The following is a 55,392-nucleotide window of genomic DNA, read 5'->3' as shown; positions in this document are numbered from 1 at the left end:
CCAAGGGCGGGCGCAACATCCCCATGAGTGCGGCGCTGGACTGCGTTTACGGCTACGCCCTGGGCCTGGACATGACGCGGCGCGACCTGCAGCGCGGCATGGGTGACCAGAAAAAGCCCTGGGAGATCGGCAAGAGTTTTGACCGCTCGGCGCCCATCGGCCCGATCCACAAGGTGGCGCAGACCGGCCACTACACCAAGGGTGCGATCTGGCTCAAAGTCAACGGGCAGACCAAGCAGCAGGCCACGCTCAACCACATGATCTGGTCGGTCGCCGAGCAGATCTCCAGGCTCTCCGAGGCCTTCGAGCTGTTTCCCGGCGACATCATTTATTCCGGTACACCGGAAAACGTCGGCCCGGTGGTCAAGGGCGACGTGATCGAATGCCACATCGACGGTTTGCCCGGACTCAGCGTCAAGATTGTGTGAGCCCGATTGGAGGCGAGGGCAGGGGGGGCCGAGACGCGGTGGGCGGCAGGAAATACCTCGTGGTATTTCCTCGCACCAGCAGGAATTTATGCGACCGCATAGACTCAACGCGTTTTGTTCACGCCCCTTCAACCCAGACATTGAGAAAACCGCCATGCTCAACAGCGACCAGAAATCCGAGTTTGATTCCCTGCTCCCCGGCCAAAGCAACGAGAACGGAGCGACCCGCCGCACGGCGCTCAAGGCAGCACTCGGCGTCGGTTATGCCGCCACGGCCCTGCCCATCATGGCGCAGACCGCGATCAAGACGTCCGCCGAGGGCCTGAAGGCTGGCGAAACCTCGTTTGAAGTCAATGGTTTCAAGGTGCCGGCGTATTACGCCGCGCCCGCCGGCAAAACCGGCCTGCCCGTGATCCTGGTGATCCAGGAAATTTTTGGCGTGCATGAATACATTGCCGACACCGTCCGCCGTTTGGCCAAGGCCGGTTACCTGGCCATTGCGCCCGAGCTGTATGCCCGCCAGGGTGATCCGGCAGAGTTCGGCGAACTGGCCAAGCTGATGGCCGAGGTTGTCTCCAAGGTGCCTGACGCCCAGGTCATGGCCGACCTGGACGGCGCCGTGAAGTGGGCGGGCGCCAACGGCGGCGACACCGCCAAGGTGGGCATCACCGGTTTTTGCTGGGGTGGCCGCGTCACCTGGCTGTACAGCGCACACAACCCCGGCGTCAAGGCGGGTGTGGCCTGGTACGGCCGCCTGGTCGGTGCCAGCACGCCGCTCACGCCCAAACACCCGATCGACATCACCCCCATCCTGAACGGCCCGGTGCTCGGCCTGTATGGCGGGCAGGACAGCGGCATCCCCCTTGACACGGTTGATAAGATGAAAGCGGCCCTTGCCGGCGGCAGTGCCGCGGCGAAGGCCTCGCGGTTTGTGGTGTACCCTGATGCCCCGCACGCTTTCCACGCCGACTACCGGCCGAGCTTCCGCAAGGAGCCGGCAGAAGACGGCTGGAAACGCGCTCTGGCGTGGTTCAAGGCCAACGGCGTCGCTTAACTCAAGCCCGCCCGGCACGGAGCCGCCCCACAGCAATGTGCGGCGGCTTTTTTGCGTTTTGGGCGAGTTTTTAAAACCTTTTCGGGCTTCAGCCCATATAGATCGGGCGTGAGCAGCTATGACATTGATAGCAATTTTGACCGGCACCCTGGCCGCCGGCATCGGCAGCGTGTGGCTGGCGGCGCTGCTCAGCTTTGGCGTGCTGGCCCGCTACACCAACCACATGCTCAGCCTGGCCGCTGGCGCGCTGCTGGCGACCGCCTTCATGCACCTGCTGCCCGAAGCTTTCGAGAGCCAGGCCGGCGCGCAGGAGCTGTTTGCCACCTTGCTGGTCGGGCTGGTGTTTTTCTTTCTGCTCGACAAGGCCGAGCTGTACCACCACGGCCATGAGCACCATGACCCCAAGAGCCCGCAGCAGGTGGACTATCTGATCGCGCCGCTGCGATCGGGCAACTCCGGGCGCGCCGAACACGTGGACACCGCGCCCGCTTCCTTGCAGCCCGGCGAACAGCATCTTCACCGTCACCACCACCACGGCCAGCCCGCCAGAGCAGGCAGCTGGGCCGTGCTGACCGGCGACAGCGTGCATGCCTTCGGTGACGGCATCCTGATTGCCTCGGCCTTCGTTGCCGACATGCGCCTGGGTGTGATCACCGCGCTGGCCGTGCTGGCGCATGAAGTGCCGCACCACATGGGTGACCTGGTGGTGCTGCGCCATACCTCCGGCAACCGCAGCATGGCCCTGATCAAGGTGTCGCTGGCCGGTGCCGTGACCGCCCTGGGCGGCCTGGTCGGTTACGCGCTGGTGGACATGCTGCACGACTGGCTGCCCTTTTTCCTGGTGGTGGCCTCCAGCAGCTTTGTCTATGTGGCACTGGCCGACCTGATTCCGCAGCTGCAAAAACGGTTGACGGCCCGCGAAACACTCGCGCAGATTGCCTGGCTGGGCGTGGGGATTGCGCTGGTCACGCTGGTCAGCGGGCTGGCGCATTCGTCGCATTGAACGGCTGGCGGCCTTTGCCGGCCGACGGGTCAGCCCTGTCAGCCCTGTCAGCCCTGTCAGCCGGACACTGACAGGCGGAAGGCATCGCAGCCTATAGGCGCGGCGCCCGGGTGCGGCCATCATGGAGGCATTCTTCCAGGATGCCGCCATGAAACTGCAAACGCCCACACCTTTCAAACCCCGCCGGACCCGCCGCATCGCCGCGGCCTACATCGCCTACCTCACCTCCGTCTGCGCCAGCATGGCGGCGGCAGCGGCCGTGGTGACCGAGACCGTGCCGCTGACGCTGGGAGGGTTCTGAAATGCATACCGAACCGAACGCCCTTCCCGAGGAGGAAGAACCGGCGGTGACGCCAGGCGACGACAGCAACGACGACCCCACGCCGCCACTGCCGGTGGACCCGAGCGGCACACCGCAGCGCAATCCGGCGGTGGACCAGGCGGCCAATGACACGGAACTTGCGCTGCCAACGGAAGAGCCCGAGATCGGCAACGAGCGCGACATTCCGTCCGACGGCCGCGACCTGGAAGGCGAGGGCATGATTCGTGATCTCGACAAACCGGTGGAGCCATCCCCCGCCGTTAAACCGGAAAGGGAGTAGCCGTGGCGACCGACCCCAACGTGCCACCGCCCGAGCCGGTGCAACCCATCGCCAGCCCGCCCAACCCCGGCCAGGTGCAGCCCACGCCACAGCCGATGTAACTCGGGTTGCAAGGGGCGGGCGTCCCGGTATCCGCCTATTTTCTGACGTGTCAGTGCAGGGGAGGCGGGATGGGCGATGCATGCGGCCTGCAGCTGCTGGTCCTGGCTGAGGACAAGCCGGGCTGAATCACTCCTGTTTCGATAGCTGCCTGCGACCGCAGCACAAGGGCTGGCGGCTGATTTTGCTATGAGGCTAAGCGGCTAAGCGGCTATGAGGCGATCCGGCTAGGAAGTTGTGGTGTCGAACACCGCCGCAGGGCGTTCGCCGGCCAGGGCCTGCAGCAAGCTGGTGGTGGCCAGCTCGGCCATCGCGTGCCGGGTCTCGAAAGTTGCCGAACCGATGTGCGGCAGGGCCGTGACTTTGGGATGGCGGCGCAGGGGCGAGTCTATCGGCAGCGGTTCGGTGGCAAAAACATCCAGCCCGGCGGCGCGCAGTGTGCCGTGGTCCAGCGCCTGCAGCAAGGCGTCCTCCTGCACGGTGGCGCCGCGCCCGCCGTTGACAAAAATAGCGCCGGCTTTCATCAGGGCGAACTCCCGTGCACCCATCAGGCCGCGTGTTTCGCCGGACAAGGGCAGCATCGCCACCACGATGTCGGCGCGCGCCAGCAACTCGTCCAGCGGCATGTGTTGGGCACGGCCGCGCAGCTCGGGCGCCTGCACCGCCAGGTCGACAGGCCGGCGCGCATGGTAGAGCACCGGCATGCCGAAACCCAGCGCCGCCCGGCGCGCAATCGCCTGCCCGATGCGGCCGAAGCCGAGCAGGCCCAGTGTCTTGCCATGCACATCAAAACCGAACAGGTCTTCGCCGATGTTTTGTGTCCAGCGGCCGTCGCGGACCAGGTTCGCCAGTTCGACGATACGCCGGTTGGTCGCCATCAGCAGGGCGAACACGGTGTCGGCCACCGTCTCGTCGAGCACGCCCGGCGTGTGGCACAGCAGGATGCCGCGTGCCGCCAGGGCGGGCAGCGCGTAGTTGTCCACGCCGACGGAGACACTGGAGATGACCCGGAGCCGCGGCGCGGCGGCGAGCAGGGCGTCGTCCACCGGGTAACTCGCGCCGATCAGGCCTTCGGCCGTGGCCAGGGCGGCGCGAAACGCCGGCAGCTGCGCGGGGAGGCGCGGATCGGCCACGGTCACCTCGTGCAGCGCCTGCAGGCGCGCCAGCTGGTCAGGGGGCAGTTCGCGAAAGACCAGGATGTGTTTGCGCATGGGGAGAACCTTGTTCAGAGTTGGGCGGCGTTGAGTTCGGCGCGGGTCGGCAGGCCTTCGCTGTCGCCCAGCACCTGCACGGCGCGTGCGCCTATCCAGGCGCCGCGTCGGACCGCCTGCGGCACGCCCAAGCCGTCGAGCAGGCCGCTGATCACACCGACGGCAAAACCGTCGCCGGCGCCCACGGTGTCGACCACCTCGGCGACCGGAAAGCCGGGCACGTGGCCGCAACCGCTGTCGCCGTCGAAATACGCGCCCTCGCTGCCGAGCTTGACGACCACGAGTTGTGCGCCGCGCTGGCGGTAAAAGCGGGCAATGCCTTCGGCGCTGGTTTCGCCGGTCAGAAAGCGGCCCTCCTCGAGGCCGGGCAGCACCCAGTGGGCGCGCGCCGCCAGGTCGTTGATGGCGTCTCGCATCACCCCGGGGCTGGCCCAGAGCGTGGGACGCAGGTTGGGATCGAAGGACACGCTGCGGCCGGCGGCGCGCATCAGGTCCAGGGTCCGGCGGGCGGCGGGCAGGGTACTGGCCGACACCGCGGCAAACACGCCGGTCGCGTGCAGGTGCCGGGCCGACAGCAGCCAGTCCTCGTCGATGTCCTGCACCCCCATGTGGCTGGCGGCCGAGCCCTGGCGGTGGTATTCCACCGGCGGGTCGCTGCCGTCGAGCACGCGGCCCTTGAACTGGAAACCGGTTTTCTGCGTGGGGTCACAGATCACGTGCGAGCAGTCGATGCCTTCGCCCGCCATCGCCTTGATCAGGTAGCGGCCCATCATGTCGGTGCCCAGGCGGCTGGCCCAGCCGACCTTCAGGCCCAGGCGCGCCAGGCCGATCGCCACATTGGTTTCGGCGCCGGCCGTGCGTTTGTGGAAGGCCCCGGCGTCCTCGAGCGGGCCGGGCCGGTCGGCGACCAGCAGCAGCATGGCTTCGCCGAAGGTGACAACGTCCAGCGCGCTGTCCCTTGCGCCGGCGCCTTCAGTGCGCATGCTGGTGCGAACTCAGGATCTGGCCGAGGAAGTTGCGGGTGGTCTCGTGCTGCGGGTTGCTGAAGAACTGCTGCGGCGGCGCCTGCTCGATGATCTTGCCGTCGGCCATGAAGATCACGCGGTCGGCCACGCTGCGGGCAAACCCCATCTCGTGCGTGACACACAACATGGTCATGCCTTCATCGGCCAGGCTGATCATGGTGTCCAGCACCTCCTTGACCATTTCCGGGTCCAGCGCCGAGGTCGGCTCGTCAAACAGCATGATCTTGGGTGTCATGCACAGCGCACGCGCGATGGCCACGCGCTGTTGCTGGCCGCCCGAGAGCTGGCTCGGGTATTTCTGCGCCTGCTCGGGAATGCGCACACGCGTGAGGTATTTCATCGCGATGGCTTCGGCTTCCTGCTTGCTCAGGCCGCGCGAGCGCATCGGCGCCAGCATGCAGTTCTGCAGAATCGTCAGGTGCGGAAACAGGTTGAACTGCTGGAACACCATGCCGACTTCCTGGCGCACCGAATCGACATTCCTGCCGCCGGCGGTGAGGTCGATGCCGTCCACCACGATGCGGCCTTTCTGCACGGTCTCCAACCGGTTGATGCAGCGGATCAGCGTGGACTTGCCCGAGCCGGACGGCCCGCAGACCACAATGCGTTCCCCGGCCGCCACGCTCAGGTTGATGTCGGTCAGTACCTGGAACTTGCCGAACCATTTGTCCACCGCTTCGATGCGGATGATGGGTTCGGCTCCCGCGACCGGGGTCCGGGAAGGCATTGTGTCTGTCATGAAAGCACCGTCCAGGGGTTTATTGCATTTTCGGCAGGTCGGTTTCCAGCCACTTGCGGTACAGCTTGTTGAGTTCGCCGTTGGCCGTGTTGCGGGCGACGAAGTCATCCACGGTTTTGAGCAGCTCGGCCTGGCCGGGACGCATGGCGACCGCCATCACCTGCTGACGCAGCAGGAACTTGTTTTCGTAGGTGTTGGCCGGCGCACGCTTGTCGATCTGCGCGGCGACCGTGGTCGAGCAGCCGATCGCATCGACCTGGCCGGACATCAGCGCCTGCATGGCCGAGGCGTCGTCGTCGAAGCGGCGGATTTCGGTGCCTTCAGGCGCGACGGCCGTCAGCGCCACGTCCTGGGTGCTGGCCCGGGCCACGCCGACGCGTTTGCCCTTGAGGTCGGCCGCGGTCTTGATGCCGGCCTTCTTGTCGCCGTAAACGACGATGCTGGCGGCGGCATAGGGCTTGGAGAACTGGACCTGCTTGGCGCGCTCCGGTGTGACCGCCAGTGAGGCGACCAGCAGGTCGACCTTGTTGGTCAGCAGGAAGGGAATGCGGTTGGGGCCGGTCACCGGCACCAGGTTGAGCTTGACGCCCAGGTCCTTGGCCATCAGGCGCGCCACATCAGCGTCGTAACCGTCGGGCTGGTTGGCGCTGTTGGTCGTGCCATAGGGCGGAAAGTCCACCAGCATGCCGACGGTGAGCTCGCCTTTTTTCTTGATGTCGGCCACGCTTTGCGCGCTGGCCGCGGGGGCCCAGGCCGACAGCGTGGCCGTCAGGGCGAGGGCGAGGGCGGTGCCGGTGAACACGCGGCGTTGCAGGGATTTGATCATGGGGAAGTCTCCGTTGATTGAGGGGAAGAAACGAAAGCTGCGAAGCGGCTGCCTTGCGGTCAGCGTGAGAGCGCTGCGGCGTGCCGGCGCTCCATCCGTGCGGCCAGCAGCGACAGTGGCCAGCACAGCACGAAATAAATGGCCGCGACCACGCTGAAGACGATGAGCGGCTGGAAGGTGGCGTTGTTGATGATCTGGCCGGCGCGGGTGATCTCGGCGAAGCCGATGATGGCGGCCAGCGAGGTGCCCTTGATGATCTGCACCATGTAGCCCACGGTGGGCGCCAGCGCTATCTTGAAGGCCTGCGGCAGGACCACGTCGCGCAGGCGCGCGCTGTAGGACAGGTTCAGTGCATGGGCTGCTTCGGTCTGTCCCGCCGGCACCGCCTGGATGCAGCCGCGCCAGATTTCACCGAGGAAGGCGCTGCTGTTGAGAACCAGTGCGACGCCGGCGGCGAGCCAGGGGTTGATGTCGAACCCGAGCACCGGCGCGCCGAAAAACACCAGGAACAGCTGCAGCAGCAGCGGGGTACCCTGGAAAATCTGGATGAAGCCGCCGGACAGCAGCTGCGCCGTGCGGTTGCCGGAGGTGCGCGCCAGCGCAATCACCAGCCCGCCGATGGCGCCACCGGCAAAGGCGATCAGCGACAGCGCAATCGTCCACTGCGCCGCCTGCAGGATGAACAGGAATTCGGGAAGGCCGAAGGTACGCATCAGCGGCGGTCCGGGTAGTTGAGGCTGGTCCTGTAGATCAGGCGGAACAGCGCGGAAAAGGCCAGCGCCAGCAGCAGGTAGATGCCGGCGACCACGATGTAGATCTCGAAGCTGCGAAATGTCTGCGACTGCAGGTTGGCGGCGACCGAGGTCAGGTCGTCGGCGGAAATCGCCGAGACCACCGCCGAACTGAGCATCAGCAGGATGAACTGGCTGGTCAGCGCCGGGTAGATCGCCTTGAGTGCCGGCTTGAGGATGACAAAACGGAAAATCTCGTGGCGCTTGAGGTTGAGCGCCAGCCCTGCTTCGATCTGGCCCTTGGGGATGGATTCGATGCCGGCGCGGATGATCTCCGTCGCATAGGCACCGAGGTTGATGACCATGGCCGTCAGCGCCGCGGTGTAGGCCGACCAGCGCAGGCCCAGCACCGGCAGCGCAAAAAAGAAGAAGAACAGCTGCACCAGGAAAGGCGTGTTGCGGATCAGCTCGATGTAGGCGTTGATCACAAAACGCAGGGGTCGGGGGCCGGCGGTTTTGCCCCAGGCGCAGGCGATGGCCAGGAGCAGCCCGAACAGCATCGCCAGCAGCGACAGCTCGATGGTGTTCCAGGTGCCCCTGAGCAACAGGGGCCAGGCTGCAAAGACATCACCGAATTGAAATGTGTAGTTCATGGACGGGCGGCGGCGCTGGGTGGCGCAAGCGCCGCAATCAGGGGGAACGCGAGAATTCCTGGAACAAGGGGCTGGACACGCAGCCGGAGGTGGCTTGCGAAGGTCTATGAAACCGGTTTCAGTGAATTATAAAAGAATCCTGGTGCCTGCCGTAAGCATGGATAACCCTAGGCGTGGCCGGACGGCGGGTCGCGCAGCGGCGAGGACGAACCTCGCACGATGAGCTGGCCGGGCAGCAGGATCTGCCGCGCCGGCAGCGCCACGCCGCGCAGGCGTTCGATCAGGCAGCCGGCGGCCATGCGGCCGATATCGTCGGTCGGCTGCGCGATGGTGGTCAGGCCGGGGCCGACGTAAGGCGACCATTCGGTTTCATCAAAACCGACCAGCCCGACCTGTTCGCCGAAACGCCAGCCGAGTCTGGCCATGGCCGCGACCACCCGCAGGGTGACCACCGCGTTGCTCGACACGATGCCCGGCAGGTGCTGGCCGGCCCGCTGGCGCAGCGCCCGCAAGGCCTGGTCCAGCGCGTCGGCATTGTCGGCGCTGCTCTCGAAGGTACGGCCCGTCACCGCCGGTTTGTCTGTGCCCTCGGCGAGGAAGGCAAGAAAGGCGGCTTCGCGTTCCACGCGTGAACTGACGTCGCGGACCGGTTCCGACACGAACAGCAGCTCGCGGTAGCCGCGCTCGACCAGGTGGCCGGCCGCCAGACGCACCGAGCCGGCATTGTCCAGCGAGACAAAGTCGGCCTGCATGCCCTGGTGGCGACGGTCCACCAGCACCACCGGTTTGCCGTGGCGCGCCGCCGCGGCCGCCGCGCCGGCATCCCGGCCCAGGGTGTTGAGGATGAAACCATCGACCTGGTAAGCCGTCAGGGCTTCAATGGCTTCGCGTTCGCGCGTGCCGTTGTTGCCGAGATTGAACAGCATCAGCAGGTAGCCGGCCTCCTGGCAGGCTTTTTCGGCCCCGCGCAGCACGGCCACGGAAAACGGGTTGGTCACATCGGCCACGACCAGGCCGATCAGGCGCGAGCGGCCGCGCTTGAGGGCTTGCGCCATGGGGCTGGGCACGTAGGCCAGGGCAGCGACGGCGACCTCGACACGGCGTGCGATGTCCGGGCTGAGGAGCTTGTCGCGGTGGTTCAGAAAGCGCGACACGGTGGCTTTGGATACACCGGCGGCACGCGCCACATCGGCAATGGTGGCACGCGGCGTGGGTGGCGCGGGGGCGGCGGCAGTCAGGAGTGCAGGGGTGGGCATGGCAGGGCATGGGCCGGCGTGAAACCAGTTTCAGTAAATGGTAGCACCCTGTTCCAGGCGGCTGGCCCAGCCAGCCTTCAGGTCCAGGCGCGCCAGGCCGATGGCCACATTGGTTTCAGCGCCGGCCGTGTGGTTGTAAAAAGAGGTGGCGTTTTCGAGCGGGCCCGGCCGGTCGGCCAGCAGCAGCATGGCTTCGCCAAAAGTGACGACATCGAGCGCGCTTGTCATGGGTGTTCACGGGGAGAGTGCAGGGTGCGCGAATCGTAGCACCTCCTATTTGCTACTTTATTGATAGCTGCTTATGCTTATGGAAAAAGGGCTGGAGCCCGATTTTATGCAGAAAACCGCTGGCGAACAGCACGGGCCTCCGCGCGGCCAAGGCCGGCGTCGCCGCAGGGTGATCAGCGCCACCTTGCCGCGCAGCCTGTTTCACGGGGCCGCGGCCATGGCCGTCACGCGGCTGCGTGTCAACGCCTTCACAAGGGCATGTCACTTTCGTGCTGTCCTACAAACACATCAACGGTGTCTGACACAGGCGCATGGGAGCGCTGTCTAGAGTCGTTTTTGTGTCTGGCCGTCGGCCATGCATGCAGCACCGCCGGTGCTGTGAGTGACAAACCAACCATCACCAGGAAGCCCATCATGAGCAAAGCACCCCCGAAGATGAACGACGCCGTCGATCAGCTCGATGCCGACCACATTGCCGTCAAGAAGCTGTTCACCCAGTTCAAGAAACTCAGCGAAGCCAAGGCGCCCGCCGACGAGCGCAAGGCGCTGGCCGACAGGATCTGCAAGGAGCTGACCGTGCATGCCGACATCGAAGAACAGATTTTTTACCCGGCGGCACGCGAGGCCATCGGTGACGACGCGCTGCTCAACGAAGCCGAGGTCGAGCATGCCAGCGCCAAGGACCTGATCGCGCAGATTTCGGACATGGATGCGGACGAAGCACTGTTCGATGCCAAGGTGATTGTGCTCGGCGAATACGTCGACCACCACGTGGAAGAAGAGCGTGAAGAGATGTTTCCCAAAGCCCGCAAGAGCGACATGGACCTCAAGGCCATGGTTGCCGACCTGAAGGCGCTCAAGCAGGAACTGCTGGCCAAGGATGAGGTGCCCGCCTGAGGCGGCGCCACGGCGACCCCGCCCCGCGGGGTCTGCCCTGAAGGTTTGCCGCGGCGTTCAGGCCGTGGCGGCGCCGACGCGGGGATCGAAGGAAAAATAGAAACACGCGCCCGCCCCCTCGGACGATTCGCCGCGTATCAGGCCGCCGTGCCGCTCCAGAATGCGGTGCACGGTGGCCAGTCCGATGCCGCTGCCTTCGAATTCGGTGTCATGGTGCAGCCGGTGGAAGGGCTTGAACAGGCTGTCGGCATACTCCATGTTGAAGCCGGCGCCGTTGTCGCGCACGAACAGCATCTTGCGCCCGCCCTCGCGCGCCGGCAGCAGGCCGAACTCGATGGTCGCTTCGGACTGCTGGCGCGAGTATTTCCAGGCGTTGCCGATCAGGTTTTCCAGGATGATGCGTGCAAGTTTGCTGTCGCAGCGGCCGCGGATGCCGGGCTGGATCGTGACCTGCACCGGACGCTGCGGGTCGCGTTGCCTTTCCTGCACGACCACCTGCTGCGCCATGACGCTGAGGTCCACATCCTCCAGCACCAGCTTTCCCTTGCTGACGCGGGCCAGCGCCAGCAGGTCGCTGATCAGTTCGTGCATGCGTACCACGTTGACCCGGACACGGTCGAACAGGCGTTGCTCCTCGTCGCTGAGCCGGCCCTTGAGGCGGCGCGCCAGCAGCACGCTGAATCCCTCGATGCTGCGCAGCGGGGACTGCAGGTCGTGCGACACCGAGTAACCGAAAGACTCCAGCTCGGCATTGGTCGCCATGAGCTGCTCGGTGCGCTCGTTGACACGCTGCTCCAGTGTTTCGTTAAAGCGCGAAATTTCACGGTCGCGCCGCAGCCGCACCAGCTCGGCCGTGATACGGCTGGCAAAAATCTGCATCAACGCATCCCGATCGGCGGAGCGGGCTTGGGGCTTTCGCCACAAGGCATTGACGACGCCGATGGGGGTGCCATCGGCATCGCACAGTGCCGCGCCGATGTAGGCGTGGAAGTTGCCCTCCGTCAGGACCCGGTCGTGCGGAAAAAGCTCTTGCACGCCCTCGTTGTAGACACACAGGTCGGACTGGCTGAGGACCTTGTCGCAGGGGGTGCCGGCCAGCGCATACCGGATGTCGGGCTGCAGCTTGCCGTCCTGAACCATGGACAGGGAGGCGACAGTCTGGTCCGCCATGGTTTCGCCCACGATCACCAGATCCGCGCCGATGGCCATGGCCAGATGCTGGACCACGGAACGGAAGAAGGCTTCGCCGGTGCCGCTCGACAGGGCTTTGGCGACATCGATCAGCTGGGCTTCCCGGCGCTTTTGCTCGCTGATGTTGATGGTCGAGTTGAGCATGCAGGGCTCGCCGGCGATGTCGATGATCGCCGACCAGACCCGGCAGTCGACCATGCTGCCGTTTTTGTGGCGCATCTGCATTTCGCGGCTCAGCACCCGCCCACCGGCCTGCAGGTCCTGGACAAACTGCCTGCGTTCTGCTTCGCTGGGCCAGACCCCGATCTCGACCGATGTGCGCCCCACCAGGTCTTCCGGCTCAAAGCCGTGGATACGGTCTTCCGCAGCGTTGGCGGCCAGGAAGGTGCCGTCGGACACCCGCGTGATGGTCATGTTGATGGGGCTGAAATCAAAAGCCTTGGAGAACAGTTCGGCCGACTGGCGCGCTGCCAGCCTGGCCTGGGTTTCGGCGGTGGCGTCGGTGATGGTGGAGACCACGATGCGGCCCTGGCCGCGGCCTTCGATTTCGGTCGACAGCAGGGCGTTGATCAGGCGGCCGTCTTTTCTGCGGCCCTCCAGCGGCAGATTGATGGCACGGCCCGTGGCGGCCATCTGCCGCTGGAAGGCCTTGCGGGCCGCCAGGTCATTCCACAGATGGGCGTCGGTGCCGCCTATGGATTCTTCACGCGAGTAGCCCCACAGGCGCTCGAAGGCGGGGTTCACGTCGAGCACCGTCATCGCTTCGAGGTCCTGCACGATGATGGCCGCCGGGCTGTTGCGAAAAATCCGGCTGAAGCGGTCTTCGCTCAGGCGCAGTTCGTCTTCGGCCTTCTCGCGCCGGCGCAGTTCGGCATGTTGCTCGCGCAGCGCCCGGAGCACCACCCGGCGGCTGGTGTACACGCTGCCGGCAATGCCGGTGAGCAGCAGGACATTGACCAGCCAGAACCGCAGATCCACCGCGAAATCCGGTTTGACCAGCAGGCCGGCCTGTTCGGCCCAGCTCAGCAGGCCCAGGACAAGGGCACTGATGACCACCGCAGAGATCAGGGACTTCTTTCCCTGCATCATTCCCGCGGCGATCACGGCGCCGACAAAACCCAGCAGCAACGCACTGCGCGCCGAGCCGTAGGCCAGCATGCCGGCCGCCGACAGCCCAATCAGGGAATAGACCAGCAGGTAGCTGGTCCACTGGTAATGTCCCAGGTGCAGCAACCAGTAGCCGAGCGCGGTCAGCGCCAGCGCGACGGTGATCACGATGATTTGCAAGTGGCCGATTTCCTGGGCGAGCGACAGGCCCAGCACCATCGGCAGGCTGACCAGCAACATCAACAACAGCGACCGCAGCCCGTGCGAGTAGCGTTTTTCGATCAGCTCCGCAGCCAGCAGGCGGGTGGTTTCGGGATAGGAAGAGGTGTGGGGCATGACGGGGGCTGGTCTGACGAATACTAAAGCACTGCATCGCACGCGTGAAACTGCTTGCTCACGGTCTCAGCCCCCTTTGGCCACGGGGTGGCTGGGGTCGCTGCACCAGTCGCTCCAGCTGCCGGCATACAGGCCCGTGCGGCCCAAGCCGGCAATTTCCATGGCCAGGAGGTTGGGCACGGCACTGACGCCACTGCCGCAGTGGTGCACCACGCCAGCGGGGTCGCGGCCCGCCAGCAGTGCTTCAAACTCCGCCCGCAATTGCTCGGCGGGCTTGAACCTGCCGTCGGGACCGAGGTTGTCGCCAAAGGGCCGGTTCAGCGCACCGGGAATGTGGCCGGCCACCGGGTCCAGCGGCTCGACCTCGCCGCGAAAACGTGCCGGAGCGCGGGCATCCACCAGCGTCTGGCCGGGCTGGCCGAGGTGGTCGGCCACCGTTTTGCCGTCGACCAGCAGCGCCTTTTCCGGGCCGGGGAAAAAGATGGACTGGAAATGCGAGGGCTCTTCCCCGCGGTTGACCGCGCCGCCAGCGGCCTGCCAGGCCTGCAGCCCGCCGTCGAGCACGGCCACTGCTTCGTGGCCGGCCCACTTGAGCATCCACCACAGGCGGCCGCAGTAGTTGGCGCCATTGCGGTCATAAACCACCGCCTGCATGTCATTGCTGAAACCGACGCTGGACAGCCAGGTGGCAAATTTTTCGCGGTTCGGCAGCGGATGGCGCCCGCCGGAAGCGGGCTGGTCCGTGCCACTGTGCACGGTCAGCACGCCGTGGGCGCCGGGCACGCCGTGTTTGGCGCTCAGGTCGGTGTCCAGGTTCGCATAGACCGCGCCCGGTATGTGCGCCTGCAGGTACAGCTGTTTGCCAGCCTGTGGCTGCATCAGGTCGAAGCTGCAGTCAAAGATCCGGCAGGGCCGGTGGCTGGCCATCAGCGCCTGCAACTGTCCGGTTGAAATCAGGGTGGTGTACATGGCGGCTCCGGTTGAAAACAAGACCGTGAAATCGATTCAGTGTTCTTCGGCAGGCGCGCCCGGCGCGGCGCGGGCGCGCAGCACGGTGGCGGCGATGCCGCTGGCCACAATCAGCGCCATGCCAGCCCAGCCCAGCAGGGGAATCCGGTCGCCAAACAGCACCAGGCTGTAGATCGCGCCAAACACGATACCGGAGTATTGCAAATTTGCCACCACCAGCGTGGCGCTGCGGGTTTTCGCCATGCTGTAGGCTCGCGTCATGCACAGCTGGCCCAGCGAGGCCAGCACGCCCAGGGGAATCAGCCACAGCGCCGGCTTCCAGTGCCACTCGGAGATGCCGGCCACCAGCATGCCCAGGCCGCCGGCGACGGCCGAACCGACGGCGAAATAAAACACGGTGCGGGTTTCGGGTTCGCCGACCCGTGCCAGCGCCATCACCTGCATGTAGGCAAAGGCGGCCAGCAGGCCGGACATCAGGCCGATCAGGCCGGCGAAGGCCTGGTTTTGCTCTATCGTCGGGCGCAGCATCATCACCACGCCGATGAAGCCGGTGATGACGGTCAGCACCAGGGGACCTTGGGCCCCCACGCTCCCCACTGCGTGTGGTTCGCTGCCCCCCGTGGGGGCGCTGCGCCTGCGACCCGGCAAAGCCGGTTTCGCGGCCCCGGCTTGGGAAGAAGGGCCCATGCTTGTCGCGTTGTCGCCGCGCGCCGGCAGCAGCCCCATCAGCAGCGCGCCGCCGACCAGAAAGGTGGCGATCCAGACACTGCTCATGTAGTTCAGCGTCATGGCGGTGGCCAGGGGCAGCTGGGCGATGGCGTAAAACCAGGCGCCCAGCGAGATCACGCCGACCAGGCTGCGCCACATGTGCATGCCGGGATACCGGGTGGCCAGCGTCACGCCACGGGTGCGGGCCAGCGCCCACATGAAAAACATGCCCAGCAGTCCGCGGTAAAACACCAGCTCTGCGCTGTTGAAATACACCGAGGCGAACTTGACGCAGACTGCCATGGTGGCAAAGAAGAAGGCGGCGGCCAACATCCAGAGGGCTTGCATGGCGGAGCTCGTGGTTAGAAGTGAAAAGTGCTTGCAGCCCAGGCGATTCTTACGGTAACTGCTATCGAATAGATAGCGTTAACTGCGGGTCGAAATCGCGTCAAAGCATCTGCGTGGTCTTGCTGGCGCCCATCTCGCGGCGGTACCACTCGTGAAAGTGCTGCATGCCGTCTTCCATCGGGCTCTGGTAGGGGCCGAACTCGTTGTCGCCGCGCTGCATCAGGGCTTTGCGGCCGGCGTCCATGCTCAGGGCAATCTCGTCGTCTTCGACACAGGTCTCCATGTAGGCGGCCTGCTGTGCGTCCATGAACTCGCGCTCGAAGGCGCAGATTTCCTCGGGGTAGAAAAACTCCACCACGTTCAGCGTCTTGTCCGGCCCCTGCGGGTGCAGGGTGCTGACCACCAGGGCGTGCGGATACCACTCGACCATCACATTGGGGTAATAGGTCAGCCAGATCGCGCCGTACTTGGGCGGCACGCCCTTGCGGTACTGCAGCACCACGTCGTGCCATTTCTTGTAGACGTCGGTGCCCGGCTTGCCGAGCTTGTCGGACACACCGACGGTTTGCACCGAGTAGTGCGGCGTCAACTCCCAGCGCAGGTCGTCGGTGGTCACGAAGGCGCCCAGGCCGGGGTGGTAGGGGCCGACGTGGTAGTCCTCGAGATAGACCTCGATGAAGGTCTTCCAGTTGTAGTTGCACTCGTGCAGGGTGATCCGGTCGAGCTGGTAGCCCGAAAAATCGAGGTCGGGCATGGCGCCCAGCGGCGCCATCTCGGCGGCGATGTCGCGGCCGTTGTCCTCAAACACCAGGCCGTTCCAGCTGCTGGTCTGGTAGCGGCTCAGGTTCAGGCAGGGGTCGACCTCGAAATGCGGCGCGCCGATCAGCTCGCCGTTGGTGTTGTAGGTCCAGCGGTGCAGCGGGCAGACGATGTTGCTGCCGGTGTTGCCGCGGCCCTGCAGCATGGTGGATTGGCGGTGCCGGCAGACGTTGGAGATCAGCTCGACCCCGGTGGCATTGCGCACCAGGGCCCGGCCGCCGAGCTCTTGCGGCAGGGCGTAGTAGTCGCCCAGATTCGGCACGGAGAGCTCGTGCCCCACGTAACGCGGGCCGCGGGCAAACAGCTTTTGCTGCTCCCGCTGGTACAGGCCGGCGTCAAAGTAGCTGGAAACCGGGAGCTGGCTGGTGGCCTGCAGGAGACGGAGGCTTAGATCAGACATGCAATTTCCGAAACAGGCGGTTTCGGGGGTGGAGGAAGGGGCAGACAACCCTGTCAGGCAGGCGGGGCGTCAAGGCGTGAAGCCTGTCGATTGTACCGTGCAGGTCCCGCCTTGTGCCGCTGCGGACCTGCCGTGAAAGCCCCTCCACCCCATAAACAGGTGGCCGGGCACACGGACAATGCCGGCAGGGCGCACAACGGCCTAAAATCAGTCCTCCAACCAAATACCCATGGCCAAAACTTCCTCTTCCCCCGTCCCCGCCACACCCGCCAGTTACGAAGCTGCGCTGGAAGAACTCGAAACCCTGGTGGCCCGCCTCGAATCCGGCCAGTTGCCGCTGGACCAGTTGCTCACCGGCTACCAGCGCGGCGCCGAACTGCTCAAGTTCTGCCGCAGCAAGCTCGAGGCCGTGGAAAATCAGATCAAGGTGCTGGAAGGCAACGAGATCAAGCCCTGGAACCAAGAGTAAGCCCATTGACTGAACAAACCCATTTTGTGCTGGGCGCCTGGAGCACCCGCCAACTCGCCGCCGTTGAGCAGGCCCTGAGCCGCTGGGTGGCCCCTCCCGTACCCAGGCCCGCCCCGGCCGGACTCGGCGACGCCATGCGTTACGCGGTGCTCGATGGCGGCAAACGGCTGCGTCCCCTGCTGGTCATGGCGGCCTGCGAGGCAGTGGACGGCAGTCCCGCTGCGGCGCTGCGCGTGGCCTGTGCGGTGGAGTTGATTCACGCCTATTCGCTGGTGCACGACGACATGCCCTGCATGGACAACGACATCCTGCGGCGCGGCAAGCCGACGGTGCATGTGAAATTCGGCCAGGCGCAGGCCCTGCTGGCCGGCGATGCGCTGCAAGCGCTGGCCTTCGAGCTGCTGACGCCGGAAGACGGTTCCATCGAGCCCGCGACGCAGGCGACCCTGTGCCGCATGCTGGCCCAGGCTGCGGGCTACCAGGGCATGGCCGGTGGGCAGGCCATCGACCTGGCCAGTGTCGGCAAGGCGCTGAGCTCGGCTGAGCTGCATGACATGCACCGGCTCAAGACCGGCGCCCTGTTGCAGGCCAGCGTGCTGATGGGGGCCGCCTGCGGCGCCGCCCCGGCCCTGGCACAAAATGCGCTGTGCGACTACGGTGCCGCCGTGGGCCTGGCGTTCCAGGTGGTCGACGACATCCTGGACGTCACGGCCGATTCGGCCACGCTGGGCAAGACCGCGGGCAAGGATGCCGCCCAGGATAAACCCACCTTTGTGTCGCTGATGGGCCTGCCGGCTTCGCGCAATTACGCGCAGGAGCTGTTGTCCCAGGCGCATCACAGCCTGAAGGCCAGCGAACTCAGGCACACCGCCGCGCTCAGCGCGCTGGCCGACATGCTGGTCAACCGAACGACTTGAGCACAGACTCGAGTAAAGAAGCGACCGGCATCTCCAGGAAACAAGGCATCAGAAACAAGACACCACGATGTACCCACTGCTAGAAACCATCAACAGCCCCGCAGACCTGCGCCTGCTGCCGCGACCCCAGCTCCGGACCCTGGCCGACGAGTTGCGCGCCTATGTGCTGCACAGCGTGTCGCAGACCGGCGGACATCTGAGCTCCAACCTGGGCACGGTCGAACTCACGGTGGCGCTGCACTATGTGTTCAACACGCCCGAGGACCGGCTGGTCTGGGACGTGGGCCACCAGACCTACCCGCACAAGATCCTGACCGGCCGGCGCGACCGCATGGCCAGCCTGCGCCAGTTCGGCGGCCTGAGCGGCTTTCCGCGCCGTGATGAAAGCGAATACGACACGTTTGGCACCGCGCATTCATCGACCTCGATTTCTGCCGCCCTGGGCATGGCGATGGCGGCCAAGCAAAAGGGTGAAGACCGCCATGCGGTGGCCATCATCGGTGACGGCGCCATGAGCGCAGGCATGGCCTTCGAGGCGCTCAACAATGCCGGTGTCTGCGACTGCAAGCTGCTGGTGATCCTCAACGACAACGACATGAGCATCAGCCCGCCGGTTGGCGCCCTCAACCGCTACCTGGCGCAGCTCATGAGCGGGCAGTTTTATGCCTCGGCCAAAAGTGTCGGCAAGCAGGTGCTCAGGGTCGCACCGCCGCTGTTCGAGCTGGCCAAGCGGCTGGAGACCCATGCCAAGGGCATGGTGGTGCCGGCCACGCTGTTCGAGAATTTCGGTTTCAACTACATCGGCCCCATTGACGGCCACGACCTCGACTCGCTGATCCCGACGCTGGAAAACATCAGGCATCTGCAGGGCCCGCAGTTCCTGCATGTGGTGACCAAAAAAGGCCAGGGCTACAAGCTGGCCGAGGCCGACCCGGTGGCTTACCACGGCCCGGGCAAGTTCGATCCGGCCATGGGGCTGCAGAAGTCCGCGGCACCGGCAAAACAGACTTTCACCCAGGTGTTCGGCCACTGGCTGTGCGACATGGCGGAAAAGGACAGCCGGCTGGTCGGCATCACGCCGGCGATGCGCGAGGGCTCTGGCATGGTCGAGTTCCACCAGCGTTTTCCCGACCGTTATTACGACGTCGGCATCGCCGAGCAGCACGCGGTCACGTTTGCCGCGGGCATGGCCTGTGAAGGCCTCAAGCCGGTGGTGGCGATTTATTCGACCTTTTTGCAGCGCGGTTATGACCAGTTGATCCACGATGTGGCGCTGCAGAACCTGCCGGTGGTGTTTGCGCTCGACCGCGCCGGGCTGGTGGGGGCCGACGGCGCCACCCATGCGGGCGCCTACGACATCGCCTACCTGCGCTGCATCCCCAACATGAGTGTGGCCTGCCCGGCCGACGAAAACGAGTGCCGCATGCTGCTGAGCAGCGCGTACGAACAGAACCATCCGGTGGCCGTGCGTTACCCGCGCGGCGCCGGTGCCGGTGTGGCGACGCAGGCCCATCTCGATGCCTTGCCCTTTGGTAAGGGTGAGCTGCGCCGCCAGGGCGCGGGCGTGGCGATTCTGGCCTTTGGCACCTTGCTGCATCCGGCCCTCGAAGCGGCCGAAAAACTCGGCGCCACGGTGGTCAACATGCGCTGGGCCAAACCACTCGACACCGAATTGCTGCTGCAGGTGGCGGCCAGCCACGAGGCCCTGGTCACAGTGGAAGAGGGTTCGATCATGGGCGGTGCCGGCAGTGCCGTGGCGGAGGCGCTGGCCGCAGCGGGCGTCGTCAAGCCCTTGCTGCACCTGGGCCTGCGCGACGAGTTCACCGAGCATGGCGACCCGGCCAGGCTGCTGGCCCTGCAGGGGCTGGACGCGGCCGGCATCGGGCAAGCCATCGTCGCGCGTTTTGGCGTCTTGCCCGCGCCGGCCCAGCCGGCCAAGCGCTCGCTCAAATCCGTCGCATGACAGCGTCCCTGAAAAGCGGGGCCGAGCCATCGGCCATGCCCGATGTGCAGGGCCGGGCCGACTTGCGCCGCCTGCCCATCCAGCGCGTCGGCATCACCTCGCTGCGTTACCCGCTGAATGTGGTGGTGGCGGGCAAGGTACAGCCAACGGTGGGCACCTGGACACTCGATGTGGGCCTGCGCGCCGACCAGAAAGGTGCCCACATGTCGCGCCTGATTGCCTGGCTGGACGCGTTGACACTGCGCGGCGAGGCGCTGACGGCAGACTCGCTGCGCTCCGAAATGGAGAGCATGCTCCGCTTGCTGGAAGCCGATGACGGCCACATTGAAGTGAAGTTTCCGTTTTTCATCCGGAAGTCCGCACCGGTCAGCGGGCAGCAAAGCCTGATGGAGTACGACGGTGCCTGGCTGGCCCGGCGCCAGGACGGCGCGACCTGCATCAGCATGCAGGCCACGGTGCCGGTCAAGTCGCTGTGTCCGTGTTCCAAGGAGGTCAGCGATGACGGCGCGCACAACCAGCGTTCGCACATCAAGCTGCTCGCTCGGCTCACCGGGGCGATGGACTGGAGCGAACTGGTGCGTTTTGCCGAGGACAACGCGTCCTGCGAGCTCTGGGGTCTGCTCAAACGCCCCGACGAAAAATGGGTGACCGAGCGGGCCTATGCCAACCCCAAGTTTGTCGAGGACCTGATTCGCGACGTGGCCCTGGCGCTCGATGCCGACGCCCGTATTGCAGGTTACCGGGTAGCGGTCACCAACTTCGAATCGATTCATGCCCACGACGCCTATGCGGTGATCGAGCGCGGCATCGATTGAACGCTTGCACGACCGGTTACCCTGGCATTTTCATTCCTGACAGTAGCCTGAAGACCTGCGATGTGAGAGGTGTTTTGACGGGATAACCCCCGATGGTCGGGCTTCCCCCTTTTCTACAATAAGCATGCTTACAGTCAAAGCCGCGTGGAGCGGCGCTGTACAAGAACCAACCGTTTTATCAACTCCCGGAGTTTTTTTCCATGGATCGTCGTTCCCTCATCAAACATGCCGGCATCGCCGGTGTGCTTGCCGCTGGTGTTGCACCGGCCGTACACGCCCAGGCCGCCATCCGCTGGCGCCTCGCATCGAGCTTCCCCAAGTCGCTGGACACGGTGTTCGGCGGCGCAGAGACCTTTGCCAAAAAGGTCAACGAAATGAGCGGCGGGAAATTTGTCATTTCCACGCACGCGGCCGGCGAGTTGATGCCTGCTTTCGGCGTGGTCGATGGTGTGCAGAACGGCACGGTCGAGATGGCCCACACCGCTGCCTATTATTTCTTCGGCAAGGACGACGCTTTCACGCTGAGCTGCTCGATTCCCTTTGGCCTGAACAGCCGCCAGATGACCGCCTGGATGTTCGAGGGCAATGGCCTGAAGCTGACGCGCGAGTTCTACGCCAAGTACAACATCATGAACTTTCCGGGCGGCAACACCGGCGCGCAGATGGGCGGCTGGTATCGCAAGGAGATCAAGTCGGTAGCCGACATGAAGGGCCTGAAATTCCGCGTCGGCGGTTTTGCCGGCAAGGTGCTCGAGCGCATGGGCGTGGTGCCGCAGAACATTCCGGCCGGCGAGATCTACCAGGCGCTTGAAAAAGGCACGCTGGACGCTGCCGAGTGGATTGGGCCCTATGACGACCAGAAGCTGGGTTTCAACAAGGTGGCGCCTTATTACTACTACCCCGCCTGGTGGGAAGGTGGTCCGCAGCTGGAGTTCTTCATCAACACCAAGGCTTACGAAGCCCTGTCGCCCGAAAACAAGGCGATTGTGACCGCGGCTTCCGCCTATGCCCACACCGAACTGCAGGCCAAGTACGACGCCAGGAATCCGACGGCCCTGAAGCAGCTGGTGGCCTCGAAAACCAAGGTCTTGCCTTTCCCCAAGGACATCATGGATCGTGCCTACAAGGAGTCCATGGCCCTGTACGCCGAAATCAGCGACAAGAATCCGGCCTGGAAAAAAATCTACGACGATTTCTCCAGCTTCCGGCGCGACCAGAACCTGTGGTTCCGTTTCACCGAAGCGCGTTTCGACAGCTTCATGCAGTCGCAGAAACTGTAAGCAGCCACGACCGGCCAGACAGGGCGTTACTCCCCCAAGCGGGGGGGTGGCGCCCTGTTGCGTTTCTCCATCAGGTGAAGCCCGGAGGGGGTAACTCCCAATAGTTATAGATTGACCTCCTCCTAGACTCGCGGGGTGTCAGTAATCCTTTTAATCTATCTATAACTGAGGAGTTTGCTCATGGATCGTCGTTCTCTTATCAAAAATGCCGGTATTGCCGGTGTCCTGGCTGCTGGCGTCGCACCAGCCGTCCAGGCCCAGGGTGCCACCATCCGCTGGCGCCTGGCATCGAGCTTTCCGAAATCGCTGGACACCATTTTCGGCGGCGCTGAGACCTTTGCCAAAAAAGTTGGAGAAATGAGCGGCGGCAAATTCACCATTTCCACCCATGCCGCCGGCGAGTTGATGCCTGCATTCGGCGTGGTCGATGGTGTGCAGAACGGCACTGTGGAGTGCTGCCACACGGCCCCCTACTACTTTTTCGGCAAGGACGAGACCTTTGCCCTCGGTTGCGCCATCCCCTTCGGCCTGAACAGCCGCCAGATGACGGCCTGGATGTACGAGGGCAACGGCATGAAGCTGATGCGCGAGTTCTACGCCAAATACAACATCGTGAATTTCCCGGCCGGCAACACGGGTTGCCAGATGGGCGGCTGGTACCGCAAGGAGATCAAGTCGGTCAAGGATATGAAGGGTCTGAAGATGCGTATCGGCGGCTTCGGCGGCAAGGTGCTCGAACGCATGGGCTCCGTGCCGCAGAACATTCCGGGCGGTGAGATTTACCAGGCGCTGGAAAAAGGCACGATTGATGCGGCCGAGTGGGTCGGTCCTTACGACGACCAGAAACTGGGCTTCAACAAGGTTGCTCCGTTTTATTACTACCCCGGCTGGTGGGAGGGTGGTCCCCAGCTCGACGTGTTCGTCAACAACAAGGCTTACGAGGGCCTGTCTGCAGAGAACAAGGCGATTGTTGAAGCCGCTGCCGCCTACGCCCACGTCGAGATGCAGGCCAAGTACGATGCCAAGAACCCGACCGCGCTGAAACAGCTGGTGGGCGGCAAGACCAAGGTCCTGCCTTTCCCCAAGGACGTGCTGGACCTGGCCTTCAAGGAGTCCATGGCCCTGTATGCCGAGATCAGCGCCCGGAACCCGGCCTGGAAAAAAATCTACGACGACTACGCCAACTTCCGCCGCGACCAGAACCTCTGGTTCCGCTTCACCGAAGCGCGTTTCGACAACTTCATGCAATCCCAGAAGCTCTAAACCGCTTCCAGGTATGCTGTCCAAAGCCCCGCTCTGCGGGGTTTTTTTTTGCCTGGGCGAAATGGCCAGGCTTGTTTGCCGGCGTTGGCCACCTGCTTGAGACTACAGCTGCCCTGTCAGGCTCCCAGGGCGCGCATCGACATTTTTGGGGGCTGCTGGCGGCGTGGGCCGAGGGGCATCGCCAGCACCTGTGTTTACAACGGCTGCGATAGGGCAAAAAAAAGCCCCGGCATGCCGGGGCTTGGTGTAAGGCGCGTCCCCAAAGGGTTGCGACTGGCCCTGCGGCCTATTTCTTCTTGTCCTTGTCCATGGAGTCCTGCATGGCTTTCATCGGGTCGTCGTCAGCGTGCTTCTGCTCGGCGGCAGCTTCCGCGGCGCTGCCCGGGACAGGCACGGCTTCCACCGGTTCTTCCTGAACCTGCAGGATGACCTTGTCGAGGTCGATTTTTTCAACCTTGTCGAGACCGCTGGAGACAATGCCCGGGAAGGCAATGATCAGGCCGACCATGACCACCTGGATCAGCACAAAGGGCACGGCACCCCAGTAGATCTGCATGGTGGTGACCGGCTGGATCAGCTTCTTGGTGACCTTGTCGGTGTATTCCTTGATGGGCGCGACGCTGCGCAGGTAGAACAGCGCAAAACCGAAGGGCGGGTGCATGAAGGAGGTCTGCATGTTCACGGCCAGCAACACGCCGAACCAGATCAGGTCGATGCCCAGTTTCTCGGCCACCGGTGCCAGCAGTGGCACCACGATGAAGGACAGCTCGAAGAAGTCCAGGAAGAAGGCCAGGAAGAAGATCAGCACGTTGACCACGATCAGGAAGCCGACCTGACCGCCGGGCAGGCCGCTGAGCAGGTGCTCGACCCATTTCGGTCCGTCCACGCCCTGGAACACCAGGCTGAAAATGGTCGAACCGATCAGGATGAAGACCACAAAACACGACAGCTTGGTGGTGGTGTTGAGCGCCTGCTTGAGCAGCGAAAAGCTCAGGCGGCGGCGCGCAAACGCCATGATCAGCGCACCGAGCGCACCCATGGCGCCGCCTTCGGTCGGCGTGGCGATACCGAGGAAAATCGTGCCCAGCACCAGGAAAATAAGCAGCAGCGGCGGGATCAGCACAAACGTGACGCGTTCGGCCATGCGCGACAGCAGGCCCAGACGGGTGACCTTGTTGACCACGGCGATCACGAAGGCCAGGATCACCCCCAGGCACATGGACACCACAATGGTTTCATCGAGCGGCACCGAGGTGACGGTTTCGCCTTTCCACCAGGTCTGCACCTGGGCGTAGTGTTTGGCAAAGTAAACGGCGCTACCGGCGGAGGCAATGGTCAGCAGCAGCAGCGACAGCAGGCCGGCCTTGCCGTTGTCCTCACGGATGGTGCGCGCTTCGGCCGGCAGGGCGGGGACCCACTGCGGTTTGACGAAGGCCAGCACAAACACATAGCCGACATACATGCCGGTCAGGATGAAACCGGGCACGAACGCGCCCTTGTACATGTCACCGACGCTGCGGCCCAGCTGGTCGGCCAGGATGATCAGCACCAGCGATGGCGGGATGATTTGCGCCAGGGTGCCGGAAGCGGCAATCACGCCCGAGGCCAGGCGCCGGTCGTAACCGTAGCGCAGCATGATGGGCAGCGAAATCAGGCCCATGGAGATCACCGATGCAGCGACCACGCCGGTGGTCGCTGCCAGCAGCGCGCCGACCAGGATCACCGCGATGGCCAGGCCGCCGCGCAGCGGGCCGAAGAGCTGGCCAATGGTGTCCAGCAAATCTTCGGCCATGCCGCTGCGCTCCAGCACCAGGCCCATCAGCGTGAAAAACGGGATGGCCAGCAAGGTGTCGTTCTGCATGATGCCGAACAGCCGCAGCGGCAGGGCCTGCAGCAGGGCTTCGGGCAGGACGCCGAACTCGACGCCGATGAATCCGAAAAACAGTCCGCAGGCGCCGAGGCTGAAGGCCACCGGAAAGCCCATCAGCAGGAAGATGATCAGCCCCATGAACATGATGGGGGCGAGGTTGGCGATAAAAAATTCCATGATGGTGTTCCCGGTCAGCCGACAGTTTTGGACTCGGCGAGGCGGCGTATCGCCTCGGCCAGCTCTTCTTCGGCGGTCTTCTCGACCTTCTTGGTGGTCGGGTCTTCAATCAGGCCCTTCAGGAAGGCGATGCGCTTGATCAGCTCGGACCAGCCCTGCAACATCAGCAGGCCGAAACCCAGAGGAATCATGGCGTACACCGGCCAGCGGATCAGCCCGCCCGCGTTACCCGAGATTTCCCCGGAGCGGTAGCCCTGCAGGAAAAACGGAATGCCGTAATACAGGATGGTCAGGCACACAGGCGTCAGGAAAACAGAGAACCCGATGATGTCGACCCAGATCTGCCCGCGTTTGGACAGCTTGCTGGAGACCACGTCGATCTTGACGTGTTCGCCGTGGAGCAGGGTGTAGCCCGCGGCGAGCAGGAAGGCGGCTGCAAACAGGTACCACTGCACCTCGAGGTAGGCGTTCGAACTCATGTTGAATACCTTGCGGATCACGGCATTGACCGCGCTGATGACGGTGGAGGCAAGGATCAGCCAGATCACGTATTTGCCGATCTGGGCATTGACCCAATCCACGGCATTGGAAAACTTCAGTAAGGCGCGCATTTTGTCTCCAGGAAAAAAGAATCCACGCATAAAAATCATCCGGCAGGCCTTCGGGTGGAAGGCGTGCCGGATACTGGTTGGCGCGGATGGGATTCTATAGAGGACTATAGAAGCCAAGCTGACAGCTTCGTGACGGTGTTATCCCGTAGCGACGGGTGTTTGGCGCGCCCGGATTCGCCCCCCCAAAAGGTGCGCCGAACAGCGGACAGGCCGGGGTTCAGAGCACCTGTACGCCGCTGCCCTCCAGCATGCGGCCGATGACGCGGGCCTCCGAAAAGCCCTGGCTGTGGAAGCAGGCCAGGACCTCGTCGGCGATCTCCGGCGCGCAGGACACCAGCAACCCACCGCTGGTTTGCGGGTCGGACAGCAGGGCCTGTTGCGCCGCACCCAGGCCCGCCGGAAGCTGCACTTCATGGCCATACGCGGCCCAGTTGCGGCCGGAGGCGCCTGTGACCATGCCACGCCCTGCCAGGTCCAGCACGCCGGGCAGCAGCGGAATGCTGTCCATCTGCAACTCCATCTTCAGGTTCGCGCCGCGTGCCAGTTCCAGCCCGTGGCCGAGCAGTCCGAAGCCGGTGATGTCGGTCAGGGCATGGACACCTTCCATTTTTGCCAGGGTGATGCCCGGTTTGTTGAGCTGGGTGGTGACGGCAATCATGCGGGCATACCCCTGGGCGTCGAGTGCTTCTTTCTTGAGCGCGGCCGACAGGATGCCGACGCCCAGCGGTTTGCCCAGGATCAGCACATCGCCCGCGCGGGCGCCCGAATTTTTCTTGACCCGCGAGGGATGGACCAGGCCCATCACGACCAGGCCGTAGATCGGCTCGACCGAATCAATCGTGTGGCCGCCAGCGATCGGAATGCCGGCATCGCGGCAGACATCCTGGCCGCCGCGCAGGATGGCACCTATGGTTTCCAGCGGCAGCACGTTGATCGGCATGCCCACCAGTCCCAGCGCCATGATGGGTGTGCCGCCCATGGCATAGACATCGCTGATCGCGTTGGTCGCGGCGATGCGGCCAAAGTCGTAGGGATCGTCCACGATGGGCATGAAGAAGTCGGTGGTGGCAATCAGCGCCTGCTCGTCGTTGAGCTGGTAGACCGCGGCATCGTCCGCGGTTTCGATGCCAACCAGCAGTTGCGGCGGGATGTTGAGGCCCGGCAGGTTGCTGGAGTTCTTGAGGATTTCACTGAGCACGCCCGGGGCGATCTTGCAGCCGCAGCCGCCGCCATGGGACAGGCTGGTCAGGCGGGGAGGGGCGGCGGGTGTGAGTGGGTCGGGTGCGTTCATGGGGAGGGTTTCCTGGGCGGTGCGGCAGACAATGCGCTGAGCACCAAGTTTAAGACAAGGCGCTTTTCCGCTTCGGGGTCGAACAGGTGGGCGCGCTCGCTGCATTGTTTTTCCAGCAGGGCCAGAAAGCCTGCATCGGTGGCGCAGCGCAGCAGGAGCGCCGCCAGCGCAGCGTCGTCACCCACGGGAAAATAACCCGCATAAGCGGCGCCCAGCATGCCGATGTTGCCGCTGATTTTTGATGCCAGCACCGGCGTGCCGGACTGGACGGCCTGCAAGATGACCTGGGCGCCGCCTTCCATGCGCGAGCTGTTGACCAGCACGTGCGCCTGTTTGATGTGCTGGCGGGTTGTTGCCTGGGGCAGGCCGCCCAGCCAGCGGTAGCCGGGGATGGAGGCCTGCGCCGTCTGCACGGCCAGCGCGAGATCCGGGGTGAGCGCGTCCCCGATATGGTCAAACAGCAGGCGCACCGGCGGGCTGGCGGTTTCCGGGGCCAGCCGCGCCGCCGCCCGTATCCAGGTCAACGGGTCTTTTTCCTCCCGCAGGTGGCCGACCATCAGGGCGCGAAAGTGCCGCACCGGCTTGACGGCAGGCTGCAGGGCGCGCGCCGACTGGTAGATCACGCGGGCCTTGTGGCGCATGGCGGCGGGCAGCGCCTGCAGGCCGGCCTCCTGCAGCACCACCAGATGGGTGGCCAGCGCCAGCGATTGCTGCGCGCTGTCGTCCCCAAGGATGTCGCGGTACAGGTCGGTGCCCGTCAGGATGAGAATCAGCGGTTTGCCGGGGCACTGCCGCGCCCAGGCTGCGATGGACGGCGCAGAGCGGCGTGCATGCAGCGCGATCAGGGCATCGGGCTCGGCCGAAGGGGCCGATTCCGGCCACTGCGCCCGCAGGCGGGTGGCACAGTGGCCCGCCAGGCATTGCGCCCAGCGCCGGGCAGTGTGCCAGTTGCCATTGTTGGCATCGGCCAGGGCCGGGCTGACCAGCACCACGGTTTTTGTTTCGGACACATTGCCCATGGATCACCTTGTTTCGCGAGCCGGAGAGCTCCCCTCGCAGCAAGGTTAACAGGCCTCAGGCCGGCCCGCCTTCGACATCCCTGTCCGTCGTGAGTTCGCCCTTCTTTGCGTCGTAGACAAACTGCTTTCTGGCAAGCGCAGGCTGGTAGTTGAGCATGTCGATCAGGAAGCTCAGGGCGCCGAGGTTGTTGCCGAAGCAGTCAAACGTCCCGGCCGCGAGAAGCTGCTGTCCGTCGACATCGGCGCGCAGCATCTGGTCGACGAGTTCGCGCATGTGCACCACCGCCAGCGCGGCCTGGTCCAGCCCCAGCAGGGCCAACACGCCGCGCATCTGCCCGAGTTGCCCGGGCACCGCGCTCAGCACCGTCTTGTCCTGGGGCGCACGGAAAAAATTGTCCAGCGATTTCTCCAGATCACCGAGCGTCACCCGCAGTTCAACCACCAGGGTCGCCATGGTTTGTTTGTCGCTGACCCGCCGGTAAAGCGCTTCCATCCAGGGCTCCAGCGGCTGCGACGGCCCGCCAGCCTGGGCCGCGGCCAGCCGTTCGGCGAGCCGGGCGGTGCGGGCGGTCAGCTGGGGGTCACTGGGGTCGAGATCGTCAAAAGCGACCTCGAGGTACAACACGGCCGTTGCCACTTCCAGCGCCAGTTCGGGGCTGGGCACCTGGCCTGAGCGTGCGGTCGTCTCGATCACCCGCGCCAGCACGCGCGCCAGCGGCTCGCTGGGCGGGTGCATCTTGACCAGGGAGTCCGTGACCAGGCTGAACTGGTCGTTCATGGTCTTGAAGCGGGTGAGGTCGCCCGAGCTCACCCATGACCAGGTGTCCTTGGCCGAACTGATCCGCTTGCGGGCCTGGGCGATCAGCGCCGGGGCGAAGCGCCCGAACTGGATGGCCTCGTAGTCGATGGGCTGGAAGCGGTCCAGGCCATAACTGGCACGGACCGCCGACAGCACCGGGGCATCCGTGGTGTTCTTGGGCACGGCCTGGGTGCAGAGAAAGAGCAAATCCTGCGCCAGCCTTTCCGACGCACGGGTGTTGCCCCGTGCCAGGGCCGCATATTGCAGCAGGATGCGCAAAACAGCCCTTTTGGCATACACATCCACTTTCAGCAGGCCCTGTGCGAGGGCTTCAAAAAAGCCGGCCGCCAGTTTCCAGAAGGCCCTGGGCTCACTGTCCGTTTCCGCCTGCGCGAAACCCAGGCACATGTCGCAAAGCTGTCGGGCCGCCTCGGGATGGCTGCTCCGGACGAGTTTCAGGGTCCACCGATCCAGCAGTTCCCGGCTGGCGTCGCCGTAGGCCAGGGGAGGGGCGCCGGACGCCAGCTCCGGCTCAATCCAGTGCCACGCAAAGGCCCAGAGGTCGGCCGGATGGATGCGGTCCGCGCCGACCAGGCCCTGGACATCCCGGTATTGGGGGAACAGCGACACGGCCGAAGCTGGCTTGCCCGCCAACACATCCTCGAGGTAAGCGGTCAGGGCAAAACCGGCCAGTTCGACCTTGTTCGCGGCCTCCAGGGTGCATTGACCGGGTGTCTGGACAAACTTCTGCACCGCGGCCTCCATCGCCCGCAGCACCAGTGCCGGCGCACTCAAGCCGACCATCTCCAGCGCGCCCACCGCCTGATGCAGCTGCTGGCGGGCGATGCGCAACTGGCTCGCATCCAGCGCGGCCAGCTCAGCGTCCTGGGCCACTTCGGCTTCCCGCACAAAACGTTTCAGCGCCTTGCTCGAACTGTCCAGTGATTTTTCGAGTTCATCCAGGACCCAGGCCAGTGGACTCATGTCCATGATGCTCAGGTCGAGATCTTCGGGGGAGGCATTCAGCTCGTTGGATGGCATAAATGGCGGACCGGTTGATGGATCTGATTCACACGCGAAGGCAAGGACGGCACCCGGCAGGCGGCCTTGCCTTGATAGAAAAGTCATCGAAGTCTATCCCGACTGTGCCGAACCGGTGATGGGCGGGGTGACGACCGGTCGAAAAAAGCGCTTGACTGGCGGACGCCAGGTCCTCTCCGGCCGGATTTTCACCGGCGCGCAGGCGGATCGCCGTTGTCCCGGGCGGTCGCAGGTCTGCTATTCTGGGTTCCCCCATGCGCGGTGCGCCGCTTGCCAGGGTTGGCATGCTGCAGCCGGCTTACCAGGACGACGGTTTTGGCTTCAGACCCGCTACCCCCTTCATCACCCCATTCGTCTGCTGCCCACGAGGCCGGCCTGATTGACTCGCCCCTGATGCGCAGCGCCGGACGGGATGCCCTGTCGCTGGCCCTGATGGATGCGCGCAACCATACCCTGCACCTGTTTGGCCAGTACCAGCAGGCGCTGGAGGCCGTCAACTTTGTGGTGCCCGAGTTGGCGGTCCTCAATCCGCCGCTCTGGGAGCTCGGGCATATCGGCTGGTTCCAGGAGTGGTGGATCGGGCGCAACATGCAGCGCGCCCGCGGTGACCGCTGCGAGCCCGCGCATGCGCGGCTGGCCTCCATCGAACCGGGCGCCGACCGCTGGTGGGACTCGGCCAACGTGCCGCACCACCAGCGCTGGACGCTGGATCTTCCCCCGGTCGCGAGTTGCCGTGCCTATTTGCTCGACACGCTGGAAAGCACGCTGGAACTGCTGGAAAAAACCGGGGAGGACGACGATGCGCTCTATTTTTTCCGTCTCTGCCTGTTCCACGAGGACATGCATGGCGAGGCCCTGAGCTACACCGCGCAGACACTGGGCCTGGGCCTGGACAAGGCGCTGCTGCAGGCCTTCACGCCACCCACCATGACGCTGCGCGAGCCGCTGCTGGTGCCGGCCACCGTCTGGAAGCTCGGCAGCGCCGCGGCGCCGGGATTCGTGTTCGACAACGAGCTGGCCCCGCACGAGGTCAGCGTGCCCGAGTTCGAGATCGACGCCCAGCCGGTGAGCTGGGCGCAGTTTGTCGAATTTGTCGATGACGGCGGCTACGACCAGCCCGAGTTCTGGCAGAGCGAAGGCTGGGACTGGCTGCAGGCCACGGCGACCCGTGAAGGACGGCGCGGCCCGCGTTATGTCGAGCAGATCGGTGTGGCCAGCGGCGCGGTGATGCAAACCCGCTTTGGCAAGCCGATGCGCATGCTGGCCAACCAGCCGGCCATGCACATGAGCTGGTGGGAAGCCGACGCCTGGTGCCGCTGGGCCGGGCGCCGCCTGCCGGCCGAGGTCGAGTGGGAGGTGGCCGCGCACACGGCCGCGCGGCGCGGGTTTCGCTGGGGTGATGTCTGGGAGTGGACGGGCAGCACCTTCCGGGCCTACCCGGGTTTTGTACCCGGACCCTATGTCGATTATTCGCAGCCCTGGTTCGGCACGCACAAGGTACTGCGCGGCGGCTCTTTTGCGACCCGCGCCCGCATGAAGTCGCCGAAGTACCGCAACTTCTACCGGCCCGAGCGGGACGATATCTTCTGCGGGTTTCGTTCCTGCGCCTTGTAATGCTTTTTTGGCGAAGCAAAGGTAAAGTGCCTCGCCCGCCGGGGCGAGACCCGGCTTGCTCGCGTCTCTCCACGTTGGAGGTGCTTCAGTGGTTGCTATGAATTAAATAGCTACCAGCGTAGGTGACTAAAGGGCCAGAGCAAGAATTCATTCTCAAGAGTGGGAGGCCTTGGCTTTCCGGTAATTCCACCAAGGCAACATCGCCCGCAGCGACAGCACCTTGCCGCTCTGCGCATGGTCGCCGCTGTAGCCGGGCAGTCCGGCCAGCGTCGTCTGCCAGTCGCTGCTCTGCAACTCCCTGAGCAGGGCCTGCACCTGGGGCTGCGGCAGTTCGGACTTCAGGCAGACCAGGTGGTAACGCTCCTGGACCAGCGGCACAAACCCGAGGTCTTTTTCGCGCGCTGCAGCCTCGATGCCCAGGCCGGCATCGGCGGCGCCGCTTGCAACGGCCTGCGCGACCGCGCTGTGGGACGGCTCCTGCGTGTTGTAGCCTTCGATGCCGTCCGCGTCCAGGCCGGCCTGCGCCAGCAGCTCGTCGAGCAGCACCCGCGTGCCGGTGCCCACTGCGCGGTTGACATAACGGATGCCCGGCCGCTTCAGGTCGGCGATGCCGTTGATGGCCAGCGGGTTGTTCTTCGCCACCATCAGGCCCTGCTGGCGATGCGCGAAACCGATCAGCTTGTGCTGGCCGGGCTTGAGCAGGCTGCGGTAAGTCAGTGCCGCCACCGACTTGCTGTCGGGCTGCTCCAGGGTGTGAAAGCCGGCCATCATGCAACGACCGGCGTTGAGCGCCGCAATCGCGTCCACGCTGCCCATGAAACGGATGTCCAGGTGCAGGCCGCGCGCACTGGCCTGTTCGCGCAGTGCGCTCAGCGCGGCGTCATGGCTGGCATACAGCGTGAGCACATGCGCCTCATCGTCAAAGGCGGTGGAGAAGGCCCGTTCGATGTCGCCGCGCAGCGCTTCGATCTGCGGCGCCAGCCTGGCCTGGGCCTGGCGCTCGGCCCACAGCAGCTTTTCGCCAAACTCGGTGAGCTGGGCGCGCTGGCCCTTGTCCCAGACGATCAGCGGCCGCTGCAGGGTCAGTTCCCACTTTTTCAGCGCTCCCCAGACATGGCGGTAGGACAGATCGAGGGCGCGCGCCGCCTTCGAAATGGAGCCCTGTTCACGCACGGCATGCAGCAGGTCCATCAGCGGATTGCGGATCAGCGTGTCCTTGCTGCGCTCGGGCGTCAGCAGGTAGGAGAGTTCGACTTTGTGCATGGTGGACGAAGGGTGTGCTGATTATGGGCGCAAGGCCGGATGCGCCTTCCTTATGCAATCGGCTTCATAGCTCGTGATTCCCAATGGTGATCCGCGGCCATCGCTTCTACGATAAGGTCACAACTTTTCTTTTGCATGAACACTTTCTCGGACAGCGTCGGCACGGCGTTTTCGCTCATTGCGACTTTTGACCCACTGCTGGCGAGCATTGTGTTCCGCTCGCTGGCAGTCAGCGCCTGTGCCTGTGCGATCGCCTGCAGCGCCGGGCTGCTGCTCGGCGCCTGGCTGGGCGTGGCGCGTTTTCGCGGCCGCGGCATCGTCCTGACCGTGCTCAACACGCTGCTGGCCCTGCCGTCGGTGGTGGTCGGGCTAGTGGTGTACCTGCTGCTGTCTCGGTCCGGCCCGCTGGGTTTTCTCGGCTGGCTGTTTTCCTTCCAGGCCATGGTGCTGGCGCAGGCCGTGCTGGTGCTGCCGGTGGTGACGGCACTGGTGCGCCAGACGATTGAAGATGCCGACCGGCTGCACGGCGAGCAGTTCCAGTCGCTGGGCGCAGGCAAGGGCATGCGCAGCCTGCTGCTGCTGTGGGATGAGCGTTATGCGCTGCTCACCGTGCTGATTGCCGCCTTCGGCCGCGCCATCTCCGAGGTCGGCGCGGTGATGGTGGTGGGCGGCAACATCGACGGTTTCACGCGCGTCATGACCACCGCGATTGCGCTGGAAACCAGCAAGGGCGACCTGCCGCTGGCGCTGGCGCTGGGCCTGCTGCTGCTGGGTGTGGTGCTGCTGCTCAACGTGCTGATTGCGCTGGTGCGGCGCTGGCGCGAGCGGCTCGATGACGGCCTGCCCGAAACGGCCCAGCTGCTGGTGCCCGAGGCTGGCGCCATCAAATCATGAGTGCGCTGTTCGAACTCAAAGCGGTCGACGTGTACTTCGGCCAGACCCGCGCGCTGGCTGGGTGCGCCCTCAGCATCCATCCCGGCGAACGGGTGGCCCTGGTGGGTGCCAACGGCAGCGGCAAAAGCACGCTGCTCAGAACCCTGCACGGGCTGGTCCCGCCGACGCGCGGCGCAGTGTCTTCAGATGCGTCGGTGCGCCAGGCCATGTTGTTCCAGCGGCCTTACATGCTGCGTGCCAGTGCCCTGAACAACGTGGCGCTGGGCCTGTGGCTCAAGGCCGTGCCCTGGAAAACTGCCCAGACCCAGGCGCTGGAAGCGCTGGCGCGTGTCGGACTGGCTGGCATCGCCCACCGCAATGCCAAGGCCTTGTCGGGCGGGCAGCAGCAGCGGCTGGCGCTGGCGCGCGCCTGGGCCTTGCAGCCCCAGGTGCTGCTGCTCGACGAGCCCACCGCCAGCCTGGACCCCGGTGCCAAGCGCGAGGTGGAGGCGCTGATGACCGAGTTTGCCGACGCCGGCATGACGCTGGTGTTCAGCAGCCACAACCTGGGCCAGGTCAAGCGCCTGGCCAGCCGCGTGATCTACCTCGAACACGGCCGGCTGCTGGCCGACCTGCCGGTGCATGACTTTTTCAACGGCCCGCTGCCGCTGGAAGCCGAGATGTTTGTCAAAGGAGAACTTGCATGAAACCCAGCCCCGCCCTGTCCCGAATGTTCAAGTATTTTCGGGTCGCAGCCCTTGTACCCATTGCGCTGACAGCTACTGTTTCTATAGCGCAGCAGAACACCATCGTGATGGCCTCGACGACCTCGACCGAGCAGTCGGGCCTGTTCGGCACCTTGCTGCCGGCCTTCAAACAGGTCAGCGGCATCGACATCAAGGTGGTGGCCCTGGGCACCGGCCAGGCCATCGACATGGGCCGCCGTGGCGACGCCGACCTGCTGTTTGTGCATGACCAGGTGGCCGAGGAAAAAGTTGTTGCCGAAGGTTTTGCGATCAAACGTTACCCGGTCATGTACAACGACTTCGTGCTGATCGGTCCGGCGGCCGATCCGGCAAAAACCAGAGGCAAGGACATTGTCGAAGCCTTGAGAAAAATCAGTGCGACCAACGCTCCCTTTGTCTCGCGCGGGGACAAGAGCGGCACCCATGCCGCCGAGCTGCGCTACTGGAAAAATGCCGGCGTTGACAACCCGCAGTTTGCCGGCTACAAGGCCTGCGGCTGCGGCATGGGTCCGGCGCTGAACATCGCCGCCAGCTCGGGCGCCTACGTGATGGCAGACCGCGGCACCTGGCTGGCGTTCAAGAACCGCGCGGACCTGGCGGTGCTGGTGGAAGGCGATACACGCCTGTTCAACCAGTACGGCGTGATGGTGGTCAACCCCGCCAAACACCCGAAAGTGAAAGTGGCCGAAGCGCAGAAGTTTGTCGACTGGGTGATCTCGCCGGCCGGCCAGGCGGCGATCGCCAGCTACAAGATAGGCGGCGAACAGCTGTTCTTCCCGAACGCTCCGCGCCAGTAAGCAGACGTCGGGAGGCGATGCCGGACTCTCCCCTTCAAGCAGGGGCCGCGGAACCGGCTTAGCCGGGCCGCAGGCGCAGCACCCCCCGGGGGCAGAGAGCTACACGCAGTGAGCGAACGTGGGGGCCCTATTTCAGCGCAGCACGCCCAGCGCAAACGGCAGGCTGAACATGCCGAGCAGGGTGGACAAGGTGACCAGGCCGGCCACGTAGGCGCCGTCGTAACCCATGCGGGCCGCCAGCACGTAACAGCTGGAGGCGGTGGGCAGGGCAGAAAACGCCAGCAGCACGGTGGTCTGCACCGGCGACAGGCGAAACACCCAGGACAGGCCCAGCGCCAGCAGCGGAATCAGCAGGTGGCGGATGACCAGCAGCGCCACCGCCAGGGTTTTGGCCCGCGCCAGCTGGCCGAACTGCAGGCCGGCGCCGGCGGCCATCAGGCCCAGCGCCAGCGAGGCGGCACCGATGCGGGTCACGGTGGGTTCCAGCCAGACCGGCATCTGAAAGCCCAGCGCGTTGGCCGTCAGGCCGGTGGCGGTGGCGATGATCAACGGGTTGCGCACCAGCGCCCCAAGGAAACCGCTGTTGGCGTGGCGCGCCATCGGCCAGACGGCGCCGACGTTGAACAGCGGCACGCAGACGCCGATCAGTACGGCAATCAGGAGCAGGCCTTCGGCACCGGCCAGGCGTTCGGCCAGCGCCAGCCCGATGAAGGAGTTGAAGCGGAAAGCCACCTGCGCGCTGGCGGCGTGCTCCCGCCGGTCAATGTGCGACCCCAGCCAGGGCAGGTGCGGCAGCGAATAAGCCAGCGCAATGCCGAGCACGCCCATGCTGAGGCCGGCCGCAATCAGGCTGGAGGCCGCGCCCAGGTCCAGCGGGCTTTTGACGATGGACTGAAACAGCAGCACCGGAAACAGGAAGTAATACACCAGGCTTTCCACCTGCTGCCACACCGTGCGGTTGAGGGCGGTGTAACGGCACACCAGGTAGCCGCAGAGAATCAGGGAGAAATCCGGGAACAGAAGTTGGGCGTAATTCACCCCGGCAAGAATAACCGCAACAGGCGCAAAGCCTAGGGACCCTCTGCCTGACTCCCGCCATGCGCGTTCGGGTCCACAACGGGATGATTTGCTCGCCAGCACCACGCAGCGTGTGCTGAAAAGCACACGCAAGGGGTTTGGTGAGGAAAGCGCCCGTTTTGGTCCGAACCCGAAGGGGCGTGGTTTTGCGGGCACGCACGGCCAGAGGCCGTGCATACCCATTGGGGCTCAAAGGGCTGCAACCGCGACCGCGGTTGCCAGTGCTTCGTTGCAAAACCAGGCAAGGCGTTCAGCCTTGCCTTGGGTTTTGCGCCTCACGGCTCATCCCGCAAAAGCCCCGCCGCGCTCGGCGCGAGTCAGGCAGAGGGTCCCTAGGGGATTGCCCTTATGCGTATTCCACAACAAGGTGGCAGGGTGCTTGCGCTTACGATAGAGGCTGTCAACTCTCTATCGCAAGGAAAATCGTTATGCAACGTCGTTATCTACTCACCCTTTCTGCACTGACGCTGGCTACGGCGGCGGCAGGCTCTGCCCTGGCCCAGTCCTACCCGAACAAGGTTGTCAAGCTGCAGGTGCCTTTTGCACCGGGCGGCACCACCGACATCGTTGCGCGCGTGATCGCCGAGCCGCTGGGCAAGGCCCTGGGGCAAAGCGTGATCGTCGAGAACAAGGCCGGTGGCGGCGGCGTGGTCGGCGCCCTGGAAACCGTGCGTTCCGTGCCGGACGGTTATTCGCTGGGCATGGCGACGGTGTCCACCACCGCGGCCAACCCGGCCATCAACACCAAGATCCCGTACAACCCGCTGACGGACTTCACGCCCATCATCAACATTGCGGCCACGCCCAACATCATCGCGGTGCACCCCAGCTTTCCGGCGCGCAACTACAAGGAGTTCATTGCCGAGATCAAGAAGAACCCCGGCAAGTACTCCTACGCCTCGTCGGGCACCGGGGGCATCGGCCACCTGCAGACCGAACTGTTCAAAAGCCTGAGCGGTGCCTTCATCACCCACATTCCCTACCGCGGCGCGGGCCCGGCCCTGAACGACACGGTGGCCGGCCAGGTGCAGATCATTTTCGACAACATCCCCTCGGCACTGCCTTTCATCCAGCAAAAACGCCTGATCCCGATCGTGGTGGCCGCGCCGCAGCGTCTGGCGGTCCTGCCGGATGTGCCGACCTTCAAGGAAGTCGGCCTCGAGCCGGTCAACCGCATGGCGTATTACGGTATTCTGGGCCCCAAGGGCCTGCCAAAAGAGGTGGTCGACAAGGTCAGCGCGGCCACGCTCAAGGCCCTGCAGGACCCGGCGGTGCGCAAGCGCATCGAGGACACCGGCTCCATCATCGTCGGCAACACGCCCGAGCAGTTCACGGCCCAGATCAAGGCCGAGTTCGAGGTTTACAAAAAAGTGGTGACCACCTCCAAGCTGTCGCTCGAGTAAGTGCCGGCCAGGCGGTTGGACCGCCTTTCCCGTGTTTCCCCGGCCCCGCCAGCCTTGAGCTGATGGGGCCCTTTTTTTTGCAGGGGGTCCGTTTGTTCGGTTTGTTATCGTTGCGCTTATGAATCCCCAGAGCCAGTCCAGCATTGATGCCTTTGTCGACGCCATGTGGCTGGAAGACGGCTTGTCCAAAAACACGCTGGCCGCCTACCGGCGCGACCTGTCGCTGTATGCGCTCTGGCTGGGGGCGAAAGAGCAGGGCGCCCGCAAGCTCGACGACAGTGCCGAGCGCGACCTGAACGCCTATTTTTCGGCCCGGCACGCCAGCACCCGGGCGACCTCCGCGAACCGGCGCCTGACGGTGTTCAAGCGCTACTTCCGCTGGGCCCTGCGCGAGCGTCTGATCCACGCCGACCCCACCCTCAAACTGCAGTCGGCCAAACAGGCCCTGCGTGTGCCCAAACTCATGTCGGAAGCCCAGGTCGAGTTGCTGCTGGCCGCGCCCGACAGCGACACGCCGCTGGGCCTGCGCGACCGCGCCATGCTGGAACTGATGTACGCCAGCGGCCTGCGTGTGAGCGAGCTGGTCGGGCTCAAGACCTTCCATGTCGGCATGAACGAGGGGGTGCTGCGCGTCATGGGCAAGGGCAGCAAGGAGCGCCTGGTGCCCTTCGGCCAAGTGGCGCGGCAGGCGATCGAGCACTACCTCGCCGAAGCGCGCCCCGCGATCCTGGGCGGGCAGCAGACCGACGACCTGTTTGTCACCGGCCGCGGCAGCGGCATGAGCCGCGTGATGTTCTGGATGCTGGTCAAGAAACATGCGCTGCGGGCGGGCATCACCTCGCCGCTGTCGCCGCACACCTTGCGTCACGCCTTTGCCACCCACCTGCTCAACCATGGCGCCGACCTGCGGGCGGTGCAGATGCTGCTGGGCCACGCCGACATCTCCACCACCACCATCTACACCCATGTGGCGCGCGAACGCCTGAAGGCGCTGCACGCGCACCACCACCCCCGAGGCTGAGCCCGCAGGAAGGGATGGGGGCAGGGCAAAATGAGGCTTCCCTTTCACTTCCGGACCTTCTCATGTCACGCCTGAATCGCCGTCACGGCCTGTTTGCCCTGTCCTTGCTCGCCCTCGGCACCAGCTGGATGCCTCTGTCTGCCGCCGCCCAGGGCGCCTGGCCGGCACGCCCCATCCGCATCGTGGTGGCTTACCCGCCGGGCGGCCTGAGCGACAACATCGCGCGTGCGCTGGCCGACAAGCTGGCCGCGCAGCTGGGCACTCCGGTAGTGGTGGAAAACCGGGCCGGTGCGGGCGGCAGCATCGGCATGGACGCCGTGGCCAAGGCCGCGCCGGACGGCTACACCATCGGCTTTTCCTCGATCAGCCCGCTGGCGCTAAACCCGCACCTGGGCAAGCTGCCCTATGACCCGGCCCGGGACATTGCCCCGGTGGCCAGCGTGATGTACTCGCCGGTGGTGTTGCTGGCCACCTCTGCTTTTGAAGGCAAGGACTTCAAGGACCTGTTGGCCGCGGCGAAAGCCAGACCCGGCGGCATCCGCTGGTCCACCTCGGGGCTGGCCACGGTGGGCCACATCGTGCTCGAGCAGGTCCAGCACGGCGCGAAAGCCGGCTTCACCCACATTCCCTACAAAGGCGGCGGCCAGCAACTGACCGATGCCCTGAGCGGGCAGTTTGAAGTGATCACCACCAACCTCAGCGGCGCGGTGATGCCGCACATCCAGTCCGGCAAGCTGCGCCCGCTGGCAGTCGGTGCACCGGCGCGGGTGGAGGCCCTGCCGCAGGTGCCGACCTTTGCCGAACTCGGATTTGCGCCGGCCAACCTGAGCTCGCTGTTCGGCGTGTTTGCACCCGGAAAAACACCCGAGGCCGTGCTGTCGCGCCTGAACACCGAAATCAATCTGGCCCTGAAGACGCCCGAGTTGCGCAAGCGCCTGCTGGGCGCCGACAACGTGCTGACGGGCGGCAGCGCCGCCGAGTTCGGGCGGCAGATTGCGCAGGAGTCCGACAACAACGCCCGCATCATCAAGGCGGCGCAGATCAAGGGCGACTGAGCCTCGGGGTGTCGCATGCTATTGATTTAATAGCTGTCTGCGCCCATCGCATGCTGGCAACAGGCCGATTTGATCGGGAATTTCCGGAAGGCGACCGGTTCAGCCCGGCGCGTTGCCCGGGCCGGCCGGGGGCGCATACATGTAGTCGCGGCTGAACGGGTAAACGCTTGGCGCACCCTTGCCGGCGTTGCCGGACGCGCCTTCGGCGGGCCGGGTGGCCAGCATCTGGTGCAGCGAGAGCCAGCCTTGCTCGAAGCCCATGGCGCTGCCGGCCAGGTAGAGGCGGTAGGCGCGCAGGATTTTTTCGCCGCGCTCGCTGCCGCTGCGGGCGGCCAGCACCTGCTGCGCCGCGTCCAGCCGGGCCTCCAGCGCATCGGACCAGTCCCACAGCGTGCGCGCATAGTGAGGCCGCAGGTTTTCCGTGTCGACCATCTCCAGCCCGCCGCGTGCCATGTGGTCGAGCACGTCGCTGACATGCAGCAATTGCCCGCCGGGGAAAATGTATTTTTCGATGAAGTCGCCCATGCCGGCGCCGAGCTGGTCGTTGTCCGGCCCGCCGGCGGTGATGCCGTGGTTCATGACCAGCCCGCCCGGTGCCAGCAGGCGCCGGATCTTGCGGAAGTACGCCGTCATGTTGGCACGGCCCACGTGTTCGAACATGCCCACCGACGAAATCTTGTCGTAGGGCTGGCTTTCATCGAGCTGGCGGTAGTCGCACAGCTCCATCCGGACCCGGCCCTGCAGGCCCTTGTCGGCGATCAGGCGCTGCACATGCGCATGCTGGTTTTTCGACAGCGTGATGCCGGTGGCCTCGACGCCGTAATGCTCGGCCGCCCACAGCAACAGGCCGCCCCAGCCCGCGCCAATGTCCAGGAAGCGCTCGCCGGGCTGCAGCATGAGCTTGCGGCAGATGTGGTCGAGCTTGGCCTCCTGGGCCTGGGCCAGGGTCATGCTGTCATCCCGGTAGTAGGCGCAGGAATAAACGCGGCGCGGGTCCAGCCAGAGGGCGTAGAAGTCGTCCGAGACATCGTAGTGGAACTGGATCTGCTCGGCGTCTTTTTCCGGCGTATGCGCCCTGAGCGAGCGAATCTGGCGCTGCAGGGTGGTCCACCAGCCGGCGTCGATGTGGACCGGGTTGTCCGGCAGCAGGCTGACGGCCACGGCCATCACGTCGCGCATGTGGCCTTCCAGGAGCAGCTTGCCCTCGACAAACTCCTCGGCCAGCGCGCCAATCTGGCCGGCGCGCAGCCGGGTCAGGCTGGACCAGTGGGAAAACGACATCTTGACCGGGGCGCCGGGCGGGCCGAGCAGCTGGCCCGCAGGCAACTGCACGGCTACCGGCGACGACAGGCGCACGATTTGCGATTCAATCTGGGGAACGAGATGCCGGATCATTGCAAACCCTCCTCTGCAACTTCTACAACTTCTGGAACTTCTGCGATTTGACGGTCTGAAGCCGCCATATTACTGAATCCTGCGCCAGCTTGCCGTTGTTCCGTGCACTCGCGCCGTGGGAGAAATACCCGATCCAGTGTCAACCGCCCCGGATCCCGGCGTATTGATGTGTATCAAGCTGGCGGGCCTCTGCGCCGCGCGCGGCCGCTGTGTCGTGGTTCAGGTGCCCAGCCGGGCCAGCTCGGCCTCGTCAAACCCGGCGGCGCGGCGGGCGGCCAGGTTGAACGGACCGCGCAGCGCGGGCGCTTCATACCGGGCCGCCAGCTCGGCGTACGTCGTCACGGGATCGAGTTGGCGTTGCCGGCACAGGTGGCGGTACCAGTGGTTGCCGATGGCGACATGGCCGATCTCGTCGCGCAGGATGATGTCGAGGATGCCGACGGCGGCCAGCGCAGCGGGGGTTCCCACCTTGCGCAATTTGGCCTGCATCGCGGGGGTGGCGTCCAGCCCGCGGGCTTCCAGCGTGCGCGGCACCAGCGCCATGCGCGCGAGCACGTCGCCGGCGGTTTTTTCGGTCATGTCCCAGAGGCCGGTGTGGGCAGGAAAGTCGCCATAGTCATAACCCAGCGTCTGCAGGTGCTCGCGCAGCAGGCTGAAGTGTTGGGCCTCTTCCGCGGCGACTTTCAGCCAGTCGAGGTAATAGGCCGGCGGCATGCCGTCAAAGCGCCAGGCGGCGTCGAGCGCCAGGTTGATCGCGTTGAATTCGATGTGTGTCACGGCGTGGATCAGGGCCGCCAGGCCCGGCGGGGTGAACGGTGAGCGCTTGGGGACATCGAGGTGGGAGCGCAGCTCGGGCCGCGCCGGACAGCCGGGCAGGCCGGCGGGCGTCTCGAGACGGTCATGAAACGCTATCGAAAGAGTAGCTGCCTGCGACCACAGGCATTGGGCCAGCAGCACTTTTTGCTGTGGATCGGGTTCCATCAGCGCCTGCAGGGCCTGCTGGCGCAGTTCGGGGGGTGCGGGTGTCGCCGTCATGGCAGGATTGTCGGCGATGGCGCCGGTGTGCGGGAGAGACCCTGCAGGGCGGGCAGAAGGCCTCTTCCTTACAATTGACGGCAGATGCCGGCACCCAGCTGGCCCTTCCCGCTTTCCCAACCCCACCCCCTACCCACACCATGGCCATCTACCAACTCGACGACCTGATACCCGCCCTCCATGAAACCGCCTGGGTTGCCGACAGCGCCCAGGTCATTGGGGATGTCGAGCTGGCCGAAGGCGTCAGCGTCTGGTTCGGCACGGTGGTGCGCGGCGACACCGAAACCATACGCATAGGCAGCGGCTCCAACATCCAGGATGCCAGCGTGCTGCATGCCGACCACGGCGTGCCCCTGACGATTGGCGCGAATGTATCGATTGGCCACCAGGTCATGCTGCACGGCTGCACCATAGGCGACGGCTCATTGATCGGCATAGGCGCGATTGTTCTGAACAACGCGAAGATCGGCAAAAACTGCCTGGTGGGCGCCGGTTCGCTGGTGACCGAAGGCAAGGAGTTTCCCGACGGCTCCATGATCCTCGGCAGCCCGGCCAAGGCCGTGCGGCAACTCTCGCCCGAGCAGATCGAGGGTTTAAAAATGATTGCGCAGCACTATGTAGAGAATGCCCGGCGCTACAAGGCCGGCTTCAAGAAGATCGCCTGAACCCTCCCCCTGACCATGACCAAACCCAACAAGTGCACACAGACAGCTGACACCAGTGTCCCCATTCCAGCCGGGGCCGCGGGTCCGGCTTTGCCGGCCCGCAGGCGCAGCGCCCCCCCGGGGAGCAGCGCAGGACACGAAGTGACAAGCGTGGGGGCCTGATGTCCGAACTGCACAAATTCATTTTCGACGGCCTGCCGGTGCGCGGCATGCTGGTGCGCCTGACGGACGCCTGGCAGGAAATCCTCCAGCGACGCAAGGCCGGCGGCGGCTACCCGCCCGAGGTCATGCAACTGCTCGGCGAAATGACGGCCGCCGGCGCGCTGATGCAGGGCAACATCAAGTTCAACGGGGCACTGGTCCTGCAGATTTTCGGGGACGGCCCGGTCAAGCTGGCCGTGGTCGAAGTGCAGCCCGACCTGAGCCTGCGCGCCACCGCGACCGTGACCGGCGACGTGTTGCCGGGCGACACCTTAAGCCGTCTCGTCAACGTCAACAACCAGGGCCGCTGCGCGATCACGCTGGACCCGAAAGACCGGCTGCCGGGCCAGCAGCCCTACCAGGGCGTGGTGCCGCTGTTTGGCGACCAGCATGAAAAGCTCGAAAAACTCGGCGAAGTGCTGGAGCACTACATGCTGCAAAGCGAGCAGCTCGACACCCGCCTGATTCTGGCGGCCGACGGCCAGGTCGCTGCTGGCCTGCTGATCCAGCGCCTGCCGGTGCAGGGTCAGGGCAACCTGCAGGGCGGGCAACGCGCCGACGAAGACGAGATCGGTCGCAACGAAGACTACAAACGCATTGCCATGCTGGCCGGCACGCTCAAGCGCGAGGAGTTGCTGGGCCTGGACGCCGACACCATCCTGCACCGCCTGTTCTGGGAAGAAAAAGTCACGCGTTTTGTGCCCAGCACGCCGACCTTTGCCTGCAGCTGCTCGCAGGAGCGTGTCAGCGGCATGTTGCGCAGCCTCGGTACGGCCGAGGTGGAAAGCATCATCGCCGAGCAGGGGCGCATCGACGTGGGCTGCGAGTTTTGCGGCGCGCAGTACGGTTTCGACCCGGTCGATGCCGCGCAGATTTTCACCCGTCAGGAAAGCCAGCTGCCGCCTGCGCCTACCGTGCAGTAGCTGCAATGCTGTCGGCCATCAGGGCGGACGGCGCGCCAGCAGGTCGCTGAGCAGGCGGCGTTCGCAGTCCGGGTCGCTGCAGGTGTCGCAGGCCCAGACCCAGGGGCGGCGCTCCCGGCCACCGGTGGCCAGCGGAGACGGCTTGCCGCCATCCAGCAGCCCCTGCAGCGCACCCAGTGCATGGGCCAGGCGCTGCGGCCCCTGGCCGTAAACCACGGTGTAGGGCACTTCCGCGTTGGCAAGCGTCAGGCGCAGCTGCTGGTCGACCGCCTCCTGTGTCGCCGCGAGACCGGCGGGCGTCGGCAGATCCAGACCCATGAGCAGGACCTGATGAAAGCCGAAGCCGCGCGGGTCGGTCGGTGCGCCGGCACGGGCCTGACAAACAACCGCCAGCGACGGGTTGTCGGCAACCAGAAGGGCAGGGTGCGGGGTGGGGCGGCTGTCCAGCGCCGCCATGAGTTGGTTTGCCAGCCGGGTCTTGCCGGTACCCGCTGCGCCCAGCAGCGCGATGTGGCGCGGCGCGGGCCTGTGGCCAGGTCGGGCGACCAGATCAAGCGTCAAATCAGGTTCCAGCCCAGACAGGTAAAGCGCCGGAAGCTATCAAAAGCAGAGCAAAAAAAGCAGACCGCGATGGTTGCGGTCAGGGCGCAATCTGCACAAAAATTTCATTGGGCTTGACCATGCCCAGCTCCTGGCGCGCCTTTTCCTCGACCATCTCCAGGCCTTCACGCAGGTCCTTGACCTCGGCGGCCAGCCGTTCGTTGTCGGCGTGCGCCTGGGCGTTGCTGGCGGTCTGCTCGCTGAGCTTGCGCTGCATCGCATTGACGCTGGGAAGGCTGCCCCGGCCAATCCAGAGCTGCGCATGCACGATGACCAGCAGCGCAATCAGGAGGGCGGGGACGACGCGGTTTCCCACGATCAACGGTTGTGTTTAGCGCAGGTTGTAGAAGGCAGCGCGGCCGGGGTAGATCGCGATGTCGCCCAGGTCTTCTTCGATGCGCAGCAGCTGGTTGTACTTGGCCATGCGGTCGGAGCGGCTCAGCGAGCCGGTCTTGATCTGGCCGGCGTTGGTGCCAACCGCGATGTCGGCAATCGTGTTGTCTTCGGTCTCGCCGGAACGGTGCGAAATCACGGCGGTGTAGCCGGCGCGTTTGGCCATTTCAATCGCGGCAAAGGTCTCGGTCAGGGTGCCGATCTGGTTGATCTTGATCAGGATGGAATTGGCAATGTGCTTGTCGATGCCTTCCTGGAGGATCTTGGTGTTGGTGACAAACAGGTCGTCGCCGACCAGCTGCACCTTCTTGCCCAGACGTTCGGTCAGGATTTTCCAGCCGTCCCAGTCGCCTTCGTGCATGCCGTCTTCGATGCTGATGATGGGGTATTTGTCGCACCAGGTGGCCAGCATGTCGGTCCACTGCTGGGCGTTCAGTTGCAGGCCGCCTTCGCCTTCCAGCACATACAGGCCGTCCTTGTAGAACTCGCTGGCGGCGCAGTCCAGCGCCAGGGCGATCTGATCGCCGGCGGTGTAGCCGGCCTTGTCGATGGCTTCCAGGATCAGCGCAATCGCCGCTTCATGGTTTTCCACGCTGGGCGCAAAGCCGCCTTCGTCACCGACGGCGGTGCTGATGCCGCGGTCATGCAGGATTTTCTTGAGCGCGTGGAACACCTCGGCGCCCCAGCGCAGGGCTTCGCGGAAGCTGGGCGCACCCACCGGCACGATCATGAACTCCTGCAGGTCCAGGCTGTTGTTGGCGTGGGCGCCGCCGTTGATCACGTTCATCATGGGAACGGGCATCTGCATCGCGCCCATGCCGCCGAAGTAACGGTACAGCGGCAGGCCGGCTTCCTCGGCAGCGGCGCGTGCCACCGCCATGCTGACGGCCAGCATCGCGTTGGCGCCCAGGCGCGCCTTGTTCTCGGTGCCGTCCAGGTCGATCAGGGTGCGGTCCAGGAAGGCCTGCTCGCTGGCGTCCAGGCCCAGCACGGCTTCGGAGATTTCGGTGTTGATGTACTCGACCGCCTTGAGCACACCCTTGCCGAGGTAACGCGAGGCATCGCCGTCGCGCAGCTCGATGGCTTCGCGCGAACCGGTGGAGGCGCCCGACGGCACAGCGGCCCGGCCCATGACGCCGGATTCGAGCAACACGTCGCATTCGACGGTGGGGTTGCCCCGGCTGTCCAGGATTTCGCGACCGACGATATCAACAATTGCACTCATGGAGGTCTTTCAAATCAAAATTAAAAACTGGCAGGCGAAGGGTCAGACACCTTCAACGATGATCATCCGCATGATGGCCGCGCCTTGCCGCGCGGCCCTGGCTTTGCCGTATTCGGGGGAAGCGTCAAAGGCCTTCGCCGCTTCAAACGTCGGAAACTTCAGGATGACGAGGCGTTCGGGCGCCCAGTCGCCTTCGAGCACCTCGACCTTGCCACCGCGCACGCAGACCTCGGCACCATGCGCCTGCATGGCGGCGCTGGACCACTTCTTGTATTCCTCGTACTGCACCGGGTTGGTGACCGTCACGCTGGCAATGATGTAGGCGCTGGTCATGATCAGGCCTCGAAGTTGTTTTCGAGAAAACCGTTCTTCTTGGTCACGCGGTCGAGTTCGAGCAGCGTCTCCAGCAGGGCCTTCATGTGTTTGAGCGGCACGGCGTTGGGGCCGTCACTCATGGCCTTGGATGGGTCCGGGTGGGTTTCCATGAAGAGGCCCGCAATGCCGACCGCGACGGCGGCGCGGGCCAGCACCGGCACCATTTCGCGCTGGCCGCCGCTGGTGGTGCCCTGGCCGCCGGGCAACTGCACCGAATGGGTGGCGTCAAACACTACCGGGGCGCCGGTCTCGCGCATGATGGCCAGGCTGCGCATGTCGCTGACCAGGTTGTTGTAGCCGAAGCTGGCACCGCGTTCGCAGGCCATGAAGTTGTCTTCGTTCAAGCCTTTTTCGCGTGCTGCCGCACGGGCCTTGTCGATGACGTTTTTCATGTCGCCGGGCGCGAGAAACTGGCCCTTCTTGATGTTGACCGGTTTGCCCGATTGCGCCACCGCGTGGATGAAGTCGGTCTGACGGCACAGGAAAGCCGGCGTCTGCAGCACGTCCACCACGGCCGCCACGGCGGCAATCTCGGACTCCGAGTGCACATCGGTCAGGATGGGCAGGTTCAGCTCGCGTTTGACCTTGGCCAGGATCTCCAGCCCTTTTTCCATGCCGGGGCCGCGAAAGCTGGTGCCGCTGGAGCGGTTCGCCTTGTCGTAGCTGGACTTGAAAATGAAGGGAATGCCCAGCGAAGCCGTGATGTCCCTGAGTGTGCCTGCCGTGTCCATCTGCAGTTGCTCGGACTCGACGACACAGGGGCCGGCGATCAGGAAAAAGGGCTGATCAAGGCCCACGTCGAAACCACATAATTTCATCAGGCCACCACTTTCAATGTTTTTCCGGCCGTCTGATGGTCCAGTGCGGCTTTCACGTAGGCGTTGAACAGCGGGTGGCCGGCCCAGGGGGTGGATTTGAATTCGGGGTGGAACTGCACGCCGATGAACCAGGGGTGCACGTTTTGCGGCAGCTCGACAATTTCGGTCAGGTGTTCGCGCTGGGTCAGGGCCGAGATCACCAGGCCGGCTTCACGCAACCTGTCGAGGTAGTGGACGTTGGCCTCGTAGCGATGGCGGTGGCGCTCGGTGACCACGTCGCCGTAGATCCTGTGCGCCAGGGTGTCCTTGGCGACGTCGGAGCTTTGCGCACCGAGGCGCATGGTGCCGCCGAGGTCGGACTGCTCGTTGCGCGTCTTGATGGTGCCGTCTTCGTCTTTCCACTCGGTGATCAGCGCGATGACCGGGTGAGGCGTGCTCGGCTCGAACTCGGTGCTGTTGGCGTCCTTCAGGCCCGCCACATGCCGTGCAAACTCGATGGTGGCGACCTGCATGCCCAGGCAGATGCCGAGGTAGGGCACCTTGTTTTCACGCGCAAAACGCGCCGCGCAGATCTTGCCCTCCACGCCGCGTATGCCGAAGCCGCCGGGCACCAGGATGCCGTCGAACTTGGCCAGGCGCGAGACGTTGTCCGGCGTCAGGGTTTCCGAATCGACATACTCGATGACGACCTTGGCCTGGTTTTTCATGCCGGCGTGGCGAATGGCTTCGTTGAGCGACTTGTAGCTGTCCGACAGGTCCACGTACTTGCCGACCATGGCGATGTGCACTTCATTGGCCGGATGCGCGGTTTCGTAAACCAGGTCGTCCCAGCGCTTGAGGTTGGCCGGTGGCGTGTTCAGACGCAGCTTGTCGCAGATCAGCCCGTCCAGGCCCTGCTCGTGCAGCATGCGCGGCACCTTGTAAATGGTGTCCACGTCCCACATCGAAATCACGCCCCACTCGGGGACGTTGGAGAACAGCGAAATCTTTTCACGCTCTTCGCTGGGGATGGGGCGGTCGGCGCGGCACAGCAGCACATCGGCCTGGATGCCGATTTCGCGCAGCTGTTTGGCGGTGTGCTGGGTCGGCTTGGTCTTGAGCTCGCCCGCGGCAGCGATCCAGGGCACATAACTCAGGTGCACAAAGGCCGTGTTGTTGGCGCCCAGGCGCAGGCTCATCTGGCGCACGGCCTCAAGAAAGGGCAGCGACTCGATGTCGCCCACCGTGCCGCCGATTTCGACAATCGCCACATCCACCGCCTGCGGCGTGTCGTAACCGGCGCCGCGCTTGATGAATTCCTGGATTTCGTTGGTGACGTGCGGAATGACCTGCACGGTCTTGCCGAGGTAGTCGCCGCGGCGTTCCTTCTCAAGCACGCTTTTGTAGATCTGGCCGGTCGTGAAATTGTTGGCCTTGCGCATGCGCGTTTCGACAAAACGCTCGTAGTGGCCCAGGTCCAGGTCGGTTTCCGCGCCGTCGTCGGTGACAAACACCTCGCCGTGCTGGAACGGCGACATCGTGCCGGGATCGACGTTGAGGTAAGGGTCCAGCTTGATTAAAGTGACTTTGAGGCCTCGCGATTCAAGGATCGCTGCTAAGGAGGCTGAGGCGATTCCCTTGCCCAGGGAAGACACCACACCGCCGGTGACGAAGACAAATTTGGTCATGTCAGGTACGAACCGCAAGTTCGCTTAGGTGGTAAACGGGGATTATACGGGTGAGTCTGTGTCCGCCGCGGTTCCCGCCGCCAAGGACGCGGACAAACTGGGATACATTGCGGGGCATGACGAAGCAAGCAAATGAAGAAGTCCCCGACGCTGGCGGCGATCTGGCCGGCCGGCACATCGTGCTGGGCCTGTCGGGCGGCATTGCCTGCTACAAGGCGGCGGAGTTGTGCCGCTCACTGATCAAGCAGGGTGCCAGCGTACAGGTGGTGATGACCGAAGCCGCCGAGCAGTTCATCACCGCGGTGACGCTGCAGGCGCTCAGTGGCCGGCCGGTCTACACCAGCCAGTGGGACAGCCGGGAGGCCAACAACATGGCGCACATCAACCTGAGCCGCGAAGCCGACGCCATCCTGGTCGCGCCCTGCAGCGCCGACTTCATGGCCAAGCTGCTGCATGGCCGGGCTGACGACCTGCTCAGCCTGATGTGCCTGGCCCGGCCTATTGACAAGGTGCCGCTGCTGATCGCGCCGGCGATGAACCGTGAAATGTGGGCCCATCCCGCGACCCAGCGCAACATGGCGCAGCTCTCTAGCGATGGCGCGACCATCCTGGGTGTGGGCAGCGGTTTTCAGGCCTGCGGCGAAACCGGCGACGGGCGCATGCTGGAGCCGCCCGAGTTGCTCGAAGACATCATTGCTTTTTTCACCCCCAAGGTGCTGGCCGGCCAGCATGTGCTGGTGACGGCGGGCCCGACCTACGAGGCCATTGACCCGGTGCGCGGCATCACCAACCTGTCGAGCGGCAAGATGGGTTTTGCCGTGGCGCGCGCCGCGCGCGAGGCCGGCGCGCAGGTCACGCTGGTGGCCGGGCCGGTCAGCTTGAGCACACCGCGCGGCGTCACGCGCATCGACGTCAAATCTGCACAAAACATGCTTGAAGCCGTGATGCAACAAGCGCCGGCAGCTACTGTTTTTGTAGCGACCGCGGCGGTGGCCGACTGGCGGCCAGCGAGCAGCGCGGAGCGCAAGATCAAGAAAGACGGCTCGGGCCAGGCACCCCAGCTGGCTTTTACCGAGAACCCCGACATCCTGGCGACGCTGGCGCAATCGCCGCGCGGCCTGTCGGGTGCGCTGTTCTGCGTCGGTTTTGCCGCCGAGAGCCACGACCTCAAGGACAACGCGCAGGCCAAGCGCCGGCGCAAGGGGGTGCCGCTGCTGGTGGGCAACATCGGCCCGGCCACCTTCGGCCGTGATGACAATGCCCTGCTGCTGCTCGATGCGCAGGGCAGCCGGGAACTGGCGCGTGCCTCCAAGCTGTCGTTGGCGCGGCAACTGGTGGCAGAGATCGCCAGCCGGATCAAGCGGGCAGGGTGAGACAAGGTGCAACTGCCTTCCGACACCCCGCCCGACGGTGACTTTGCCCGGTATGTGGAAAAACTGAGTGCCAGCGCGGCGGCGGCCGTCCTTGCCAGGCAGGCGAAGGCTGACGCGCTGCCGGGCACCGGCCTGATGTCTGGGGCCGCCACAGTGGCACGCCCGGAAGCCGCCCGGGACGCAGCGTCGAGCCGGCCCGCCGGACCGTTCTTGTGGACGGTGGGCAAATGGCTGCTGATCGGCTGGATGGTGCTGCAGCTGGTCTCTGTGGTGCTGCCGCGCGCCGGCATGATGGCCCTGCCGCTGCTGATCGCTTTTGCCGCATGGGCGGTTTACCGCTTTAAAAAATACTCGCCAGAACTGCTCAAGACGCGCTTGCGCGCGCTGGCGGAACCGGCCGCCAAAGAATTCAAACAAGGCAAGTGACATGAAAATCGACGTCAAGATCATCGACGACCGCCTGCGCGGCAACCTGCCCGCCTATGCCACGCCCGGCAGCGCGGGGCTGGACCTGCGCGCCTGCCTGGACGCGCCGCTGACCCTGCCGCCCAATGCCTGGCAACTGGTGCCCACCGGCCTGGCGATCTATCTGCACAACCCCGGTTACGCAGCCATGATCCTGCCGCGCTCGGGGCTGGGGCACAAACACGGCATCGTTCTGGGCAACCTGGTCGGGCTGATCGACAGCGATTACCAGGGCCAGCTCATGGTCAGCGCCTGGAACCGCAGCGATGTGGCCTTCACGATAACGCCCATGGAGCGCATCGCCCAGTTGCTGATCGTTCCCGTGCTGCAGGCCGAGTTCAACGTGGTCGATGATTTCGCGGCAGTCAGCCAGCGCGGCGAAAACGGCTACGGCTCGACCGGCAAGGCCTGAGAGGCTGAGCGGACAAGGCACAGCGTCAGGCTTTTCCTACACCGGCCGGCAGCGGGCTCCCACGCCGGGACAGCCTGGCCCCCCACCCGTGCGACGGGGCGGCGTGGGTTTAATCAATGCAGCAGGGTCCTCAGGCAACTTGTCCTTCAACCGATGGATGCGGTGGGCCCTCTGAATGTTCACACACAGGAGATTTCCATGCGTCAAGCTTCCCGTTTCATTTCAGTCGTTTCATCGGTGGTTGTGGTTGCCGGGCTTGCCGCCTGCGCTGCGCCCATGAGTCAGCCGGCCCCGGGCTCGACCTACCCTGCGGCCACCTATCCCGCGTCCACTTACCCGGCGCAGAACCCGCAAGGCAATTACATCGAATACGGCCGTGTCAGCAATGTGGAGGTCCTGCGCACGCAACAACCGGCCACGACCTCGGGTCTGGGTGCCGTGATCGGCGGCGTCGCTGGTGCAGCCGTGGGCAGCCAGATCGGCGGCGGTAGCGGACGCACGGCAGCCACCGTGCTCGGCGCTGTCGGCGGTGCTGTCGCCGGCAATGTCGTCGAGAGGAACCGCAACACCCAGCCCGTGAATGAAACCTACCGCGTTTCTGTCCAGCTGGACAATGGCGGCACACGTGCCTACGACGTGCCTTCTTACGGCGAGCTGCGTATCGGTGACCGCGTCAAGATCGAGAACAACCAGCTGTACCGCATGCGTTAAGCCCCCACGCTCGTCACTGCGTGTACTTCGCTGCCCCCCGAGGGGGCGCATTTTTCCTTGGGGCGGCCCTGCGGAAAAAGAAGGGCCACGGCGGACTCAGTTCAGGCCGGCCTGCTCTCTGGAGCAGGTCGGCCTTTTTATGGGTGGGATTTAGTGCAGCGTGTTGTTGCCGGGAGCTTGCGATTCAAGCTTGAAAAACCCGGTCCCCATGGAGCCCTGGCCGATTTCTGCCTCGGTGGCCTCGCGCACGGACTCGACCTTCAGGCTCAGGCGGATCGCGATGCCGGCCAGCGGGTGGTTGCCATCGAGCACCACATGCTCGGGATAAATTTCGGTCACCGTGTAAATGCGGTCCGGCGGCGTATCGGGGTTGACGCCGGCGGGCAGGGCGGCGCCGTCAAAGGTCAGGCCTTCCTCGAGTTCCGCCGGAAACAGCTTGCGGGCCTCCAGGAAAACCAGGTTTTCGTCGTAGTCGCCAAATGCGTTTTCGGGCTCCAGATGCAGGTTGATCGTGGCGCCCGGCTCATGGCCCTGCAGGCTCTCCTCGATTTTGGCGAGCAGGTCATCGCCGCCCAGCAGAAACTCCACCGGCTCGTCGAGTTCGTCCAGTATTTCGCCCAGGGTATCTTTCAGCGTCCAGGTCAGGGCAACGACGCATTGCGAGGTGATTTTCATCGCACAATTGTCCCATGGATGTCAATCAACCCCTTGCCCTTCTCGCCGGTCTGACCCCGGCCCAATTCATGCGCCGCCACTGGCAGAAAAAGCCCCTGCTGGTGCGCCAGGCCATGCCTGGTTTCCAGCCCTTGCTGAGCCGCAGGGAACTGTTCGACCTCGCGGCGCAGCAACAGGTGGAGTCGCGCCTTGTGGAGCAACAGCCCGCCGGCTGGCGCATGAAGCAGGGCCCGTTCGGGCCGCGCAGCCTGCCGGCCCTGAACCGGCCACAGTGGACCCTGCTGGTGCAGGGCGTGGACCTGCATGATCGCCGGGCCCATGAGCTGCTGCAGCACTTCCGCTTTGTGCCCGATGCCCGGCTCGATGACCTGATGATTTCATTTGCCACGCCGGGCGGCGGCGTGGGTCCGCACTTTGACAGTTACGACGTTTTCCTGCTCCAGGCCAGCGGCCGCCGGCGCTGGAAGATAGGCCGGCAAAAAGACCTGGCGCTGCAGGAAGGTGTGCCGCTCAAGGTCCTGCAGAACTTCGAGCCCGAGCAGGAGTTTGTGCTGGAGGCCGGCGACATGCTTTACCTGCCGCCGCGTTATGCCCATGACGGGTTGGCCGAGCCGTCGCAGGACGAGGACGGCAAGGTGCAGGACTGCATGACGTATTCCATCGGCTTTCGAGCGCCCAAGCGCGCCGGACTGGCGAGTGAGCTGCTGCAGCGTCTGGCGGATTTTGCGGGTGATGAGGAGGAGGACGATGCCGCCGTCAGCCAGAGCCTGTACCGCGATCCATCGCAGGCCGCAACACCAACGCCCGCGGCCCTGCCCGAAGGCCTGCTCGCGTTTGCGCAAAAGGCGGTGCATGAGGCCTTGAAAGATCCGTTGGCGCTGGCCTGTGCGCTCGGTGAATGCCTGACGGAACCCAAGGCCTCGGTCTGGTTTGACGACCCGTCGGGACGGTGGGACCCGCGCTGCGCCGAGGGTCTCTGCCTGGATCCGCGAACCCGCATGATGTACGACGCGCAGCATGTGTTCATCAATGGAGAAAGCTACCGCGCCAGAGGGGCTGACGCGACCCTGATGCGGCGCCTGGCCGACCAGCGCCGGCTCGCTGCCGCCGACCTTCGCCGCGCGGGACCTTCGGCGCTGGACTTGCTGGCAGACTGGCATGCGGCCGGCTGGCTGGCCCATCCGGAAGATTGCTGAACCACGCGACGGGCCTGCTGTTTCATGCCTTCAAGGAGCCGATGATGAACGATCCCCATCCTTCCGCCGCGCCTTCTTCGCCCGCATTGCTGCAGGGGCGCTTCGAGGGGCGCTCGGCATTCGCCGATCTGGTCCGGCAGGCCTTCGCGGCAGCGGCCGCGCAGGGCTGGCGTGAAATCATTCTTTGCGACGCCACCTTTGAGGACTGGCCGCTGGGCGAGCGCAGTGTCGCGCAATCCCTCAACGACTGGTCAACATCGGGTCGCACACTGACCATGCTGGCCCGGAACTATGACGAAGTGACGCGCCGGCACGCGCGGTTTGTGACCTGGCGCCGCACCTGGTCCCACATTGCTGATTGTCGCGGCAGTGGTGCGGTGGCGGCCAGCGACCTGCCCAGTGCCTTCTGGAGCCCGGGCTGGGTGTTCGAGCGGCTGGACCTGGTTCGCAGCACCGGCGTGGCGGGGCCGGAAGCCGCGCGGCGCGTGGCACTGAGGGAAAGGCTGACGGAAAAGCTGCTGCGCAGCAGCCCGGCTTTCCCGGCGACCACACTGGGGATTTGACGCAGCGAGGCGATGCCGCAGCACGCCCAGCGGGCGGAAGAGGCGGTGTTGTCATGGTCTTTCTCTGCTTTTTTGTGAGTTGAGGGTTTTTACGGCGGTGAAAACCCGCATATACTCGCTGTCGGGGCAGTTTGAGCTCGCGTCACTCGCCCTCCCGTTGAAAAACTCGAATCGTCAGGTTTGGGTTTTTTTTTGACGGATTTATAAGTTGTCTCTCTCATTCATCAAGGATCTCGATATGAACAAGTCCCTCGTTTTGGCCGCCATCGTCGCTGCGGTTGCCCTGGCTGCCTGCGGTAAAAAAGAAGAAGCGGCTGCACCTGCTCCTGTCGTTGTCACGCCAGCACCTGCTCCAGCACCTGCCGAGGCAGCATCCGCACCTGCAGCTGTCACGCCTGCACCGGTTCCTGCTGAAGCCCAGGCTCCTGCCAGCGCCGCGAAGTAATTCCTGCTGCTTGCCTGAAAGCCGCCTGCGGGCGGCTTTTTTTCATGTGCGCCCAGCATGGGCGCACTCCTGCGGGTGCAAGTCCCGTCGTAAGGATTTGGCAAGAAACAATTTCCCGGAATGCGATTTTTCCCGACACTCGTGGGATGATCACTGCTACTGAAAATAGAGCATGGATTGGCAGAGCGATGGGCTATACAAGAGACATAGAGTTGAAGATGCTGCGGCTATTTGCGTCGCTATCGGAGAAGGATCGGCGTC

At 64.8% G+C, this 55,392-nt stretch carries 55 protein-coding genes and 1 pseudogene (1 of these 56 only partly in view); 28 read left to right on the top strand and 28 right to left on the bottom strand.

Going from position 1 to position 55,392, the window contains the following annotated elements; all coding sequences use genetic code 11:
• The 5 genes from B7G53_RS13565 to B7G53_RS13545 all read left to right on the top strand — a co-directional run.
• Positions 1–428, top strand: the 3' portion of a protein-coding gene (locus B7G53_RS13565; RefSeq protein ID WP_096668518.1) for a fumarylacetoacetate hydrolase family protein. It extends 376 nt beyond the left edge of the window; 428 of the gene's 804 nt are visible here — the last part of the coding sequence; its start codon lies off the left edge, out of view; the stop codon is at positions 426–428.
• A gap of 154 nt (positions 429–582) precedes the next feature.
• On the top strand, positions 583–1,482 hold the full coding sequence (locus B7G53_RS13560; protein ID WP_096668516.1) for a dienelactone hydrolase family protein: 900 nt from the start codon (positions 583–585) through the stop codon (positions 1,480–1,482).
• 118 nt (positions 1,483–1,600) lie between these two features.
• Complete coding sequence (locus tag B7G53_RS13555; RefSeq protein ID WP_096668514.1) at positions 1,601–2,485, top strand: ZIP family metal transporter; 885 nt, start codon at positions 1,601–1,603, stop codon at positions 2,483–2,485.
• A 148-nt stretch (positions 2,486–2,633) separates the two neighbouring features.
• Positions 2,634–2,786, top strand: coding sequence for a hypothetical protein (locus B7G53_RS22870; RefSeq protein WP_176491365.1), 153 nt, complete (start codon positions 2,634–2,636; stop codon positions 2,784–2,786).
• A 1-nt stretch (position 2,787) separates the two neighbouring features.
• Positions 2,788–3,087 (top strand): hypothetical protein, encoded by a 300-nt coding sequence (locus B7G53_RS13545; RefSeq protein ID WP_096668510.1) that lies wholly within the window; start codon positions 2,788–2,790, stop codon positions 3,085–3,087.
• A 326-nt stretch (positions 3,088–3,413) separates the two neighbouring features.
• On the opposite strand, the gene B7G53_RS13540 is transcribed toward B7G53_RS13545, so the two are convergent.
• The 8 genes and pseudogenes from B7G53_RS13540 to B7G53_RS13505 form a co-directional block, all read right to left on the bottom strand.
• Complete coding sequence (locus tag B7G53_RS13540; RefSeq protein WP_096668508.1) at positions 3,414–4,397, bottom strand: 2-hydroxyacid dehydrogenase; 984 nt, start codon at positions 4,395–4,397, stop codon at positions 3,414–3,416.
• A 14-nt stretch (positions 4,398–4,411) separates the two neighbouring features.
• Entirely contained in the window at positions 4,412–5,380 is a 969-nt protein-coding gene (locus tag B7G53_RS13535; protein ID WP_096668507.1) for a sugar kinase, read from the bottom strand.
• Complete coding sequence (locus tag B7G53_RS13530) at positions 5,370–6,149, bottom strand: amino acid ABC transporter ATP-binding protein (RefSeq protein WP_096668505.1); 780 nt, start codon at positions 6,147–6,149, stop codon at positions 5,370–5,372. The genes B7G53_RS13535 and B7G53_RS13530 overlap by 11 nt, the downstream gene beginning before the upstream one ends.
• Before the next feature lie 31 nt (positions 6,150–6,180).
• A complete protein-coding gene (locus tag B7G53_RS13525; protein ID WP_096668503.1) occupies positions 6,181–6,987 on the bottom strand; it encodes a transporter substrate-binding domain-containing protein in 807 nt (268 codons plus the stop codon).
• Between the two features lie 59 nt (positions 6,988–7,046).
• Positions 7,047–7,700: an amino acid ABC transporter permease gene (locus B7G53_RS13520; RefSeq protein WP_096668501.1), complete on the bottom strand. Its 654-nt coding sequence runs from the start codon at positions 7,698–7,700 to the stop codon at positions 7,047–7,049.
• Positions 7,700–8,371 carry an amino acid ABC transporter permease gene (locus B7G53_RS13515; protein WP_096668499.1) on the bottom strand — a complete coding sequence of 224 codons (672 nt, stop codon included), beginning with the start codon at positions 8,369–8,371 and terminating at the stop codon, positions 7,700–7,702. The genes B7G53_RS13520 and B7G53_RS13515 overlap by 1 nt, the downstream gene beginning before the upstream one ends.
• Positions 8,372–8,538: 167 nt before the next feature.
• The gene (locus tag B7G53_RS13510; RefSeq protein ID WP_096668497.1) at positions 8,539–9,627 is read right to left on the bottom strand and encodes a LacI family DNA-binding transcriptional regulator; all 1,089 of its coding nucleotides are present in this window, start codon (positions 9,625–9,627) and stop codon (positions 8,539–8,541) included.
• A gap of 54 nt (positions 9,628–9,681) precedes the next feature.
• Positions 9,682–9,855 (bottom strand): annotated as a pseudogene (locus B7G53_RS13505) (sugar kinase); the annotation flags it as partial.
• Positions 9,856–10,269: 414 nt separating this feature from the next.
• Between B7G53_RS13505 and B7G53_RS13500 the strand changes: the two are divergent.
• The gene (locus tag B7G53_RS13500; RefSeq protein WP_096668493.1) at positions 10,270–10,752 is read left to right on the top strand and encodes a hemerythrin domain-containing protein; all 483 of its coding nucleotides are present in this window, start codon (positions 10,270–10,272) and stop codon (positions 10,750–10,752) included.
• A 57-nt stretch (positions 10,753–10,809) separates the two neighbouring features.
• Here the strand turns inward: B7G53_RS13500 and B7G53_RS13495 are convergent, their stop codons facing one another.
• The 4 genes from B7G53_RS13495 to B7G53_RS13480 form a co-directional block, all read right to left on the bottom strand.
• Complete coding sequence (locus tag B7G53_RS13495; RefSeq protein WP_096668491.1) at positions 10,810–13,386, bottom strand: PAS domain-containing sensor histidine kinase; 2,577 nt, start codon at positions 13,384–13,386, stop codon at positions 10,810–10,812.
• Between the two features lie 66 nt (positions 13,387–13,452).
• On the bottom strand, positions 13,453–14,355 hold the full coding sequence (locus B7G53_RS13490; RefSeq protein ID WP_096668489.1) for a sulfurtransferase: 903 nt from the start codon (positions 14,353–14,355) through the stop codon (positions 13,453–13,455).
• 36 nt (positions 14,356–14,391) lie between these two features.
• The gene (locus tag B7G53_RS13485; RefSeq protein WP_096668487.1) at positions 14,392–15,411 is read right to left on the bottom strand and encodes a DMT family transporter; all 1,020 of its coding nucleotides are present in this window, start codon (positions 15,409–15,411) and stop codon (positions 14,392–14,394) included.
• 100 nt (positions 15,412–15,511) lie between these two features.
• A complete protein-coding gene (locus tag B7G53_RS13480; protein ID WP_096668485.1) occupies positions 15,512–16,630 on the bottom strand; it encodes an aromatic ring-hydroxylating oxygenase subunit alpha in 1,119 nt (372 codons plus the stop codon).
• 229 nt (positions 16,631–16,859) lie between these two features.
• Between B7G53_RS13480 and B7G53_RS13475 the strand changes: the two genes are divergently transcribed.
• The 6 genes from B7G53_RS13475 to B7G53_RS13450 all read left to right on the top strand — a co-directional run bounded on the left by B7G53_RS13475 (position 16,860) and on the right by B7G53_RS13450 (position 23,337).
• On the top strand, positions 16,860–17,099 hold the full coding sequence (locus B7G53_RS13475) for an exodeoxyribonuclease VII small subunit (protein WP_096668483.1): 240 nt from the start codon (positions 16,860–16,862) through the stop codon (positions 17,097–17,099).
• A 5-nt stretch (positions 17,100–17,104) separates the two neighbouring features.
• Complete coding sequence (locus tag B7G53_RS13470; RefSeq protein ID WP_096668481.1) at positions 17,105–18,016, top strand: polyprenyl synthetase family protein; 912 nt, start codon at positions 17,105–17,107, stop codon at positions 18,014–18,016.
• Positions 18,017–18,083: 67 nt separating this feature from the next.
• The gene (gene dxs / locus B7G53_RS13465; RefSeq protein WP_096668479.1) at positions 18,084–19,979 is read left to right on the top strand and encodes a 1-deoxy-D-xylulose-5-phosphate synthase; all 1,896 of its coding nucleotides are present in this window, start codon (positions 18,084–18,086) and stop codon (positions 19,977–19,979) included.
• Entirely contained in the window at positions 19,976–20,794 is an 819-nt protein-coding gene (folE2, locus tag B7G53_RS13460) for a GTP cyclohydrolase FolE2 (protein WP_096668477.1), read from the top strand. Before dxs ends, folE2 begins: the two co-directional genes overlap by 4 nt.
• 200 nt (positions 20,795–20,994) lie before the next feature.
• Positions 20,995–22,074 (top strand): TRAP transporter substrate-binding protein, encoded by a 1,080-nt coding sequence (locus B7G53_RS13455; protein ID WP_096668475.1) that lies wholly within the window; start codon positions 20,995–20,997, stop codon positions 22,072–22,074.
• 180 nt (positions 22,075–22,254) lie between these two features.
• Positions 22,255–23,337: a TRAP transporter substrate-binding protein gene (locus tag B7G53_RS13450; protein WP_096668473.1), complete on the top strand. Its 1,083-nt coding sequence runs from the start codon at positions 22,255–22,257 to the stop codon at positions 23,335–23,337.
• A 286-nt stretch (positions 23,338–23,623) separates the two neighbouring features.
• Here the strand turns inward: B7G53_RS13450 and B7G53_RS13445 are convergent, their stop codons facing one another.
• The 5 genes from B7G53_RS13445 to B7G53_RS13425 form a co-directional block, all read right to left on the bottom strand.
• Entirely contained in the window at positions 23,624–25,384 is a 1,761-nt protein-coding gene (locus tag B7G53_RS13445; RefSeq protein WP_096668471.1) for a TRAP transporter large permease, read from the bottom strand.
• A gap of 14 nt (positions 25,385–25,398) precedes the next feature.
• Positions 25,399–25,995 (bottom strand): TRAP transporter small permease subunit, encoded by a 597-nt coding sequence (locus B7G53_RS13440; RefSeq protein WP_096668469.1) that lies wholly within the window; start codon positions 25,993–25,995, stop codon positions 25,399–25,401.
• A gap of 217 nt (positions 25,996–26,212) precedes the next feature.
• On the bottom strand, positions 26,213–27,286 hold the full coding sequence (gene selD / locus B7G53_RS13435; RefSeq protein WP_096668467.1) for a selenide, water dikinase SelD: 1,074 nt from the start codon (positions 27,284–27,286) through the stop codon (positions 26,213–26,215).
• The gene (gene senB / locus B7G53_RS13430) at positions 27,283–28,305 is read right to left on the bottom strand and encodes a selenoneine biosynthesis selenosugar synthase SenB (protein ID WP_176491363.1); all 1,023 of its coding nucleotides are present in this window, start codon (positions 28,303–28,305) and stop codon (positions 27,283–27,285) included. The genes selD and senB overlap by 4 nt, the downstream gene beginning before the upstream one ends.
• Before the next feature lie 55 nt (positions 28,306–28,360).
• Complete coding sequence (locus B7G53_RS13425) at positions 28,361–30,145, bottom strand: hypothetical protein (protein WP_096668465.1); 1,785 nt, start codon at positions 30,143–30,145, stop codon at positions 28,361–28,363.
• Between the two features lie 393 nt (positions 30,146–30,538).
• On the opposite strand from B7G53_RS13425, the gene senA reads away from it, so the two are divergent.
• The gene (gene senA, locus B7G53_RS13420) at positions 30,539–31,759 is read left to right on the top strand and encodes a selenoneine synthase SenA (RefSeq protein ID WP_096668463.1); all 1,221 of its coding nucleotides are present in this window, start codon (positions 30,539–30,541) and stop codon (positions 31,757–31,759) included.
• Between the two features lie 153 nt (positions 31,760–31,912).
• Here the strand turns inward: senA and B7G53_RS13415 are convergent, their stop codons facing one another.
• Positions 31,913–33,022: a substrate-binding domain-containing protein gene (locus B7G53_RS13415; RefSeq protein ID WP_096668461.1), complete on the bottom strand. Its 1,110-nt coding sequence runs from the start codon at positions 33,020–33,022 to the stop codon at positions 31,913–31,915.
• 135 nt (positions 33,023–33,157) lie between these two features.
• Here B7G53_RS13415 and B7G53_RS13410 point away from each other — a divergent pair, with 135 nt between their 5' ends.
• Genes B7G53_RS13410 through B7G53_RS13400 form a run of 3 tightly spaced genes read left to right on the top strand, consistent with a single transcriptional unit; the run spans position 33,158 to position 35,438 of the window.
• Positions 33,158–33,916 (top strand): ABC transporter permease, encoded by a 759-nt coding sequence (locus B7G53_RS13410; protein ID WP_096668459.1) that lies wholly within the window; start codon positions 33,158–33,160, stop codon positions 33,914–33,916.
• The gene (locus B7G53_RS13405; protein ID WP_096668457.1) at positions 33,913–34,602 is read left to right on the top strand and encodes an ABC transporter ATP-binding protein; all 690 of its coding nucleotides are present in this window, start codon (positions 33,913–33,915) and stop codon (positions 34,600–34,602) included. The genes B7G53_RS13410 and B7G53_RS13405 overlap by 4 nt, the downstream gene beginning before the upstream one ends.
• Positions 34,599–35,438 (top strand): substrate-binding domain-containing protein, encoded by an 840-nt coding sequence (locus B7G53_RS13400; RefSeq protein WP_096668455.1) that lies wholly within the window; start codon positions 34,599–34,601, stop codon positions 35,436–35,438. Before B7G53_RS13405 ends, B7G53_RS13400 begins: the two co-directional genes overlap by 4 nt.
• 132 nt (positions 35,439–35,570) lie before the next feature.
• Here the strand turns inward: B7G53_RS13400 and B7G53_RS13395 are convergent, their stop codons facing one another.
• Complete coding sequence (locus tag B7G53_RS13395; RefSeq protein ID WP_096668453.1) at positions 35,571–36,476, bottom strand: AEC family transporter; 906 nt, start codon at positions 36,474–36,476, stop codon at positions 35,571–35,573.
• Positions 36,477–36,943: 467 nt separating this feature from the next.
• Between B7G53_RS13395 and B7G53_RS13390 the strand changes: the two genes are divergently transcribed.
• The 3 genes from B7G53_RS13390 (at position 36,944) to B7G53_RS13380 (ending at position 39,994) form a co-directional block, all read left to right on the top strand.
• A complete protein-coding gene (locus B7G53_RS13390; protein WP_096668451.1) occupies positions 36,944–37,918 on the top strand; it encodes a tripartite tricarboxylate transporter substrate binding protein BugE in 975 nt (324 codons plus the stop codon).
• Between the two features lie 118 nt (positions 37,919–38,036).
• Positions 38,037–38,939: a site-specific tyrosine recombinase XerD gene (gene xerD / locus B7G53_RS13385; RefSeq protein WP_096668449.1), complete on the top strand. Its 903-nt coding sequence runs from the start codon at positions 38,037–38,039 to the stop codon at positions 38,937–38,939.
• A gap of 62 nt (positions 38,940–39,001) precedes the next feature.
• Positions 39,002–39,994 carry a Bug family tripartite tricarboxylate transporter substrate binding protein gene (locus tag B7G53_RS13380; protein WP_096668447.1) on the top strand — a complete coding sequence of 331 codons (993 nt, stop codon included), beginning with the start codon at positions 39,002–39,004 and terminating at the stop codon, positions 39,992–39,994.
• Positions 39,995–40,093: 99 nt separating this feature from the next.
• Here B7G53_RS13380 and B7G53_RS13375 read toward each other — a convergent pair whose 3' ends face one another.
• Together B7G53_RS13375 and B7G53_RS13370 are read right to left on the bottom strand one after the other, a co-directional pair.
• Complete coding sequence (locus B7G53_RS13375; protein ID WP_176491362.1) at positions 40,094–41,389, bottom strand: class I SAM-dependent methyltransferase; 1,296 nt, start codon at positions 41,387–41,389, stop codon at positions 40,094–40,096.
• 219 nt (positions 41,390–41,608) lie between these two features.
• Positions 41,609–42,424, bottom strand: a complete 816-nt coding sequence (locus B7G53_RS13370; protein WP_096668445.1) for a ferritin-like domain-containing protein — start codon at positions 42,422–42,424, stop codon at positions 41,609–41,611.
• 140 nt (positions 42,425–42,564) lie between these two features.
• Between B7G53_RS13370 and B7G53_RS13365 the strand changes: the two genes are divergently transcribed.
• Positions 42,565–43,089: a gamma carbonic anhydrase family protein gene (locus B7G53_RS13365; protein ID WP_096668443.1), complete on the top strand. Its 525-nt coding sequence runs from the start codon at positions 42,565–42,567 to the stop codon at positions 43,087–43,089.
• 161 nt (positions 43,090–43,250) lie between these two features.
• A complete protein-coding gene (hslO, locus tag B7G53_RS13360; RefSeq protein ID WP_096668441.1) occupies positions 43,251–44,213 on the top strand; it encodes an Hsp33 family molecular chaperone HslO in 963 nt (320 codons plus the stop codon).
• A gap of 18 nt (positions 44,214–44,231) precedes the next feature.
• On the opposite strand, the gene B7G53_RS13355 is transcribed toward hslO, so the two are convergent.
• The 6 genes from B7G53_RS13355 to B7G53_RS13330 all read right to left on the bottom strand — a co-directional run bounded on the left by B7G53_RS13355 (position 44,232) and on the right by B7G53_RS13330 (position 49,291).
• On the bottom strand, positions 44,232–44,774 hold the full coding sequence (locus tag B7G53_RS13355; protein WP_096668439.1) for an ATP-binding protein: 543 nt from the start codon (positions 44,772–44,774) through the stop codon (positions 44,232–44,234).
• Between the two features lie 79 nt (positions 44,775–44,853).
• The gene (locus B7G53_RS13350; protein ID WP_096668607.1) at positions 44,854–45,129 is read right to left on the bottom strand and encodes a septum formation initiator family protein; all 276 of its coding nucleotides are present in this window, start codon (positions 45,127–45,129) and stop codon (positions 44,854–44,856) included.
• Between the two features lie 15 nt (positions 45,130–45,144).
• A complete protein-coding gene (eno, locus tag B7G53_RS13345; protein ID WP_096668437.1) occupies positions 45,145–46,431 on the bottom strand; it encodes a phosphopyruvate hydratase in 1,287 nt (428 codons plus the stop codon).
• 42 nt (positions 46,432–46,473) lie between these two features.
• Complete coding sequence (locus tag B7G53_RS13340) at positions 46,474–46,764, bottom strand: DUF1330 domain-containing protein (RefSeq protein WP_096668435.1); 291 nt, start codon at positions 46,762–46,764, stop codon at positions 46,474–46,476.
• A 2-nt stretch (positions 46,765–46,766) separates the two neighbouring features.
• Positions 46,767–47,624, bottom strand: a complete 858-nt coding sequence (gene kdsA, locus B7G53_RS13335; RefSeq protein WP_096668433.1) for a 3-deoxy-8-phosphooctulonate synthase — start codon at positions 47,622–47,624, stop codon at positions 46,767–46,769.
• On the bottom strand, positions 47,624–49,291 hold the full coding sequence (locus tag B7G53_RS13330) for a CTP synthase (protein WP_096668431.1): 1,668 nt from the start codon (positions 49,289–49,291) through the stop codon (positions 47,624–47,626). Before B7G53_RS13330 ends, kdsA begins: the two co-directional genes overlap by 1 nt.
• A 116-nt stretch (positions 49,292–49,407) precedes the next feature.
• Between B7G53_RS13330 and coaBC the strand changes: the two genes are divergently transcribed.
• From coaBC to B7G53_RS13310, 4 genes are all read left to right on the top strand, one after another.
• The gene (coaBC, locus tag B7G53_RS13325) at positions 49,408–50,664 is read left to right on the top strand and encodes a bifunctional phosphopantothenoylcysteine decarboxylase/phosphopantothenate--cysteine ligase CoaBC (protein WP_096668429.1); all 1,257 of its coding nucleotides are present in this window, start codon (positions 49,408–49,410) and stop codon (positions 50,662–50,664) included.
• A gap of 6 nt (positions 50,665–50,670) precedes the next feature.
• A complete protein-coding gene (locus B7G53_RS13320) occupies positions 50,671–51,090 on the top strand; it encodes a hypothetical protein (RefSeq protein WP_096668427.1) in 420 nt (139 codons plus the stop codon).
• Between the two features lies 1 nt (position 51,091).
• Positions 51,092–51,541, top strand: coding sequence for a dUTP diphosphatase (gene dut / locus B7G53_RS13315; RefSeq protein WP_096668425.1), 450 nt, complete (start codon positions 51,092–51,094; stop codon positions 51,539–51,541).
• Between the two features lie 198 nt (positions 51,542–51,739).
• Positions 51,740–52,252: a glycine zipper 2TM domain-containing protein gene (locus B7G53_RS13310; RefSeq protein WP_096668605.1), complete on the top strand. Its 513-nt coding sequence runs from the start codon at positions 51,740–51,742 to the stop codon at positions 52,250–52,252.
• Positions 52,253–52,402: 150 nt separating this feature from the next.
• Here the strand turns inward: B7G53_RS13310 and B7G53_RS13305 are convergent, their stop codons facing one another.
• The gene (locus B7G53_RS13305) at positions 52,403–52,927 is read right to left on the bottom strand and encodes an FKBP-type peptidyl-prolyl cis-trans isomerase (RefSeq protein WP_096668423.1); all 525 of its coding nucleotides are present in this window, start codon (positions 52,925–52,927) and stop codon (positions 52,403–52,405) included.
• Positions 52,928–52,941: 14 nt separating this feature from the next.
• Here B7G53_RS13305 and B7G53_RS13300 point away from each other — a divergent pair, with 14 nt between their 5' ends.
• The 3 genes from B7G53_RS13300 (at position 52,942) to B7G53_RS13290 (ending at position 55,131) form a co-directional block, all read left to right on the top strand.
• Positions 52,942–54,123: a JmjC domain-containing protein gene (locus tag B7G53_RS13300; RefSeq protein ID WP_096668421.1), complete on the top strand. Its 1,182-nt coding sequence runs from the start codon at positions 52,942–52,944 to the stop codon at positions 54,121–54,123.
• 44 nt (positions 54,124–54,167) lie between these two features.
• Positions 54,168–54,686, top strand: coding sequence for a hypothetical protein (locus B7G53_RS13295; protein ID WP_096668603.1), 519 nt, complete (start codon positions 54,168–54,170; stop codon positions 54,684–54,686).
• A gap of 238 nt (positions 54,687–54,924) precedes the next feature.
• Positions 54,925–55,131, top strand: a complete 207-nt coding sequence (locus B7G53_RS13290) for a hypothetical protein (protein WP_096668602.1) — start codon at positions 54,925–54,927, stop codon at positions 55,129–55,131.
• Positions 55,132–55,392: the final 261 nt, after the last annotated feature.

Source organism: Polaromonas sp. AET17H-212 (assembly GCF_002379085.1).
Taxonomy (GTDB): domain Bacteria; phylum Pseudomonadota; class Gammaproteobacteria; order Burkholderiales; family Burkholderiaceae_C; genus Polaromonas.
The sequence above is the reverse complement of the archived record's forward strand: the minus strand, read 5'-3'. Positions and strand labels throughout refer to the sequence as shown.

Coding starts and splice junctions, on each gene's coding strand:
- B7G53_RS13560 (WP_096668516.1), top strand. CDS start 583: ATGCTCAACAGCGACCAGAAATCCGAGTTTGATTCCCTGCTCCCCGGC.
- B7G53_RS13555 (WP_096668514.1), top strand. CDS start 1,601: ATGACATTGATAGCAATTTTGACCGGCACCCTGGCCGCCGGCATCGGC.
- B7G53_RS22870 (WP_176491365.1), top strand. CDS start 2,634: ATGAAACTGCAAACGCCCACACCTTTCAAACCCCGCCGGACCCGCCGC.
- B7G53_RS13545 (WP_096668510.1), top strand. CDS start 2,788: ATGCATACCGAACCGAACGCCCTTCCCGAGGAGGAAGAACCGGCGGTG.
- B7G53_RS13540 (WP_096668508.1), bottom strand. CDS start 4,397: ATGCGCAAACACATCCTGGTCTTTCGCGAACTGCCCCCTGACCAGCTG.
- B7G53_RS13535 (WP_096668507.1), bottom strand. CDS start 5,380: ATGCGCACTGAAGGCGCCGGCGCAAGGGACAGCGCGCTGGACGTTGTC.
- B7G53_RS13530 (WP_096668505.1), bottom strand. CDS start 6,149: ATGCCTTCCCGGACCCCGGTCGCGGGAGCCGAACCCATCATCCGCATC.
- B7G53_RS13525 (WP_096668503.1), bottom strand. CDS start 6,987: ATGATCAAATCCCTGCAACGCCGCGTGTTCACCGGCACCGCCCTCGCC.
- B7G53_RS13520 (WP_096668501.1), bottom strand. CDS start 7,700: ATGCGTACCTTCGGCCTTCCCGAATTCCTGTTCATCCTGCAGGCGGCG.
- B7G53_RS13515 (WP_096668499.1), bottom strand. CDS start 8,371: ATGAACTACACATTTCAATTCGGTGATGTCTTTGCAGCCTGGCCCCTG.
- B7G53_RS13510 (WP_096668497.1), bottom strand. CDS start 9,627: ATGCCCACCCCTGCACTCCTGACTGCCGCCGCCCCCGCGCCACCCACG.
- B7G53_RS13500 (WP_096668493.1), top strand. CDS start 10,270: ATGAGCAAAGCACCCCCGAAGATGAACGACGCCGTCGATCAGCTCGAT.
- B7G53_RS13495 (WP_096668491.1), bottom strand. CDS start 13,386: ATGCCCCACACCTCTTCCTATCCCGAAACCACCCGCCTGCTGGCTGCG.
- B7G53_RS13490 (WP_096668489.1), bottom strand. CDS start 14,355: ATGTACACCACCCTGATTTCAACCGGACAGTTGCAGGCGCTGATGGCC.
- B7G53_RS13485 (WP_096668487.1), bottom strand. CDS start 15,411: ATGCAAGCCCTCTGGATGTTGGCCGCCGCCTTCTTCTTTGCCACCATG.
- B7G53_RS13480 (WP_096668485.1), bottom strand. CDS start 16,630: ATGTCTGATCTAAGCCTCCGTCTCCTGCAGGCCACCAGCCAGCTCCCG.
- B7G53_RS13475 (WP_096668483.1), top strand. CDS start 16,860: ATGGCCAAAACTTCCTCTTCCCCCGTCCCCGCCACACCCGCCAGTTAC.
- dxs (WP_096668479.1), top strand. CDS start 18,084: ATGTACCCACTGCTAGAAACCATCAACAGCCCCGCAGACCTGCGCCTG.
- folE2 (WP_096668477.1), top strand. CDS start 19,976: ATGACAGCGTCCCTGAAAAGCGGGGCCGAGCCATCGGCCATGCCCGAT.
- B7G53_RS13455 (WP_096668475.1), top strand. CDS start 20,995: ATGGATCGTCGTTCCCTCATCAAACATGCCGGCATCGCCGGTGTGCTT.
- B7G53_RS13450 (WP_096668473.1), top strand. CDS start 22,255: ATGGATCGTCGTTCTCTTATCAAAAATGCCGGTATTGCCGGTGTCCTG.
- B7G53_RS13445 (WP_096668471.1), bottom strand. CDS start 25,384: ATGGAATTTTTTATCGCCAACCTCGCCCCCATCATGTTCATGGGGCTG.
- B7G53_RS13440 (WP_096668469.1), bottom strand. CDS start 25,995: ATGCGCGCCTTACTGAAGTTTTCCAATGCCGTGGATTGGGTCAATGCC.
- selD (WP_096668467.1), bottom strand. CDS start 27,286: ATGAACGCACCCGACCCACTCACACCCGCCGCCCCTCCCCGCCTGACC.
- senB (WP_176491363.1), bottom strand. CDS start 28,305: ATGGGCAATGTGTCCGAAACAAAAACCGTGGTGCTGGTCAGCCCGGCC.
- B7G53_RS13425 (WP_096668465.1), bottom strand. CDS start 30,145: ATGCCATCCAACGAGCTGAATGCCTCCCCCGAAGATCTCGACCTGAGC.
- senA (WP_096668463.1), top strand. CDS start 30,539: ATGCGCAGCGCCGGACGGGATGCCCTGTCGCTGGCCCTGATGGATGCG.
- B7G53_RS13415 (WP_096668461.1), bottom strand. CDS start 33,022: ATGCACAAAGTCGAACTCTCCTACCTGCTGACGCCCGAGCGCAGCAAG.
- B7G53_RS13410 (WP_096668459.1), top strand. CDS start 33,158: ATGAACACTTTCTCGGACAGCGTCGGCACGGCGTTTTCGCTCATTGCG.
- B7G53_RS13405 (WP_096668457.1), top strand. CDS start 33,913: ATGAGTGCGCTGTTCGAACTCAAAGCGGTCGACGTGTACTTCGGCCAG.
- B7G53_RS13400 (WP_096668455.1), top strand. CDS start 34,599: ATGAAACCCAGCCCCGCCCTGTCCCGAATGTTCAAGTATTTTCGGGTC.
- B7G53_RS13390 (WP_096668451.1), top strand. CDS start 36,944: ATGCAACGTCGTTATCTACTCACCCTTTCTGCACTGACGCTGGCTACG.
- xerD (WP_096668449.1), top strand. CDS start 38,037: ATGAATCCCCAGAGCCAGTCCAGCATTGATGCCTTTGTCGACGCCATG.
- B7G53_RS13380 (WP_096668447.1), top strand. CDS start 39,002: ATGTCACGCCTGAATCGCCGTCACGGCCTGTTTGCCCTGTCCTTGCTC.
- B7G53_RS13375 (WP_176491362.1), bottom strand. CDS start 41,389: ATGATCCGGCATCTCGTTCCCCAGATTGAATCGCAAATCGTGCGCCTG.
- B7G53_RS13370 (WP_096668445.1), bottom strand. CDS start 42,424: ATGACGGCGACACCCGCACCCCCCGAACTGCGCCAGCAGGCCCTGCAG.
- B7G53_RS13365 (WP_096668443.1), top strand. CDS start 42,565: ATGGCCATCTACCAACTCGACGACCTGATACCCGCCCTCCATGAAACC.
- hslO (WP_096668441.1), top strand. CDS start 43,251: ATGTCCGAACTGCACAAATTCATTTTCGACGGCCTGCCGGTGCGCGGC.
- eno (WP_096668437.1), bottom strand. CDS start 46,431: ATGAGTGCAATTGTTGATATCGTCGGTCGCGAAATCCTGGACAGCCGG.
- B7G53_RS13340 (WP_096668435.1), bottom strand. CDS start 46,764: ATGACCAGCGCCTACATCATTGCCAGCGTGACGGTCACCAACCCGGTG.
- kdsA (WP_096668433.1), bottom strand. CDS start 47,624: ATGAAATTATGTGGTTTCGACGTGGGCCTTGATCAGCCCTTTTTCCTG.
- B7G53_RS13330 (WP_096668431.1), bottom strand. CDS start 49,291: ATGACCAAATTTGTCTTCGTCACCGGCGGTGTGGTGTCTTCCCTGGGC.
- coaBC (WP_096668429.1), top strand. CDS start 49,408: ATGACGAAGCAAGCAAATGAAGAAGTCCCCGACGCTGGCGGCGATCTG.
- dut (WP_096668425.1), top strand. CDS start 51,092: ATGAAAATCGACGTCAAGATCATCGACGACCGCCTGCGCGGCAACCTG.
- B7G53_RS13310 (WP_096668605.1), top strand. CDS start 51,740: ATGCGTCAAGCTTCCCGTTTCATTTCAGTCGTTTCATCGGTGGTTGTG.
- B7G53_RS13305 (WP_096668423.1), bottom strand. CDS start 52,927: ATGAAAATCACCTCGCAATGCGTCGTTGCCCTGACCTGGACGCTGAAA.
- B7G53_RS13300 (WP_096668421.1), top strand. CDS start 52,942: ATGGATGTCAATCAACCCCTTGCCCTTCTCGCCGGTCTGACCCCGGCC.
- B7G53_RS13295 (WP_096668603.1), top strand. CDS start 54,168: ATGAACGATCCCCATCCTTCCGCCGCGCCTTCTTCGCCCGCATTGCTG.
- B7G53_RS13290 (WP_096668602.1), top strand. CDS start 54,925: ATGAACAAGTCCCTCGTTTTGGCCGCCATCGTCGCTGCGGTTGCCCTG.